At 70.8% G+C, this 54,742-nt stretch carries 56 protein-coding genes and 1 pseudogene (1 of these 57 cut by a window edge); 26 read left to right on the forward strand and 31 right to left on the reverse strand.

Going from position 1 to position 54,742, the window contains the following annotated elements; genetic code table 11:
* Positions 1-122 precede the first annotated feature (122 nt).
* Positions 123-890, reverse strand: a complete 768-nt coding sequence (locus tag ACFWZH_RS29705) for an endonuclease I family protein (RefSeq protein WP_384438149.1) — start codon at positions 888-890, stop codon at positions 123-125.
* 264 nt (positions 891-1,154) lie between these two features.
* Positions 1,155-2,381 carry an MFS transporter gene (locus tag ACFWZH_RS29710; protein ID WP_384437950.1) on the reverse strand — a complete coding sequence of 409 codons (1,227 nt, stop codon included), beginning with the start codon at positions 2,379-2,381 and terminating at the stop codon, positions 1,155-1,157.
* Positions 2,382-2,775: 394 nt separating this feature from the next.
* On the opposite strand from ACFWZH_RS29710, the gene ACFWZH_RS29715 reads away from it, so the two are divergent.
* Entirely contained in the window at positions 2,776-3,180 is a 405-nt protein-coding gene (locus ACFWZH_RS29715; protein WP_384437953.1) for a hypothetical protein, read from the forward strand.
* A gap of 45 nt (positions 3,181-3,225) precedes the next feature.
* On the opposite strand, the gene murJ is transcribed toward ACFWZH_RS29715, so the two are convergent.
* Complete coding sequence (murJ, locus tag ACFWZH_RS29720; RefSeq protein ID WP_384437955.1) at positions 3,226-4,929, reverse strand: murein biosynthesis integral membrane protein MurJ; 1,704 nt, start codon at positions 4,927-4,929, stop codon at positions 3,226-3,228.
* Between the two features lie 10 nt (positions 4,930-4,939).
* Complete coding sequence (gene ligD / locus ACFWZH_RS29725; protein ID WP_384437958.1) at positions 4,940-5,833, reverse strand: non-homologous end-joining DNA ligase; 894 nt, start codon at positions 5,831-5,833, stop codon at positions 4,940-4,942.
* Positions 5,834-5,863: 30 nt separating this feature from the next.
* On the opposite strand from ligD, the gene ACFWZH_RS29730 reads away from it, so the two are divergent.
* Positions 5,864-6,877 carry a Ku protein gene (locus ACFWZH_RS29730; protein ID WP_384437961.1) on the forward strand — a complete coding sequence of 338 codons (1,014 nt, stop codon included), beginning with the start codon at positions 5,864-5,866 and terminating at the stop codon, positions 6,875-6,877.
* Between the two features lie 49 nt (positions 6,878-6,926).
* Entirely contained in the window at positions 6,927-7,301 is a 375-nt protein-coding gene (locus ACFWZH_RS29735) for an RNA-binding S4 domain-containing protein (RefSeq protein ID WP_384437964.1), read from the forward strand.
* A gap of 21 nt (positions 7,302-7,322) precedes the next feature.
* On the opposite strand, the gene ACFWZH_RS29740 is transcribed toward ACFWZH_RS29735, so the two are convergent.
* On the reverse strand, positions 7,323-7,775 hold the full coding sequence (locus tag ACFWZH_RS29740) for a YchJ family protein (RefSeq protein WP_384437967.1): 453 nt from the start codon (positions 7,773-7,775) through the stop codon (positions 7,323-7,325).
* A 195-nt stretch (positions 7,776-7,970) separates the two neighbouring features.
* Between ACFWZH_RS29740 and ACFWZH_RS29745 the strand changes: the two genes are divergently transcribed.
* Positions 7,971-8,165: a hypothetical protein gene (locus ACFWZH_RS29745; RefSeq protein WP_030412631.1), complete on the forward strand. Its 195-nt coding sequence runs from the start codon at positions 7,971-7,973 to the stop codon at positions 8,163-8,165.
* A gap of 157 nt (positions 8,166-8,322) precedes the next feature.
* Positions 8,323-10,056 carry a hypothetical protein gene (locus tag ACFWZH_RS29750; protein ID WP_384437971.1) on the forward strand — a complete coding sequence of 578 codons (1,734 nt, stop codon included), beginning with the start codon at positions 8,323-8,325 and terminating at the stop codon, positions 10,054-10,056.
* 30 nt (positions 10,057-10,086) lie between these two features.
* On the opposite strand, the gene ACFWZH_RS29755 is transcribed toward ACFWZH_RS29750, so the two are convergent.
* A complete protein-coding gene (locus tag ACFWZH_RS29755; protein WP_384437974.1) occupies positions 10,087-11,592 on the reverse strand; it encodes a PLP-dependent aminotransferase family protein in 1,506 nt (501 codons plus the stop codon).
* A gap of 107 nt (positions 11,593-11,699) precedes the next feature.
* Here ACFWZH_RS29755 and ACFWZH_RS29760 point away from each other — a divergent pair, with 107 nt between their 5' ends.
* The 3 genes from ACFWZH_RS29760 to ACFWZH_RS29770 all read left to right on the forward strand — a co-directional run bounded on the left by ACFWZH_RS29760 (position 11,700) and on the right by ACFWZH_RS29770 (position 13,693).
* Positions 11,700-12,377, forward strand: coding sequence for a YitT family protein (locus ACFWZH_RS29760; RefSeq protein WP_384437977.1), 678 nt, complete (start codon positions 11,700-11,702; stop codon positions 12,375-12,377).
* Complete coding sequence (locus ACFWZH_RS29765) at positions 12,374-13,174, forward strand: glycerophosphodiester phosphodiesterase (RefSeq protein ID WP_384437979.1); 801 nt, start codon at positions 12,374-12,376, stop codon at positions 13,172-13,174. Before ACFWZH_RS29760 ends, ACFWZH_RS29765 begins: the two co-directional genes overlap by 4 nt.
* Before the next feature lie 237 nt (positions 13,175-13,411).
* Positions 13,412-13,693: a peptidylprolyl isomerase gene (locus ACFWZH_RS29770; protein WP_384437982.1), complete on the forward strand. Its 282-nt coding sequence runs from the start codon at positions 13,412-13,414 to the stop codon at positions 13,691-13,693.
* A gap of 79 nt (positions 13,694-13,772) precedes the next feature.
* Here the strand turns inward: ACFWZH_RS29770 and ACFWZH_RS29775 are convergent, their stop codons facing one another.
* Positions 13,773-14,252, reverse strand: a complete 480-nt coding sequence (locus tag ACFWZH_RS29775) for a DUF6234 family protein (RefSeq protein WP_384437985.1) — start codon at positions 14,250-14,252, stop codon at positions 13,773-13,775.
* A 195-nt stretch (positions 14,253-14,447) separates the two neighbouring features.
* On the opposite strand from ACFWZH_RS29775, the gene ACFWZH_RS29780 reads away from it, so the two are divergent.
* From ACFWZH_RS29780 to ACFWZH_RS29790, 3 genes are all read left to right on the forward strand, one after another.
* On the forward strand, positions 14,448-15,191 hold the full coding sequence (locus ACFWZH_RS29780) for a class I SAM-dependent methyltransferase (RefSeq protein WP_384437988.1): 744 nt from the start codon (positions 14,448-14,450) through the stop codon (positions 15,189-15,191).
* Positions 15,192-15,415: 224 nt separating this feature from the next.
* Positions 15,416-15,949: a hypothetical protein gene (locus tag ACFWZH_RS29785; RefSeq protein ID WP_384437991.1), complete on the forward strand. Its 534-nt coding sequence runs from the start codon at positions 15,416-15,418 to the stop codon at positions 15,947-15,949.
* Between the two features lie 49 nt (positions 15,950-15,998).
* The gene (locus tag ACFWZH_RS29790) at positions 15,999-16,247 is read left to right on the forward strand and encodes a hypothetical protein (protein WP_384437994.1); all 249 of its coding nucleotides are present in this window, start codon (positions 15,999-16,001) and stop codon (positions 16,245-16,247) included.
* Between the two features lie 296 nt (positions 16,248-16,543).
* Here the strand turns inward: ACFWZH_RS29790 and ACFWZH_RS29795 are convergent, their stop codons facing one another.
* On the reverse strand, positions 16,544-17,263 hold the full coding sequence (locus ACFWZH_RS29795; protein WP_384437997.1) for a hypothetical protein: 720 nt from the start codon (positions 17,261-17,263) through the stop codon (positions 16,544-16,546).
* Positions 17,264-17,339: 76 nt separating this feature from the next.
* On the opposite strand from ACFWZH_RS29795, the gene ACFWZH_RS29800 reads away from it, so the two are divergent.
* The gene (locus tag ACFWZH_RS29800) at positions 17,340-18,227 is read left to right on the forward strand and encodes a LysR family transcriptional regulator (RefSeq protein ID WP_384438000.1); all 888 of its coding nucleotides are present in this window, start codon (positions 17,340-17,342) and stop codon (positions 18,225-18,227) included.
* A 41-nt stretch (positions 18,228-18,268) separates the two neighbouring features.
* Here ACFWZH_RS29800 and ACFWZH_RS29805 read toward each other — a convergent pair whose 3' ends face one another.
* From ACFWZH_RS29805 to ACFWZH_RS29815, 3 genes are all read right to left on the reverse strand, one after another.
* Positions 18,269-19,474, reverse strand: coding sequence for a PP2C family protein-serine/threonine phosphatase (locus tag ACFWZH_RS29805; protein WP_384438003.1), 1,206 nt, complete (start codon positions 19,472-19,474; stop codon positions 18,269-18,271).
* A 192-nt stretch (positions 19,475-19,666) separates the two neighbouring features.
* Positions 19,667-20,077 (reverse strand): hypothetical protein, encoded by a 411-nt coding sequence (locus tag ACFWZH_RS29810; protein WP_384438006.1) that lies wholly within the window; start codon positions 20,075-20,077, stop codon positions 19,667-19,669.
* Positions 20,078-20,213: 136 nt separating this feature from the next.
* Positions 20,214-20,933, reverse strand: coding sequence for a leucine-rich repeat domain-containing protein (locus tag ACFWZH_RS29815; RefSeq protein ID WP_384438009.1), 720 nt, complete (start codon positions 20,931-20,933; stop codon positions 20,214-20,216).
* A 133-nt stretch (positions 20,934-21,066) separates the two neighbouring features.
* Between ACFWZH_RS29815 and ACFWZH_RS29820 the strand changes: the two genes are divergently transcribed.
* On the forward strand, positions 21,067-21,597 hold the full coding sequence (locus ACFWZH_RS29820; RefSeq protein ID WP_384438012.1) for a hypothetical protein: 531 nt from the start codon (positions 21,067-21,069) through the stop codon (positions 21,595-21,597).
* 152 nt (positions 21,598-21,749) lie between these two features.
* Here the strand turns inward: ACFWZH_RS29820 and gap are convergent, their stop codons facing one another.
* Positions 21,750-22,748 (reverse strand): type I glyceraldehyde-3-phosphate dehydrogenase, encoded by a 999-nt coding sequence (gene gap, locus ACFWZH_RS29825; RefSeq protein ID WP_384438015.1) that lies wholly within the window; start codon positions 22,746-22,748, stop codon positions 21,750-21,752.
* 132 nt (positions 22,749-22,880) lie between these two features.
* Positions 22,881-23,837, reverse strand: a complete 957-nt coding sequence (locus ACFWZH_RS29830; RefSeq protein WP_384438018.1) for a GlxA family transcriptional regulator — start codon at positions 23,835-23,837, stop codon at positions 22,881-22,883.
* 324 nt (positions 23,838-24,161) lie between these two features.
* Between ACFWZH_RS29830 and ACFWZH_RS29835 the strand changes: the two genes are divergently transcribed.
* The 6 genes from ACFWZH_RS29835 (at position 24,162) to ACFWZH_RS29860 (ending at position 30,544) form a co-directional block, all read left to right on the forward strand.
* Positions 24,162-24,710 (forward strand): hypothetical protein, encoded by a 549-nt coding sequence (locus ACFWZH_RS29835; RefSeq protein ID WP_384438021.1) that lies wholly within the window; start codon positions 24,162-24,164, stop codon positions 24,708-24,710.
* 305 nt (positions 24,711-25,015) lie between these two features.
* Entirely contained in the window at positions 25,016-25,414 is a 399-nt protein-coding gene (locus ACFWZH_RS29840) for a hypothetical protein (RefSeq protein WP_384438022.1), read from the forward strand.
* On the forward strand, positions 25,411-26,874 hold the full coding sequence (locus ACFWZH_RS29845) for a PrsW family glutamic-type intramembrane protease (RefSeq protein WP_384438025.1): 1,464 nt from the start codon (positions 25,411-25,413) through the stop codon (positions 26,872-26,874). The genes ACFWZH_RS29840 and ACFWZH_RS29845 overlap by 4 nt, the downstream gene beginning before the upstream one ends.
* Positions 26,871-27,308: a hypothetical protein gene (locus ACFWZH_RS29850; protein WP_384438028.1), complete on the forward strand. Its 438-nt coding sequence runs from the start codon at positions 26,871-26,873 to the stop codon at positions 27,306-27,308. Before ACFWZH_RS29845 ends, ACFWZH_RS29850 begins: the two co-directional genes overlap by 4 nt.
* On the forward strand, positions 27,289-29,424 hold the full coding sequence (locus ACFWZH_RS29855; RefSeq protein ID WP_384438030.1) for a hypothetical protein: 2,136 nt from the start codon (positions 27,289-27,291) through the stop codon (positions 29,422-29,424). The genes ACFWZH_RS29850 and ACFWZH_RS29855 overlap by 20 nt, the downstream gene beginning before the upstream one ends.
* Positions 29,425-29,557: 133 nt before the next feature.
* The gene (locus tag ACFWZH_RS29860) at positions 29,558-30,544 is read left to right on the forward strand and encodes an NAD-dependent epimerase/dehydratase family protein (protein WP_384438033.1); all 987 of its coding nucleotides are present in this window, start codon (positions 29,558-29,560) and stop codon (positions 30,542-30,544) included.
* 122 nt (positions 30,545-30,666) lie between these two features.
* Here ACFWZH_RS29860 and ACFWZH_RS29865 read toward each other — a convergent pair whose 3' ends face one another.
* Together ACFWZH_RS29865 and ACFWZH_RS29870 are read right to left on the reverse strand one after the other, a co-directional pair.
* Positions 30,667-31,089, reverse strand: coding sequence for a hypothetical protein (locus tag ACFWZH_RS29865; protein ID WP_384438036.1), 423 nt, complete (start codon positions 31,087-31,089; stop codon positions 30,667-30,669).
* A 130-nt stretch (positions 31,090-31,219) separates the two neighbouring features.
* Entirely contained in the window at positions 31,220-32,329 is a 1,110-nt protein-coding gene (locus ACFWZH_RS29870) for an FAD-dependent monooxygenase (RefSeq protein WP_384438039.1), read from the reverse strand.
* Positions 32,330-32,495: 166 nt separating this feature from the next.
* On the opposite strand from ACFWZH_RS29870, the gene ACFWZH_RS29875 reads away from it, so the two are divergent.
* Complete coding sequence (locus ACFWZH_RS29875) at positions 32,496-33,467, forward strand: TetR/AcrR family transcriptional regulator C-terminal domain-containing protein (RefSeq protein ID WP_384438042.1); 972 nt, start codon at positions 32,496-32,498, stop codon at positions 33,465-33,467.
* Between the two features lie 282 nt (positions 33,468-33,749).
* On the opposite strand, the gene ACFWZH_RS29880 is transcribed toward ACFWZH_RS29875, so the two are convergent.
* The 6 genes from ACFWZH_RS29880 to ACFWZH_RS29905 form a co-directional block, all read right to left on the reverse strand.
* The gene (locus ACFWZH_RS29880; RefSeq protein ID WP_384438045.1) at positions 33,750-34,247 is read right to left on the reverse strand and encodes a hypothetical protein; all 498 of its coding nucleotides are present in this window, start codon (positions 34,245-34,247) and stop codon (positions 33,750-33,752) included.
* Between the two features lie 89 nt (positions 34,248-34,336).
* Positions 34,337-34,867 carry a hypothetical protein gene (locus ACFWZH_RS29885; protein ID WP_384438049.1) on the reverse strand — a complete coding sequence of 177 codons (531 nt, stop codon included), beginning with the start codon at positions 34,865-34,867 and terminating at the stop codon, positions 34,337-34,339.
* 390 nt (positions 34,868-35,257) lie between these two features.
* On the reverse strand, positions 35,258-35,386 hold the full coding sequence (locus tag ACFWZH_RS29890) for a hypothetical protein (RefSeq protein ID WP_384438052.1): 129 nt from the start codon (positions 35,384-35,386) through the stop codon (positions 35,258-35,260).
* 34 nt (positions 35,387-35,420) lie between these two features.
* Complete coding sequence (locus ACFWZH_RS29895) at positions 35,421-36,641, reverse strand: lipase family protein (RefSeq protein ID WP_384438055.1); 1,221 nt, start codon at positions 36,639-36,641, stop codon at positions 35,421-35,423.
* 551 nt (positions 36,642-37,192) lie between these two features.
* Positions 37,193-37,516 (reverse strand): TfoX/Sxy family protein, encoded by a 324-nt coding sequence (locus ACFWZH_RS29900; RefSeq protein WP_384438058.1) that lies wholly within the window; start codon positions 37,514-37,516, stop codon positions 37,193-37,195.
* Positions 37,517-37,668: 152 nt separating this feature from the next.
* Positions 37,669-38,109 carry a VOC family protein gene (locus ACFWZH_RS29905; protein WP_384438061.1) on the reverse strand — a complete coding sequence of 147 codons (441 nt, stop codon included), beginning with the start codon at positions 38,107-38,109 and terminating at the stop codon, positions 37,669-37,671.
* Between the two features lie 251 nt (positions 38,110-38,360).
* Here ACFWZH_RS29905 and ACFWZH_RS29910 point away from each other — a divergent pair, with 251 nt between their 5' ends.
* Positions 38,361-39,428 carry a helix-turn-helix transcriptional regulator gene (locus ACFWZH_RS29910; RefSeq protein WP_384438064.1) on the forward strand — a complete coding sequence of 356 codons (1,068 nt, stop codon included), beginning with the start codon at positions 38,361-38,363 and terminating at the stop codon, positions 39,426-39,428.
* A 165-nt stretch (positions 39,429-39,593) separates the two neighbouring features.
* Here the strand turns inward: ACFWZH_RS29910 and ACFWZH_RS29915 are convergent, their stop codons facing one another.
* On the reverse strand, positions 39,594-40,055 hold the full coding sequence (locus ACFWZH_RS29915; RefSeq protein WP_384438067.1) for a hypothetical protein: 462 nt from the start codon (positions 40,053-40,055) through the stop codon (positions 39,594-39,596).
* A 323-nt stretch (positions 40,056-40,378) separates the two neighbouring features.
* Between ACFWZH_RS29915 and ACFWZH_RS29920 the strand changes: the two genes are divergently transcribed.
* The 4 genes and pseudogenes from ACFWZH_RS29920 (at position 40,379) to ACFWZH_RS29935 (ending at position 44,295) form a co-directional block, all read left to right on the forward strand.
* The gene (locus tag ACFWZH_RS29920; RefSeq protein WP_384438070.1) at positions 40,379-40,915 is read left to right on the forward strand and encodes a hypothetical protein; all 537 of its coding nucleotides are present in this window, start codon (positions 40,379-40,381) and stop codon (positions 40,913-40,915) included.
* A gap of 605 nt (positions 40,916-41,520) precedes the next feature.
* Positions 41,521-42,036: a hypothetical protein gene (locus ACFWZH_RS29925; RefSeq protein WP_384438073.1), complete on the forward strand. Its 516-nt coding sequence runs from the start codon at positions 41,521-41,523 to the stop codon at positions 42,034-42,036.
* A gap of 265 nt (positions 42,037-42,301) precedes the next feature.
* Positions 42,302-43,067: pseudogene (locus ACFWZH_RS29930) on the forward strand (ADP-ribosylglycohydrolase family protein).
* A gap of 304 nt (positions 43,068-43,371) precedes the next feature.
* Positions 43,372-44,295: an aldo/keto reductase gene (locus ACFWZH_RS29935; RefSeq protein ID WP_384438076.1), complete on the forward strand. Its 924-nt coding sequence runs from the start codon at positions 43,372-43,374 to the stop codon at positions 44,293-44,295.
* On the opposite strand, the gene ACFWZH_RS29940 is transcribed toward ACFWZH_RS29935, so the two are convergent.
* A complete protein-coding gene (locus ACFWZH_RS29940) occupies positions 44,205-45,077 on the reverse strand; it encodes a hypothetical protein (protein WP_384438079.1) in 873 nt (290 codons plus the stop codon). The two genes, ACFWZH_RS29935 and ACFWZH_RS29940, sit on opposite strands and share 91 nt — an antisense overlap.
* A 178-nt stretch (positions 45,078-45,255) precedes the next feature.
* On the reverse strand, positions 45,256-45,894 hold the full coding sequence (locus ACFWZH_RS29945) for a TetR/AcrR family transcriptional regulator (protein ID WP_384438082.1): 639 nt from the start codon (positions 45,892-45,894) through the stop codon (positions 45,256-45,258).
* A gap of 72 nt (positions 45,895-45,966) precedes the next feature.
* On the opposite strand from ACFWZH_RS29945, the gene ACFWZH_RS29950 reads away from it, so the two are divergent.
* Positions 45,967-47,571, forward strand: a complete 1,605-nt coding sequence (locus ACFWZH_RS29950; RefSeq protein ID WP_384438085.1) for an FAD-binding oxidoreductase — start codon at positions 45,967-45,969, stop codon at positions 47,569-47,571.
* On the opposite strand, the gene ACFWZH_RS29955 is transcribed toward ACFWZH_RS29950, so the two are convergent.
* The 7 genes from ACFWZH_RS29955 to ACFWZH_RS29985 all read right to left on the reverse strand — a co-directional run.
* Positions 47,546-48,334, reverse strand: a complete 789-nt coding sequence (locus ACFWZH_RS29955; RefSeq protein ID WP_384438088.1) for a helix-turn-helix transcriptional regulator — start codon at positions 48,332-48,334, stop codon at positions 47,546-47,548. The genes ACFWZH_RS29950 and ACFWZH_RS29955 overlap by 26 nt on opposite strands.
* Positions 48,335-48,344: 10 nt before the next feature.
* A complete protein-coding gene (locus ACFWZH_RS29960) occupies positions 48,345-49,283 on the reverse strand; it encodes an alpha/beta hydrolase (RefSeq protein ID WP_384438090.1) in 939 nt (312 codons plus the stop codon).
* A 137-nt stretch (positions 49,284-49,420) separates the two neighbouring features.
* Complete coding sequence (locus ACFWZH_RS29965; RefSeq protein WP_384438092.1) at positions 49,421-50,122, reverse strand: DUF4328 domain-containing protein; 702 nt, start codon at positions 50,120-50,122, stop codon at positions 49,421-49,423.
* Positions 50,123-50,298: 176 nt separating this feature from the next.
* The gene (locus tag ACFWZH_RS29970; RefSeq protein ID WP_384438095.1) at positions 50,299-51,810 is read right to left on the reverse strand and encodes a transferase; all 1,512 of its coding nucleotides are present in this window, start codon (positions 51,808-51,810) and stop codon (positions 50,299-50,301) included.
* 98 nt (positions 51,811-51,908) lie between these two features.
* Positions 51,909-53,129, reverse strand: coding sequence for a cytochrome P450 (locus tag ACFWZH_RS29975; protein ID WP_384438098.1), 1,221 nt, complete (start codon positions 53,127-53,129; stop codon positions 51,909-51,911).
* A 24-nt stretch (positions 53,130-53,153) separates the two neighbouring features.
* Entirely contained in the window at positions 53,154-54,536 is a 1,383-nt protein-coding gene (locus tag ACFWZH_RS29980; RefSeq protein WP_384438101.1) for an NAD(P)/FAD-dependent oxidoreductase, read from the reverse strand.
* Positions 54,533-54,742, reverse strand: the 3' portion of a protein-coding gene (locus ACFWZH_RS29985) for a ferredoxin (protein WP_384438104.1). The gene runs 45 nt beyond the window's last position; only the last 210 of its 255 coding nucleotides appear in the window; its start codon lies beyond the right edge, outside the window; it ends in the stop codon at positions 54,533-54,535. Before ACFWZH_RS29985 ends, ACFWZH_RS29980 begins: the two co-directional genes overlap by 4 nt.

Below are 54,742 nucleotides of genomic sequence, written 5' to 3' on the forward strand. Positions count from 1 at the left end.
AACTAAAACCCCCGCCCGGGGCGCGTGTGTTTGGTCTACACCCTCCCGCGCCCCGCCCACGGGCCGCGGGGGCGCCGCGGCCCCCCCGGCCCCCCCCACGGCCGAACCCGGCCCGGTTGCGGTTACCAGATCTCGTTGACCCACTCGGGGTGGTCGACGAACGGGTTCCGGTTGTGCTGGTACTTGTCGAAGATCACCTGGTTGCGGCGCTTCTCGAAGTCGGACGGCGGGTCCTGCCGGCTCCACTCCTTCAGGACCGAGAGCCGGCCGAGGTACGGCTGGCTGCCGTTGTCGACCTTGTCGTTGGGCTCCAGGTCCGGGAAGCCGTCGTCACCGTCGTAGCGGACGGCCATGTAGAGGATCATGCGGGCGACATCGCCCTTGTCCGCGTCGCGGGGCTCGAAGGAGTCGTCGTCGGTGTAGTTGCCCGGCGCCTCGCCGACCTCCGTACCGCCGTTGTCGAAGTCCTTGTTCCCGCGGGTGCTGTTGACGGACACGTCCGCCGGCCGCAGATGGTGGATGTCGGTTCCGGGGCCGGTGGCGGTGCCGAAGTCGCCGTGCGACTTCGCCCAGACGTGCTCGCGGTTCCAGTCGTCCGGTTCGGCGCCGTTGGCGTTCTTGCTCTGGGACTTTCCGGTGTACAGCTGAATGACGTTCGCGCTGTTGGCCGGGTCCTCGTCGGTGTCCTTCAGGGCGTCCCAGACCTGGGAATAGGTCAGCTTTCCGGTCTGGGTCTCGCTGATGATCCGGTGCAGCGCGCCCTTGAGCTCCTGGCCGGTCTTGCCCACGGCGTCTTCGTAGTACGTGTCGTCATAGGCGGTGACGGAACCGCGCGGTGCGGCCGGGGTGGCCGTCGCACCGGCCGGGATCTGCACAGCCACCGCCACCATGACGGTGGTCGCGGCGATGGCCAGCAAGCGGCCACGGCGAATTATGTGGGTCTTGTCCACGAAGGGTGTCCTCTCCCCGAATTGTGGTACCAGGCCGTGAAATGTGTGGGGCACGACCGGCACCGGCCGTTGGGAATACGGCCACTTGGCAGCTTTCCATCGCAGTAATCACCACAGTGTGAACACCAGGGGAGAGTTGTGTGTCCGCCCCGTGGCAATCGCCGAATTCCCCCCGAAAGGGCGGCGGAATTCATCGGTCCGCCGTCAGGACCGCGCCGCGCAGGCCTCCTTCGGCTCGACCACGGGCACCTGGGCCCGCGGCGCGGGGGCTCCCGCCGGGGCCGACGACCCCGCGCCGGGACGGCGCCGCAGGTCGGGCAGCAGCGTGGCGATCCCGACGGCGGCCAACGCGGCACCGAGCCACAACGGGGCACGCAGCCCGAAGGAGTCGATCGCCAGACCGCCGACCGAGGAACCCACGATGACGCCGAGGGTGATGAAGGACGAGTGCACGGTATTCACCAACGGCCGGGCGTTTCCGGTGCGTTGCACACGAGTGGCCATCGCCGGATTCATCGTGACACCGACCAGACCGATTCCCGTCAACAGCACCACCGCCGGTACGGCGAGATGAGCAAGCAGCGCGAACCCGGCCAGGAAGAGGAAATTCAGTGCCAGCCCGACGAGTTGGACACCGACCGTGAACCGGTCCGCCAGTCGCCCCACGACGGTATTGCCGAGGACGGTGGCGGCGCCGTATCCGACGAGCAGCAAGGGCACGGTTCCGGTACTGAATCCCGTGACCTCGGTCAGAATGGGGTTGGCATAGCTGAACGCGGAGAATGTCGCACCGATGATGAGCGTGCTGGTGGAGAACACCAGCCACAGCCGGGGATTTCGGAAGACCGCCAGCTCTTCCCGGACGTTCCCACCGCCCTCGGCGCGCCCCAGCCGGGGAACTCCGGCGAGTGTGGCGAGCGCGGCCGACACCGCGATCCCGGAAATGACCCAGAACGCCACCCGCCAGCCGAAGCGTTCCCCGACCACCGTCGACAGCGGCAGCCCCAGCAGCGTGCCGAGCATCAGCCCGTTCATCAGCACCGCGATGGCGCGGCCGCGGACCTCCGGCCGGGTCAGCTGGACACAGATCGACATCGCGACGCCGAAGAACGCCTGCGAGGCGACCCCGGTGACGATCCGCGCCACCAGCATCACCCCGTAGTCCGGCGCGAGGGCGGCGAGCACATTGCCCGCCAGGAATATCCCGAACAGCACCATCAGCGCGGTCTTCTGACGCAGCCTCACCATGGCGACGGTGAGGAACGGCCCACCGGCCGCCATGGCCACCGCGAAGGCGGTGATGAGATAGCCGATCTGTGGCACGCCCACCCCCAGCCCGTCCGCCATCTGCGGCATCAGCCCGGCCACCACGAACTCACTGGTCACCATGGCGAAGATCCCGACGGCCAGCACATACACGGCGCGCGGCACGGCCCGACCTCCCTTTCCCATCCGATCGATCCCCTGCGAGAGCGGGCGAAGGCCCCCGGAAATCCGGGCGACCCCGCGTGCGGGGGGGGCGGCACAGCGCGCCACGACAGCCCCGTTCCGCCCGCTGCGAGGACGATACAGCATTTTGGATCGCACGTTCCAAAACCCCGTCGAGCGAGCTCCCGTCCATGCCCCCATCGGGTGAACCCGAGCCCTTCTCGCAACCGAAGGCGCACCGGACGGCCTCAGAAGAACCGACGCGTCTTCCCCGGGGACCACCCGGTCCTCTCCCGGAACCGCCCCCGCTCCCCCGGAACTGACGCGCCCTTCGCCGAACCCCCTGAACCCCTTCCGAACCCTTGCCGAACCCCTACGGACCGCGCTGGAGGCCCCGATGTCCCCGTACCGCCCCGCTTCCCCGCCGTACGGCGCGACGCCGGACTACGCCCTGGCTCCCCCGCGCGCCGAGGACCGCCTCGACACCCGTGCGCTGCCCCTGGACCTCCTCCTGCCGCCGCCCCGCCCGGAGGACCTGGTGCCCGCGGTGCCGTCGCACCCCGATGACCTGCCGCTCCCTCCCCCGCGCCCCGAGGAGCGGCTGCAGGCGCCGGTGGCGCTGCCCGACCGCCGGCGGCTGGACCTCCAGGCGGCGCTCACCGCGGCCGGGGTCGCACCGGCGGCCGGGGACCAGGCCGCGGTGGCGGAGCTGGCCGGGCTGAGCGACGCCGCGGTGCAGACCGTCATCGGCTGGATCGAGGCCGCGGCGCGGGCGTCCTGGCCTCGGCCGCACGCGGTCTGAGCCCGGGGCCCGACCCGTCGGACAGGCCCCGGACAGCCGCCCCGATCAGCGCAGTCCCGGCAGGGTGCGCAGCTCGGCGACCTTCAGGGCGCGGGCCAGGCCCAGGAAGATCAGGGCCATCGTCAGGCCCCCGGCGGCCAGGGCCAGGACGGGGGTCCAGCCCTCCGGGACGGGGATCCCGGAGCAGGACCGGGCCGCGAACCAGCCGACCGCTCCGGCCGCGGCGGCGGCCCCGGTCAGCTTGCCGTACGTACGGCACAGCCGCCGGCCGTCGAGCCGTCCGGCGAGCCGCCGGCGCAGCAGCCGCGCGGTGACCAGCAGTCCGATTCCGTACGCGACGGTGTAGGCGGCGGCCATCCCGGTGACCGACCAACGGGCGGGCAGCAGCAGGTAGCAGGCGGTGGCCAGGGCGATGTTCACGGCGCTGGTCCAAAAGGCCATCCAGAACGGCGTACGGGTGTCCTCGAAGGCGTAGAAGCCGCGCAGCAGCAGGTACTGGGCGGAGAAGGGGATCAGACCGAGACCGAAGGCCTGGAGCATATGTCCGGCGGGTGCGGCCGAGGCGGCGTCCACGGTGCCGTGTGCGAACAGCAGTTGGGCGGTCTGCGGGCCGAAGGCCAGGAAGAAGTAGGCAGCCGGAACGATGAGGACGCCGCTGACCCGCAGTGCGCGGGAGAGGTCGCCGCGCAGGTCGTCCAGGCGGCCTTCGGTGACCGCGCGACTCATCCGCGGCAGCAGCGCGGTCACCAGCGAGACGGTGACGATCGACTGCGGCAGCATCCAGATGCCCTGGGCGTAGTTGTAGGCGGTGTACCCCGCACCCGCGGTGGGGAGTTGCTGGTCGACGGCGCCCGCGTAGTGCGTGACGACGGTCATCGCGACCAGGTTGGCGAGGACGAACAGCAGGGTCCAGCGGGCGGCCGCGATGCTCTTGCGCAGGCCGCTGCCGCGCCAGTCGAAGCGCGGCCGGAAGCGGAAGCCGGCGGCCCGTACGAACGGCAGGAGCGCCAGGCCCTGGAGGGCGATACCGCCCGTGGTGACGATGCCCAGCAGGTCGATCTGGCCGGGGGTGATGTCCTCGATCCGGTCGGGTCCGGCCAGCAGACCGAGGTAGACGCCGAACATCGCGATCAGCACGATGTTGTTGAGCACCGGCGTCCACATCATCGCGCCGAACCTGCCGCGGGCGTTGAGCACTTGGCCGAAGATGAAGAAGAGCCCGTAGAAGAAGATCTGCGGGAGGAGGAAGCGGGCGAAGACCACGGTGAGTTCGAAGGCGGCGTGGGTCCGGGGTGTGTCGGCGGTGTAGACGGCGACGATCTGCGGGGCGGCCCAGACCGACAGCAGGGTGCCGATCGCGAGCACGCTCAGGACGAGGGTCACCAGCCGCTGTTCGTAGGCGCGGCCGCCGTCCGCGTGCTCGGCCCTGGCGCGTACCAGCTGCGGCACCAGCACGGAGTTCAGCGCGCCGCCGATGAGCAGGGTGTAGATGCTCATCGGGACGACGTTGGCGGTGTTGTACGTGGTGGCGAGCAGGCCGGTGCCGAGCGCGGCCGCCTGCAGCACCGTCCGGATCAGCCCCGTGGCGCGGGAGACCACCGTCCCCATGGCCATCAGGAGCGAGGAGCGCGCCACCCCTTTCCCGGTGCCCTGCTCCCCGCCGCCGTCGCCCCGGTTGCCGTCCGTGCCGGATATCCGCCCACCCGGCGCTCGCAGCTGCAGGGTGTCGTCCGATGTCCCGTCGATCATGAGGGTCAATCTATGCCGCTTCGGGCAGCGGACGGGCCCGGTCGGGGTCGAGCAGCGACGCGTGCAGCTCGCCGTGGCGTTCGCAGCGGGGGGCGATCTCGCTGAAGAGGAAACTGAGTTGCTCCGGTGCGGTGCAGTCGGCGACCTCGTCCCAGGTGACGGGCGTGGAGACGGTGGGGGTGGCACGGGCGCGCAGGGTGTAGGCGACGGCGGTGGTCTTGGCGGCGGCGTTCTGGGAGAAGTCGATGAAGACCTTCCCCGGGCGCAGTGACCTGGTCATCTTGTCCACGACGAGGTCCGGCAGGGCCCGCGCGGCCTCGGCGGCGAGCCGCTTGGCGTAGGCGGTGGTCCGCTCGGAGGGGGTGGGCTCGATGGGCACGACGAGGTGCAGGCCCTTGGAGCCGCTCGTCTTGGCGTAGGCCTCCAGGCCGTCGGCGGCCAGCCGCTCGCGCAGCCACTGTGCCGCGGCGCAGCACTCCACGATGGTGGCCGGTGGGCCGGGGTCCAGATCGACGACGAGGCGGTCGGCGATGCCCGGCGCCCGGCTCGTCCACTGCGGCGTGTGCAGCTCGACGACCAGGTTCGCGGCCCAGACCAGCGCCGGCAGGTCCTGCAGCAGGACCTGGCGGGTGGGCCCGGACGTCGAATGGGGGACCTCGCAGGTCTGCACCCAGGTGGGGGTGCCGGGCGGCACGTTCTTGGTGAAGAAGCGCTGGCCGTCCGGCCCGTCGGGGTAGCGCAGGAAGGACAGCGGCCGGTCGTGGAGGTGCGGGAGCAGGGCGGCGGCGGTGGTGGTGCAGTAGTGCAGCACCTCGCCCTTGGTGGTGCCGGTCTCGGGATAGAGGACCTTGTCCAGGTTGGTCAGCGAGAGGCGTCGCCCCTCCACGATGGTGATCGGCGACATACGATGAGAATCCCACACAAGGGATGAAATATGCGTTCTATATGGAATGGGTCGATATCGTTCGGGCTGGTCACCATCCCCGTGAAGACGTACAGCGCCACCGACCGCACCTCTTCGGTCTCCTTCGTACGCATCCACGAGAAGGACGGCGCGCCGGTCCAGTACCGGAAGATCTGCGAGCTGGACGGCGAGGAGGTCCCGAACGAGGAGGTCGGCAAGGGCTATCAGCCGCCCGGCGACGACACCGTCGTGCCGATCACCGACGACGACCTCTCCCAGCTGCCGATGCCGACCGCGAAGACGCTGTCGATCCTGTCCTTCGTCGACCCTTCCGAGATCGATCCGCTCCAGATGGACAAGTCCTACTACCTGGGTCCCAACGGGGCGGCCGCGGTCAAGCCGTACACGGTGCTGCGGGAGGCGCTGGAGCACCATCGGAAGGTCGCGATCGGCAAGGTGGCGATGCGGGGGCGGGAGTCGCTGGCGATGCTGCGGGCGCACGACGGCGCGATCGTGATGCACCAGCTGCTGTGGCCGGACCAGATCCGGCCCGCCACCGGTATCGCACCCGACGAGGTCGAGATCCGTGAGAACGAGATGACGCTGGCCGAGACCCTGATGGACTCCCTGGGTGCGCTGGACCCGGCCGAACTCCACGACGACTACCGCGAGGCCGTCGAGGAACTGGTCGCCGCGAAGCTGGAGGGCGCGGAGCCGGTCGTCCCCGCGACGCCGTCCGGCGCCCAGGTCATCGATCTGACGGCGGCCCTGGAGAAGAGCGTGCGGGCCGCGCAGGGGGGCGGAGCGCAGGCCGAGGAGTCGGCGTCCGTGACGCCCATACGGGGGCGGAAGACGGCGAAGAAGACCACGGCGAAGAAGACCGCGGCCGGCGGCACGGACAAGAAGGCCACGTCGCGCAGGACGACGGCGCAGAAGACCGCGGCGAAGAGCACCACGAGGAAGTCCCCCGAGAAGACCGCGACCAAGAAAGCCGCCCCCAAGAAGACCTCGGCGAAGAAGACCTCGGCCAGGAAGTCCGGCTGACCGCTCGCCGCTCGGCCACCGCGGGCCGTGATCGCTCTAGAGTCTGGGTATGGCTTCAGACGAGGGGACCACCCGCATCGACAGCTGGATCTGGTCCGTACGGCTCACCAAGACCCGCTCACTGGCCGCGGCGGCCTGTCGCGCGGGGCACGTACGGGTCAACGGCGAGCGGGTCAAGCCGGCGCACGCCGTACGCAACGGCGACGAGGTCCGGCTGCGGCACGCCGGACGGGAGCGGATCGTGGTGGTCTCGCGGCTGGTGCGCAAGCGGGTGGGCGCAGCCGTCGCCGCCGAGTGCTTCGTCGACAACAGCCCGCCGCCCCCGCCGCGCGAGATGACGGCGCCGGCCGCGCATCGCGACCGCGGCGCCGGGCGCCCCACCAAGCGCGAGCGCCGCGAGACCGACCAGTTGCGGGGCCGCTGAGCCGGGCCGGCGGGCGGCGGCCTACGCGGGCGGCAGCGCGTCCAGATAGACCCACTCGCCGCTCTCGCGGACGAACCGGCTGTGCTCGTACTGGCTGTCGGCGTGCCCGTGCAGGCTGAAGTGCGCGCGGAACTCCACGGTGCCTTCGGCGTGGAAGGCGGTGCCGCCGGTCGCGCCGAGGATCTCCAGACCGGTCCAGCGCTGCGCCGGTTCGAGGTCGAGGGCCGCGGGGCGGGTCGTCGGGTGCCAGGTGCGCAGCAGATAGCCGGTGTCACGTACGGCGAAGGCGCTGTAGCGCGAGCGCATCAGCCGCTCCGCGGTGGGAGCGGTGGCGCGTCCCTGGTGGAAGGCGCCGCAGCAGTCGCGGTAGCTCTCGGCCCGTCCGCAGGGGCAGGGCACATCGGGGGTGACGGCCGCCGGGCGGCGCGGCGCGGGCGACGGCCTCTTGGGCGGCTTGTTCTTCGGCTTCGACACCCGACGATTGTGCCGGTCGGCGGGGACGGATCGCGACACGCCGGGGACACGCCGGGGCGACACGCCCTGAAGCTGCGCCCAAATAGGGAATTTCAACGATAAATCACCCATTCGCAGCTTTTGGGGGCTTGATACGGGCTGTGAGGCTGGAAGAACTCATGGTGACCGTCCCCACCACCCAGGAGAGAACCCCCCATGATTCTGTCCATTTCCGGCGTCGTCCTGCTCGGTGTCATCGTCTTCCTCTTCTTCCGCAAAGACGGACTCAAGCTGTCCCACGCGCTCGTCTCCGCGCTCTTCGGGTTCTATCTCGCGAGCTCCGCCATCGCGCCGAGCATCAAGGCGGGCGGGGCGAGCCTGGCGAGCCTCCTCGGGGGGATCAAGCTCTAGGGAGATGCCTCCCCGATCTCCTCCGCCGGCTCCACTCCACCGGTCCCGCCCGAACGGACCGCACCAGATCCCGTCCGGGCGGCACCGCGTTCCGCACGCCCCGGCTCGCCGCCCACGCCGAGCCGCCACGACCACCGCACGAGCAACAGGAGAAGATGTGGCCCGGCGTCCTCTGCCCCGCATCCTGACCGACCGCGCACCGCTCGCCCGTATGGCCAACAGCGCATCGCTCGCCCGCAGTCGCGAACTGGCGCGCACCGCCGCCGACGGCGCCTCCGACGTGTTCCATCCGCTGATCACCATCGGCCGGGGGCTGCGCCGGCTGGCGACGGCCGGCCGGGGACGCTGGACCGAGACGCCCAAGGAGAGCCGCGGTCCGCTGCTGTGCTTCGTCGGCGCGTGCGTGCTGGTGGTCGCCCTGGTGCCCTACGGGCCGCTGCTCGCCCTGATCGCGGCCATGGGAGCGGGAGCCTGGGCGGGGCGGGAGCGCACCACCGTGGAGACCGGTCCCAGCGAGGCGGAGACGGAGCGGCTGCGGGCGCTGTACGAGGCGCTGGTGCCGTACCTCTCCGCCGAGGGCGATCCCAGTCCCCTGTACGCGCACGACGGCGACTGGAAGCAGGTCTTCGGCGAGTACGCCTTCGACGACACGGGGCGCCTGGAGCGGCTGCGGCTGAAGTACCCGGCGTACTTCACCGATGGTGAGGACCGGTCCCGGGCCCGCATCGAGCAGGTGCTGTACGCCAAGGCGGGCCGCGGCCGGGAGTACCACTTCGCCTGGGACGAGCTGGCCAATCAGCTCACCGTGACCGTCCTGGCGGCGCTGCCCGCCGATATCGCCGCGCAGCGCTTCGTCACCTCTCCGGGCGAGACGGTGCTCGGCTTCACCGATCCGGACTCCGTGCAGCGGACCCTGCCGGTCGCCGCCGGCAAGGAGCGGCGCGACGCCGCGCCGGTGGTCTGGCGCACCGGGCCGCGCTCCGCCGAGCCGCATCTGCTCGCCCTGGGGCAGCCGGCGACCGGCACCACGACGCTGCTGCGCTCGATCGCGCTGCAGGCACTGCAGCACGGCGACGTACTGGTCGTCGACGGCACCGGCACCGGCGAGTTCGGGTGCCTGGTCGGCCACCCCGGCGTGCTGGGAGTGGAGAGCGGCCTGTCGGGGGCCCTGACGAGGCTGGAGTGGGCCTCCCACGAGACCGAGCGCCGGCTGGTCGTCGCGAACCGGGCGCGGCAGGCCGGTCGGCCCGCGCCGGACGACACCCGGCGACCGCTGTGGATCATCGTCGACCGTCTGACGGCGCTCACCCATATCGCGGCCGCGGAGGGCAGGGACGACCCTCAGCGGTGGCTGCAGGTGCCGCTGCGGCACGGCCGGGCGGCCCATGTCACGGTGGTCGTGGCCGACCAGTTCGACAGCGCCGACCTGCTGAGCGATCCGGTGCGGGCGCACACCAAGGCGCGGGTGGTGCTCGGTCCCGCCACGGTGGACGAGGTACGGACGGTCCTCGGGGCGCCGCCGCACACCACGCCGACGGTGCAGGTGCCGCCGGGACGCGGCTATGCGCGGCTGGGGACCGCTCCCGTCCTGCGGCTGCAGGTGCCGGCCACGCCCGATCCGTTCGACGACGCGACGAACGAGGCGCACCGGCAGGCCGTTCTGGCGCTGCTGCCGCAGCGTGCGGCTGCGGCCGGCGCGGAGGCCGATACCGCCGCGGCGGTGGGCGCGGCGGACGGCCGGTCCGCGGGGGACGAGCCGGCGCCGGCCGCGGAGCCGGCCGGGCCCGCCGCCGAGCCGGTACGTGCGCCCGCGCGGGTGTCGATCGTCAAGGGCGGCGAGTCCCGTACGGTCAAGAGCGGTTCGGTGGAGGCCCTGCGCGCGGAGCGCTGAGAGCCCGGACCCGGCACTCCCGGCGCACTGTCAGGCGACGAAGTGTTGCCGCAGCTCCGCTTCCACCGGGGCGCCCGTCGCGACCAGCCGCGCCGCACCGGCCAGTCGGGCCGCGGCCTCGTCGGCGACCGCGCCACTGACCGTGAACGGCAGCCGTACGAAGCCCTCGAAGGCGCCGTCCACACCGAACCGGGGGCCGGAGGGGACCCGCACCCCGAGCCGCTCCCCCGCCTCGGCGATCCGGGACCCGGAGAGCCCGCCGGTACGCGCCCACAGCGTCAGACCGCCGCGCGGCACGCTGAACTCCCAGTCGGGGAGGTGCCGCTGGAGGGCGGCGACGATCGCATCGCGGTTCTCACGGGCCTGGTCCCGGCGGATTTCGATGGCCTGCTCCCAGCCGCCGCCCTCCAGCAGCGAGGCGATGGCGAGCTGTTCGAGGACCGGTGAGCCCAGGTCGGAGTAGGCGCGGGCGGCGACCAGGCTGCGGATGATGTCGGGGGCGGCGCGCACCCAGCCGATCCGCATCCCGGCCCAGAACGCCTTGCTCGCCGAGCCGACGGTGATCACCGCGCTGCCGGCGGGGTCGAACGCGCAGACCGGCCGGGGAACCTCGGTGTCCTCGTCCAGCCGGAGCTCGGTCATGGTCTCGTCGACGACGAGCAGCGTGCCGGCCGAGCGGGCGGCGTCGACGAGGCGGCGGCGCTGGTCCTCGGTGGCGAGGGTGCCGGTGGGGTTGTGGAAGTCGGCGACGACATACGCCATCCGGGGCGCGGCGTCCCGCATCACCTGGCGCCAGGCGGGAATGTCCCAGCCGGCCAGCCGCTCCCCGAGGGCGACCGGGACCAGCCGGGCGCCGGCGTCCCGCATGAGCTGGAGGATGTTGGCGTACGAGGGCGAGTCGACGGCCACCCGCTCGCCGGGGCTGGTACACAGCCGGCAGATCGCGGCCACCGCGCCCATCGCGCCCGTGGTCACCATGATCTGTTCGGGCATCGTGGGGATGCCGCGGGCGGTGTAGCGGTCGGCGAGGGCCTGGCGCAGCACCGGCAGGCCGGCCGGGTAGTCGCCGTGGGTGTGGGCGTAGAGCGGCAGGTCGGCCATGGCGCCCTGGACGGCGCGGGTGAGCCAGGGCTCGGGGGCGGGGAGGGCGGCGCAGCCGAGGTCGATCATGGAGCCGGCGGCCTCCGGGGGCAGCGGTTCCAGGCCGCGGGTGGGCAGCGGGTTGCCGGCCGGGACGGCGGTCCAACTGCCGGAGCCGCGCCGGGACTCCAGGAACCCTTCGGCACGCAGCGCTTCGTAGGCGGCGGCGACGGTGGTGCGGCTGACACCGAAGGCCGCGGCCAGCTCGCGCTCGGCGGGCAGCCGGGCGGCGACCGGCACCCGGCCTTCGAGCACGAGCAGGCGTACACCGTCGGCGAGGCCGCGGTAGGCGGGCAACTTGCGTCCGCCGACGGCGAGTTCGGCGGCTCGCGGGTCCTGCGACCGGAGCAGCCGGGCGAGTTGGGGTGCACCTACCGCCGAAGTCCACTGAGCCATGAAGATCAGTCCACCTTCCCCGAATTGGCTCTACTTCCCGAGCTCGGACATGCCACATGGTGTCATGCGTCGGTCCAATCGTGCCAGGAGGGGGAATTTTCGTGTCCATGACGAGGGGATCCGGCCCACGGAGGGGCCTGCTGGCACGTCGGCTGATCCAGCTCTACACGGGTCTGACGCTGTACGGCGTGAGCATGGGACTGATGGTCCGCGCCGATCTGGGCCTGGAGCCATGGAGCGTACTCAACCAGGGCATATCCCGTCATACGGGACTCTCGATCGGCACGGTCACCATCGTCTCGGGCGCCCTGATCCTGCTGCTGTGGATCCCGCTGCGCCAGCGCCCCGGCCTGGGCACGGTGTCGAACGTGGTGATCCTCGGGGTCGTCATGGACGCGACGATGGCATGGGTGCCCGAGCTGTCCGGGTACGGCGCCCGCATCCCGCTGCTGGCGTTCGCCGTCCTGCTCAACGGCGCCGCGACCGGTCTGTACATCTCCGCCCGTTTCGGCCCAGGGCCGCGCGACGGGCTGATGACCGGGCTGCACCAGCGGACCGGCCGCCCGGTGCGGCTGGTGCGGACCTGCATCGAGGTGACCGTGCTCGCGGTCGGCTTCCTGCTCGGCGGCTCCGTCGGCGCCGGCACCGTCGTCTACGCGCTGGCCATCGGACCGCTGGCGCAGCTCTTCCTGCGGCTCTTCGCGATCAAGGAGCTGGCCGAGGCGCCGTCGCGGGTGGTGGCCCGCACCAGGACTTCACCCGAGCGCGCGATACTGCCGGAGTGACCCCCGCGATACGCCTTCGCCACGCCTACCTCGACCACCCCGCGCCGCTCCCCTTCGCCCACCGGGGCGGGTCAGCGGACGGCCTGGAGAACACCGCCGCCGCCTTCCGCCGCGCGGTCGACCTGGGCTACCGCTATCTGGAGACCGATGTGCACGCCACCTCGGACGGAAAGCTGGTCGCCTTCCACGACCCGACGCTCGACCGCGTCACCGACACCCGCGGCGCGATCGGCCGGCTCCCCTGGCGGGCGGTGCGCCGGGCCCGGGTCGCCGGCCGGGAGCCGCTGCCGCTGTTCGAGGAACTGCTGGAGGAGTTCCCCGAAGCGCGCTGGAACGTCGACCTCAAAGCCGAGGCCGCACTCGTCCCGCTGCTGGACCTGCTGCGCCGCACCGACGCCTGGGACCGGGTGTGCGTCGGGTCGTTCTCGGAGGCCCGGGTGGCACGCGCGCAGCGCCTGGCCGGCGCACGGATGGCCAGCTCCCTCGGCACCCGCGGCGTGGCCGGCCTGCGGCTGCGCTCCTACGGCCGTGGGGCGCTGCCGCTCGACCGGCTGCTGGGCGCGGCGGTGCGGCGCAGCGCGGTCTGCGTGCAGGTCCCCGAGCGGCAGTCCGGCATCCCGGTGGTCGATCCGCTGTTCCTGCGCGCCGCGCACGCACTGGGCATGCAGGTCCACGTCTGGACGATCAACGACGCGGACCGGATGGCGGCCCTGCTGGATCTCGGCGTGGACGGCATCATGACCGACGACATCGAGACCCTGCGCACGGTGCTGACCGAGCGGGGATGCTGGACCTAGGGCATGTCCGACGGGTCAGACCCACTCCCCGGCGGCCCTGCGCCGACGACGGCGAAAGGGCCTGCCTGGTGCGTCATGCTGTGATCGTCTGTGAGATGGTGCATGACCGACTTACCGAAGGCTGCTTACGGGAGGCCGCAGGGACCTGTGGCGGGTTGGAGCCGTGATCGCTACCACCTGCCGGTCCCCGGGCGTAACCCTTGGCAGTGTTGATGTCTCATCGAAAGGGTGTAACAAATGGCTAGGGCCACCGCACGTCACATCTTGGTCGCCAGCGAGGACAAGGCGTCGGAGCTGAAGGCGCAGATCGAGGCCGGAGCGGACTTCGCCGATCTCGCCAAGCAGCACTCCACGTGCCCCTCGGGGCGCCAGGGTGGCGACCTCGGGTCGTTCGGGCCGGGACAGATGGTCAAGGAGTTCGACACGGTCGTCTTCTCCGCCCCGGTCGGCACGATCCAGGGGCCGGTGAAGACCCAGTTCGGTCTTCACCTCCTTGAGGTCACCAGCCGCGAGGACTGAGGCGATCCACCGGGCTGCGTCGTTGCGGCGCAGCCCGCTTCCGCCCGACAGGGCGACCGGACAGGCGCCGACCGGCCACTCAGTCACACCTCTCGCTACCGCTGTAGCAGGGTGTGTAGCCCGCACTCGGGACCGGCGCGGGACCCGGGTGGCTCCGGTCGTAGTCGTGCTGCGCCAGCACGAACAGCACGGCCACCGCTCCGGCGGCCAGGAGCTGCGACAGCACCGTCCACGGCGCGCGGAACAGCGCCGCGAGTCCGGCACATACGACCACGGCGACGAAGAAGTACTGCATCCAGGCGAGTTGCGCGAGCTGCACCGCGTCGATCCGCGCCTGCTCCCCCTGCGCGGCCCACACCTCCATGCCGTACCCGAACCCGGCCAGCAGAAATACCGCGGCTTCCACGACGAACAACGCGATGCCGATACCCACGTCCCGTCCACGAGGCGTCCTGCGCGACCAGGGCCGACCACGCCGGGGTGAAGGTTCGGGGAATGCGCACGTCATGGCCACATCTTGACGGCCAGTCAGGAGGCGCGCATGAGTACGCGTACTCATGCGGGGCGGCCGACACGGGGCCTGTGCCCGTCCGCCCCCTTGTACAGGAGGCCGGGACGCCGTCCGCACCTTCGTAGCTTCTGCCAATACGGCGCCCTTCCTGGTTTCGTAGAGACTGCCGAGCAAAGGCCGCGGCGTGCCCCGGGATCGGGGGCCGAGGCCAAGGACATGGCGAAACACGGGGAGGACAGCACCATGAGCGTGCAGCAGTACGACGAGATCGGTGAAGCGTACGAGGGCTTCAAGTCCCTGCTCCTGGAGCGGTACGCGGCGGTTCCCTCGTTCCTGGCCCTGGTCGGGGACGTGCGCGGCAAGTCGGTCCTCGACCTGGCCTCCGGCACCGGGTTCTACAGCAGGGAGTTCAAGCGGCGCGGCGCCGCCGAGGTGCTCGGAATCGACATCTCCGGCGAAATGATCGCCGTGGCACAGAAGTTGGAGGAGCACGATCCGCTGGGTGTGCACTACGAGGTGGGCGATGCCTCCGAACTGCGGCCCTTCGAGCAGCGCTTCGACGTGGCCGTCGGGGTCCACCTGCTCAACTACGCGGAGGACCTCGCCACCATGGAGCGGATGTGCCGCAACGTCCACCGGAGCCTGAAGCCCGGCGCCGAGTTCTTCGTGGTCAACCAGTCGCCCGACTTCCGGTTCGACGGGCCGTCCCCGGAGAAGTACGGCTTCCGCAGCGAGCTGACCGGCGAGGAGGCCGGGACGGGGCCGCGAGTGAGGACCACGGCGCTGCTCGACGGCAACCCGGTCAGCTTCGTTTCGGCACTGCCGCGCCGCGAGGCCCACGAAGAGTCCCTGCGGGCGGCCGGGTTCAGCGAGCTGACCTGGGTCCCGCTGGAGGTGTCCGACGCCGGCGTGCGTGAGTTCGGCGCGGACTTCTGGGCGGACTTCCGCGCCAACCCCCCGCTGGAGATGCTGCGCTGCCGCGCCTGACGACCGACTCGCACCTGACGAGGCTCGCCGCACCACCTCGTAAACCCTTCGCAAACGGTTCATCAAGTCGGTAAATGCGCTTTGCGTGGTGCTGGGCATAGATGTTGATCTTGGTGTGCACACATCGGACAGAGGCGCATCTGCCCTCTTCCGACGGATATGAACGGGAAGGCAATGACTTTATGCGTATGACGGCCCGTCAGCATACTGGGACAGCAACGGGTTTGGCCGCCGCGGCCGCCCTCGTCGCCGCTGCGCCGAGCGCCACCGCTGCGGAGCCCTCAGGGCAGACGCTGGACAAGGTCCTGGCCACGTCCGGCAAGACCACCACCTTCGCTCGCGACACCGCGTGGACGTTCTCCCACCTGAAGGGCGACCACCACCTCGCCTCCGACAAGGACGGCAGCGTGTCGATCGAGGACGGCAAGGGCGAGAAGCTCCTCACCATGTCGCCGAAGCCCATCAAGGACACGGACGGGCACCTGCACGAGGTGACGTGGAAGGTCCAGGGCAACACCCTCTACCAGCACGTCGACACCCCCGACACCACCCTCGAGGGGGCCGTTGTCCCCACCGTGACGGCCTACGGATTCTGGGACTGGGCCAAGTGCGTGGGCAAGAAGAGCCTGGATACAGCCGAGCTCGGCGGCGTTGCCGGCTGTGTCGCCGACCTGGAGACCGGCTGCGCCCCGGGTGCCGCCGTGGGTGGCTTCGGCGGGGCCGTGGCCGGCGTTGTCCAGGGCGCCCACAAGTGCTGACCGACTCGGCGGAAGTGAGGGTGCGGGGATGCTGCGAGGTGATGGTGCGATGAAGCGGAAGGAACCGCGTCCGCCGAACGGCCGGCTGTTCTTCTCCGGCGCGGTCGCTGTGGCCGTCTGCGTGGGAACGGTCCTCAAGGTGTCCTTGTCGGGTTGGGTTGCGACCGTGGCGGGGTTCGCCGGCGCCGTCGCCGTCGCTCTGGTGGCCCGCCTGTGGCATCGGCAGGCGGACCTGAGGTACCGAAAGGCCCGCGGTCTCGCGGAAGACCGGGACGACATCGACAACGCCACGTCGTAACCCCTCGGCACATACGGCCAGTTGGGCCCCTGCCCGGCGGGGCCCGCCGTCGCGCGCGGCAGGCACCGCCGGACAGGGGCTCTGCGCAGATACGTACGGCCGGTTGGCGCCGACTCACCCCTCACCGGGCGCCGGGGTCCGAAGGCAGGCGTATCCCTTGTCGACGGGTGCGTGGGGTGGGCCGTCCGGCAGCCTGGGAAACCACGTGTCGCGGGTGGAGGCCAGCGGGCTGGCGCCGTGAGCGTCGGGCACCGTGCACAGGCGCACGTAGACGCCCAGCAGACGCTGGACGCCGATCACCCCGCGGCCTTCGCTCGGGCGACGGCGGCCGCCGCGAGGCCGCGGATGAGGGGGTGCGGGCGGGTGCCGTCGCCGGCGAGTTCTGGCTGGAAGAGGGTGGCGAGGAAGAACGGGTGCTCCGGCAGCTCGGCGATCCGCACCTCACCGTCGGTGTCGGTACCGGTGAACCACAGCCCATGGGTGCGCAGCAGCTCGACGTGGTGGGGGCTGGCGCCGAAATTGCAGTGGTAGCGCTCGATGGATCGCTCGGCGCCGATGAGCGTTTCGGCGCGGGAGCCCGCGGTCAGCTCGATCGTGCCCTCGTGACCGACCAGGGAGCACGCAAGCGGCACCACCACGGCGTCGGCCGCCGACGTGTCCGGCGCGTTCTCCGCGTGGCCGGCCGTTGCCAGACCGGCGACGTTGCGGGCGTATTCGAGCAGGACGTGCTGGAAGCCGGCGCAGGTGCCGAGCAGGGGGATGCGCTCCTCGCGGGCGGTGCGGATGGCCGCGAGCGCGCCGGCCTCACTGCGGTAAGGGCTGCCGGGCAGCACCCAGATCGCGTCGAACCCGGTCAGGGTCGTGTGGTCGGCGACGTCCTGGGTGGGGATCCAGTAGGCGTCCAGGTCCAGGCCGTCACGCTCGCGCAGCGCGTCGAGCAGGCCCGGGACGCGGGTGTGGGACCGGACGTGGGGCGAGCGGTCGCCGACCAGGGCGACGCGGGCGGTGTGTGTCATGCGGTCATCCTGAGCCGCCCACCCGCATCACGTCCAACGATGATTCCTGGATCCAGTATCAGCAATACTGATACTCATGGATCCGCAGCAGCTGCGCACTTTCGTCGCCGTGGTCGACCACCGCTCCTTCTCCGCCGCCGCCCAGGCCCTCGGCTACACCCAGTCCGCGGTCTCGCAGCACATCGCGAGCCTTGAGACCGATGTGGAGGCCCCGCTGCTCACCCGCCGCCCGGTAGCGCCGACCCGAGCGGGCGAGCGACTGCTGGAGCACGCCCGCCCACTGCTGCTGCGCCTGGAGGCGGCGCGGGCCGACCTCGCACGCCTGCGGCAGGTGCGACCGGGACGACTCGCGGTGGTCTGCACGCCGGGCGCGCTGACGCCCGCCACCGCGCTCGCGCTGGTACGCGCCCGCACCGACGCCCCACAGCTCGCGGCCTCGGTGCGGGTGTGCGGCAGCACCGAAGCGGTCCAGACGGTGCTGACCGGCGCGGCGGACCTGGCGCTGGTCGACGGCGCGGTGGCCCCCAGCGACCCACTGCCGCTGCCCGACGCCGGCCCCCTGACCGCCTTCCCCGTCAGCGAAGACCCTCTCGCGGTACTGCTGCCCGCCACCCACCCGCTCGCCGGCCGTCCGGCGCTGCGGCTGGCCGACCTCGCCGCCGCCCGCTGGATCGACGCACCCGACGCCGCCGTCCCCCTGGCCCAGCTCCGCGCCGCCGCCCAGTCCGACGGCTTCGGTCACCAACTCACCTACACCGGAACCGACTTCCACGGACTGTCCGTCCTGGTGGCCGCCGGAGCCGGGCTCACCACCGCGGCCCTGCCCGCAGCCGGAGACCTCCCCGGCATCGCGGCCGTACCGATCACCGAGCCCCGTATCGTGCACCGCACCGAGCTCCTTCACCCCCGCACGCCCACCACCCCGGCCGCCGAACTCATCGACGCCCTGCGGCCCGCGCAGTGACCGCAGCAGAGCCGGCACCCATCAGGTCCGGCAGCAGCCCTTCACAGGTCCTGCGGGTGCCATTCGAAGAGCAGGATGGTGGCGTCGTCCCGTAGGTCGTTGTGCTGGTAGTCGAGGATGGCGTGGCTGAGCAGCCGCAGCACCTCGGCCGGGCGCTGGCCGACGGCGGAGGCGCGGATGATGAAGTCCGTGAACCGGTCGAGGCCGAACTCGACGCCGTTCTCGTCGCGCGCGTCGACCACCCCGTCGGTGTAGAGCAGGACGCGGTCGCCCGGTTCGAGTGCGGTCTCATGGAGCTGCCGGGCGGCCGGGGCGAGTTCGAGGTGCAGGCCGATCGGCGGCTGCGGGGGGCTGTCCAGCGCTCCTTCGAGCACCTGCTCGTCACGGATCAGCAGTGGTGGCGGGTGACCGCAGTTGATCCAGTGCAACTGCCCGGTCTTGGCGTCGAGCCGACACACCACACCGGTGCAGAAGTGGTCGGGCAGCCACTGGGCGAGCGCGCGGTCGACGGTGCCGACGAGGTCGGGCAGGTCGGCGCCGCTGCGGCGGGCGTTGCGGGCGCCGGCCATGGCCACCGAGGTGGTCAGACCGGAGGCCAGATCGTGGCCCATGGCGTCGAGGATCATGGTGTGCAGCACGTGCTTGATCACCGCGTGGTCGAAGGCGTCGCCGCCGACGTCGTACGCCGGCTCCAGCACCGCGGTCGAGACGCACTGCGTGCTGCCGATGGTGCGGGGCGGCAGGAACGCCCGCAGCATCTCGGCGGGCAGCTGCATGGTCGCGGTGCGGGTGCGAGCGGCGATCCAGTCGCTGTAGGCGCGCTTGGAGGTGACGACCATCGCGAGCAGATCGGCCAGGATCCGGCTGCGGCGCATCCGCGGCCCGTCCAGTGTGGCGGTCCGCACCGCCAGCACCCCCAGCCGCTCCGCACCGTCGATCAGCGGCACCCAGACGATCAGGCCGTCGCCGTTGTCCGTCACCCGCGGGGAGACCGTGCGGTACGCCCAGCCGGCCTGCGAGGCGTCCACCGGCAGCGGCTCCAGGGACTCATCGAGCGGGACGAGGAGCCATTGCTGCAGGTCGACGAGGTAGATCAGCACTGTGTTCAGGCCGAGGGCGGCGGCGCACCGGTCCGCCAGTGCGGACAGATCCACCGGGAGAACGCTCTGCGTCTCGGTGATCAGCTCTCCCAGCAGACGCTCGTCGACTGCGGCGCCGGGCTCGGCGGGCGCCCATGGGTCCGGCACGGGGATCACCCCTTCCGCACTCAGTCTCACACCGATCACTGCGCCCCTCACCTCAGCGGCACCCGCCGGGCCGGGCCACGGGCGAGGCGATGCCGACCAGCTCCGCTCAAGCTCTGACCAGCGCTGTGACCGTCACCCAGGGCCTGCGCGCCGGCGTCCTGCCCAGGCCGCGACGGCGCCACGGCGCGGCGGTCAGCGTGCGCGCCTGGGGCGCCGGGGCTTCGGGCGGCCGGGCCAGCGCACCCAGCGCAGCGCCTCGGCCTCCTCCGGCGGCAGCAGTCCCGCGCCGATGAGGGCTGCCCGGCCCGCTTGCTCCGCACCGATCCGGTAGGCGCTCGCCCAGGAGTCCGTCTCGTGGAAGTAGCCGTCCGTGAGCAGTACCGCGGCCGACACCCCGCCGAGCCCTTGCGCCAGGCCCTCCCGGATCGCCGGGAGGAATTCGGCGGGCAGCCGCCGCTCGCCCACGGCGCTGACCAGCTCCAGTTCCCCTTCGCTGCCCGGGGGTTCGAAGTCCGCGTCGAAGCGCGCGAACGGCCCGCAGCAGCCGCGGTTCAGCTGCACACAGACGCTCACGCCGGGCACGGGAACGGGGAGTCCGGTCATGGGGCCACCGTAGGGACGCCGCCAACGTGCGACCAGCGGATTTCGCCGGGGATCGGCCCCCGTTGCGATACCCCGGCTCCGTGGTCCGTGGGCTCACAGGTGGGCCTCTTGAACGCGGCGGTGCGCCGAAGCGCGATCACGTCAGGACCACACACCCCTGCCGCTCCAGTCGGGTCAGCACGGGCAGCGAGGGATCGAGGTCGTTCCACCGCAGATCCAGCTTCTCCAGCGATGGCATCCGCGCGAGCCAGTCCGGCAGGCGACGGAGCCGATTGCTCCGCAGATCGATCTGCCGCAGTAGCGGGAGGCTCGCCAAAGACTCGGGCAGCTCGGCGACGGCGTTCTCCCGAAGGTCCAGGTGACGCAGTTCGTGGAGGGCGGCAGTCGATGGCGGCAGGCACTCGACGGCGTTTCCGCGGAGCCAGAGCTCACGCAGGTTGCGGAGCCGGCCGATCGAGCCGGGCAACGTGGTCAGTCCATTGTGCTGTGCTCTCAACTCGATGAGGCTCGCCATCCCGTCGATGCTGTCCGGCAAGGCCGCCAGGCGGTTCTCTCCGACGTTGAGGTATCGCAGTCGCGCCAGGCGCCCCAGAGTCCGCGGAAGCTGGGCCAGGCGGTTGTCGTGCAAGTAGAGGCAGTCGGTGAGCATTGACAGGTCCCCCAGTTCGTCCGGCACCGACGCGAGCGCGTTGTGGCCCAGGTCCAGGGTCCTCAGCCGGTCCAGCTTTCCGATCTCCGGCGAGAGGGAGGTGAGCCCGTTGTCCGCAAGGATCAGCACACGGAGATCGGTTCGCCGCCAGACCGACTCGGGCACCGTTCCGAGATCCCGACGCCATAGGTTCAGCACGTCCCCCACAGCTGTCGCCCCTTTCGCCAGCGGTGCCGGACTCGGCCGCGGTCACAGACCTCGACATCGTCTCGCGAACCCTCGCGCGCAGCCTCACCGGGGCCCGGAAAGACGCAGGTAAGTCCGGGCGTACTCTGCGGACATGATCGAGCGAAGAGCGCTACTGCGGCGCATACGCGTGTGGCTGGTCGTCTTCATCGTCTGTCTGGTGCTGAGCGGGCTCACGGCCTTTCCCCTCGTCACCGAGTTGCACCTCGTCCATGACGCGCTGACGTCCTGGGCGGGACCTGTTGCGGACGCCCTTCCGGGGCTCATGGAGTGGATCGAGCGCGTCCGCGACGGCCTCGACGCCACCGACGCCCGGTACCCCTTCGTGTTGTACGGCACCGACTGGCTGGCCTTCGCCCACCTCGTCATCGCCGTCGCCTTCTACGGGCCCTACCGCGACCCTGTACGCAACATCTGGGTCGTCGAGTTCGGCATGATCGCCTGCGCGGGGATCATTCCGCTCGCGCTCGTCTGCGGCCCGATCCGGGGGATCCCGATGTGGTGGTCGGTCATCGATATGTCGTTCGGCGTGTTCGGCGTGATCCCGTTGCTGATGGTCCGCCGCATGATCAAGCGGCTGGAGGCGCTGGAGGGGGCTCCCGCCAAGGAGCCCGTCCCCGCTTGAGGACGAGGGCCTACCGGCAGCCCGCCCGGAGGACGGGCGGACCCGCTGCTGTGACTGGGCGCTCTGGTCGGCCCCACTGGTCGACCAGAGCGCCCGAAGGAAGTGCTGCCCGGCACGGTCACCGGAGGCGGCGTACCACCCCGGGCGTCCGGTCAGCGGGTGGCGAGGAGTTCGAGCGTGTCGATCACACGGTTCGAGAAGCCCCACTCGTTGTCGTACCACGCGACCACCTTGACGTGGCGGCCGTCGACGCGGGTGAGGGCCGAGTCGAAGATCGACGAGGCGGGATTGCCCGTGATGTCGGACGACACGAGCGGGTCGTCCGAGTACTCCAGGATGCCGGCGAGCGGCCCCTCCGCCGCGGCGCGGTACGCCGCCAGCACGTCGTCGCGCGTCACGTCGCGGGCGACGGTCGTGTTGAGTTCGACGATCGAACCCACCGGCACCGGTACGCGGATCGAGTCGCCCGACAGCCTGCCGTCGAGGTTCGGCAGCACCAGGCCGATGGCCTTGGCGGCGCCGGTCGTGGTCGGCACGATGTTGACGCCGGCGGCCCGGGCGCGACGGGCGTCGCGGTGCGGACCGTCCTGCAGGTTCTGCTCCTGCGTGTAGGCGTGCACCGTCGTCATGAACCCGTGCTCGATACCGGCGAGTTCGTCGAGCACCTTGGCCAGCGGGGCGAGCGCGTTGGTGGTGCAGGAGGCGTTCGAGACGATCATGTGCGCGGCCGGGTCGTAGGCGTCGGTGTTGACCCCGTACGCGAGCGTGACGTCGGCGCCGTCCGACGGTGCGCTGACGAGCACCTTCAGAGCGCCCGCGGCGACGTGGGCGCGCGCGGCCTCGGCCGAGGTGAAGCGGCCGGTGGCCTCCAGGACGATGTCGACGTCGAGTTCGGCCCACGGCAGATCGGCCGGTTCACGCTTGGCGAGCACCGTGATGCGACGTCCGTCGACGACAAGGGTGTTCTCGTCCACGGTCACCGGGCGTCCGAGCCGGCCGGCCGTGCTGTCGTAGGCGAGCAGCCGGGCGAGCGTGGCGGGCTCCGTCAGGTCGTTGACGGCGACGACCTCGAGGGCGCTGTCGCGCTCCAGCAGTGCGCGCAGCACATTGCGTCCGATGCGGCCGAATCCGTTGATGGCGATGCGAGTCATGAGTGATGTCCCTTCCCTTCGCCACCAGGCTCGCCCGTGGCTCGCGCCGCTGACAGTGGCGGGATCGCCAGGGTTCAAAAGGATCCCGCCAAAGGCACTCCGCCACGCTCCCGCCACGCGGTGCCGGGCGGGTCACTCGCCCCGGGTGAAGGTGCGCCGGTACTCGCTCGGTGTGGTGCCGAGGATGCGCTGGAAGTGCAGGCGCAGGTTCGCGCCGGTGCCGAGCCCGACGTCGGCGGCGATCTGTTCGACGCTGCGCTGTGAGCGCTCGAGCAGTTCGCGGGCCAGGTCGATGCGGGCGCGCATCACCCACTGCATCGGTGTGCAGCCGGTCTCCTCGACGAACCGCCGGGAGAACGTGCGCGGCGAGACCTCGGCCCGCCGCGCCAGTGTGTCGAGGGTGAGGGGCTCGCCGAGCCGGTGCAGCGCCCACTCGCGGGTGGCGGCGAACCGCTCCCCCAGCGGCTCGGGGACGCTGCGCGGCACGTACTGGGCCTGGCCGCCGCTGCGGTAGGGGGCGGCGACCAGACGCCGGGCCGCGTGGTGGGACGCGGCCACGCCGAGGTCGCCGCGCAGGATGTGCAGGCACAGGTCGATGCCGGAGGCGGCGCCGGCCGAGGTGAGCACGCTGCCCTCGTCGACGAACAGCACGTTCTCGTCGACCCGGACGAGCGGATGCTTCGCCGCGAGCGCCCGCGCGTAATGCCAGTGCGTCGTGGCGCGCCTGCCGTCGAGCAGGCCCGTGGCGGCGAGCGCGAAGGCGCCGGTCGAGATGGCGGCGAGCCGCGCGCCCCGGTCGTGGGCGGCGATCAGTGCGTCGACGACGGCCCGCGGCGGGTCGTCGCGGTCCGGGAACCGGTAGCCGGGGACGAAGACGATGTCGGCCCACGCCAGCGCGTCGAGGCCGTGGGCGACGCCGTACGCGAGGCCGTCGCCGCCGGTCACGAGACCGGGTGCCGCCCCGCACACCCGCACCTCGTACGGCATGCTCGCGCGGGTCGTGAAGACCTGCGCGGGAATTCCGACATCGAGCGGCTTCGCGCCCTCGAGCACAAGGACGGCGACACGATGCAGGCGGGAGGCTGGCACAGGAAGAGGTTACGTGGGGCCTGACGTCGCGACGCCCCCTGCGCGGACCGACAACGCACCGGCCCGGCAGCCGTGCGGCCTGCCTCACTAGGGCGTGTCCGATGGGTCAGGGTCGGATAGGCCGCGGCGTCTGGTGCACTGCGTTCGCTGCGCGAACTCCGTCTCGGCTCCTCATGTGCTCCTTTGGATGCCGAGCTGCATCGCAAGGCGCCGGAGCGTCCCGATAGCGGAGCTCTCGGGGCGTTTCGGCAACGCCGCGAGGTGCCGTGCCAGACGCCGCGGACCCGGCCATGACCCATCGGACACGCCCTAGGCTCAGTCTCCATGACTGGTGACGGTGCCGCGCACAAGCGCTCCTTCCTCGCTCTGCACGACTACGGCATGGGCGGCTGTTGGTGGTGGGTCCGAGCGCGTTCCGAGCGGGAGGTCCTCGAAACGTTCGCCTGGGTCGAGGTGGTCACCGACCCGGACACGGTGGCCCGGTTCGAGGACGAGGGGCTGGAGGAGGTCGATATCGACGATCCTCGGATGCCTCCCGGGCTGGACGGCCTGCGCGCCAAGCGTGACGCCCAGCGTGGGCGGGAGGGCTTCGGCGCGCTCGCGGACAGGGACGTGGTGCACCTGCGCCGCCGCTGGGACGAAGAGGACGATGAACCCGTCGTCTATCTGATGGAAGTGGGGTCCGACGGACGCCGGATCCGCCAGGTGGAGTTGGCCGAAGACGGAACCGCACTGCGCAGTGGCCCCGATGACTGGCCCTTCAACCCGCCGGTCGTGGATCTCTTCGACCCGGCGCTGGCGGGCCAGGAGATCAGCCGGACCGAGTTCGAAGAACACTGGGCGAGCGCCCGCCAGGCAGACACCGACCTATGAGCATGGTGATCCGGCGCGTGCGGCCGTCATGAGAGCCGCCGCCCGGCCGAGCTGAATCCGTACCCGGCGTGGGCCTCGATGCGCACCACCGAGGGTCGCGGCAGGGGCCCTGCCCGCGCACGCGACGGGCCCGGCTCCGCCCGGGTGCCGCCTGCATCATCGCTATTTCATCGGGATTTCAGTGCCTCCCAGGACAGTGGACCGGACGGCGTCGAAGCCGACGAGTGCCTGGGGCGTGTGGGCCATGTGGGGCGTGTGGGTTTCCGATGAGTGATGGTCAGTCAGGGGGAGCGGGGAGCATGGGGATGACGGACACGTCCGGCGCGTCACCGCCGGAGGCGGCGGTGCGTGACACCGACGGCGGGGAGGGGGGTCCCGGCCGGGTACTGGTCCGGCTGGTCCTGGCGGGCGGGCTGGTCGGTGCGGCGCTGCTGACGGCGTCCCTGGTCGTGGGCCTCACGAGTTCTCCCACGATGAGCGTCCCCCGGCTGCCGAAGATGCCCTCGTTGCCGACGGGGTTCCCCACGGACCTGCCCACGGGCCTGCCGAGTCTGCCCCCGATGCCGACGTCCCGGCCGTCGGGTCCCGGCTCGATGCCCACGGACTTTCCCACGGACTTTCCCACGGGCCTGCCCACCGACCTGCCCACGAACCTGCCGAGCCTGCCTCCCCTGCCGACCGATCTGACGGGAGGTGGCTCGTGAAGGGCCTTGCTTCCTTGCCGTTGCGGGACGACCGACTGGCGCACACCAGGGCGTTGATGATCGCCCGGATCGCGATCGTCCTGTATCTGGTCGAGTTGCTGTTGAACATGACCCGCCCGCGGGTGCTGCCCGACGAACCGGCCTTGTCGATCTTCTACGAACTGCCCGCGGGCCTCGGCAAGATGCCCGGCTTCGCGGGCTCGCTCGACCGGCTGCTGTCCATGCCGCGCGCCGTCTTCTGGTGCACGCTGGCGGGCATCGTGGCGGGGGTGGTCATCCAGATCGCGGCGGCCGTCCTACGCCGCTCCGAACGGCGCTCGGTGGCGCTGACCTGGCTGACGCTGGGGTGTCTGCTGTTGCCGTTCGGTCTGCTGTCGCTGGTGGTCGTCGTCGAGTACTTCCCGCTGGTGCTCGCCTGTGTGCCCAGTACGGCCCTCGTGCTGCTCCTGCTGCGCGGCGGGGTGCGGTTCGCCCGGGTCCCGCTCGCCGCACTGCTGGCCGCTTTCGCCTGGGGCGCGTTGATCGTGTTCGGACTGGGTCGCGCCTACAGCGGGCTCGCGTTCGGCACCCTCTTCGGCTACCTGGGGAAGTCCTCCGCCACCGACATCAGCCGACTCGCGGAGAACCAGTTCCGCACCATCGACCTGCTGATCGTGCACCTCAGCGTCGTTGACGCACTGGCCGTCGCGGGCGGCGTCACCTTGCTCTTCCTGTTGTTCCGCCACCGCGTCACCGATGCCGTGAGCGGCCTGGTCCTCGGCGCCGCCGTCGGACTCGGCTTCAACTTCGTGGAGAGCGCCCTGTACATGAAGATCTACGGCTCGCTGGGCGGCATGCTCGGGTCGACCGGTGGCTTCGAGTACTGGATCCGGCAGTCGATCGGCCTGCTCGGCGGGCAGGTGGCCTACGGCGCGCTGCTGGGGGCCGGGCTCGGCGTCGCAGCCCGGGCACGGCGGCGCGGGCTCCTGGCGACGGCCGCCGTGGTGGGGGCGATCGGCGGGGCCACGGCCTCCGAGCTCCTGTCCGGGTGGCTGTCCGGGCTCGTCCGGGGCCACGTCGAGGTCGGCAGCACGCTCGACGTCCTGGTGGTCTCCCCGTTCCTGTGGCTGCTCCCCCAACTGCCCCTGATCGCCCTGGCCCTCGCGCTGCTCGTCCATGGTCTACGGGCGCGCGCACCCGCGCTGCGGGCGGCCGTGGCGGAGGAGGTCGCAGCGGGCCCGGCCATCACCCCGGCGGAGGTCGCGGTGCTGACCTCGCCCGCGCTGCGGCTCTGGGCGGTGGTGGGCGCCTGGCGCTGGCGCGGCTGGCGAGCGGCCCGCGCGCTGCACCGCCTGCACTCCGTCCAGTTGGACCTGGCCGGCCACCACGTGCAGAACGATCCCACAGACACAGTTCACGCCGACGAGTTGCGCGCACGGATCGCGCGGCTCAAGGGCGTGCCCCCGGAGGTAACCCCATGAACGGTCTCAGAACTGCCTGGCGGACGGCCGTCAGCGCCACCGCCCTCGCCGGCACGGTGCTGTTCCTGACCCCGCAGCAGGCCTCGGCCTGCACGGTCGGGATCGGCTACAAGCCGTCGTTCGACATCCGCGACCTGAGCCACCCGAAGACCTGCTCGACGGGCACGTCGCTCGGCGGCGCCGGCGCGGTCGCCGCTCTGGTCCCCGGCGCCCTCGTCGCGGCGAGTTGGTGCGCCCACCGGAAGGCCGAGAAGGGCTTCGGCACGCCCTCGGAGAACGGCAGCACCGGTCCGAGCCGGACCCTGACCGGCTACCTGGACGCCGCGGGCATCACGGCGGGCCGCGGGCGCGACGGCGAGGCCGGTCCGGTCTCCGGCCTCCCGCGCCGGACCGAGCAGGAGACGGGTGGGCACGGTGCGGACCGGTCGCTCTAACCGCGCCGTACGAGGGGGCCGGTGGGGCGCCGCCTTACTGGCCGTCGGCCTCCTGGTCATCGGCCTGCCGGCACCCTCGTCGGTGGCTGCCGACACCCCCGAGACCAGCCAGTCCGCGACGCCCGAGGCGGGAGGCGAGTTCGCGGACATCGTGCGCGAACTCCTGGCCGACCCGATCGGCCGGGCCGGATACGAGGCGCACCGCACACTCAACATGCATGACGGCAACCGCAATCTGGCCGTCATCTGGTTCGATGTGAGCAATTTCCAGGCCACGCATTTGGCATCGATCACGCGGCAGTTCAACGAGAACCCCGCGCGCTCGGACTACTACATCGGGTACGGCAAGCTGCTGAAGCGCGAGGGGAACGAGGCGCTCTTCGACCGGATAGGCATTCAGGGAGACGGCCCACTCCTGGAGTTCGCCGCGGTCAACGACCCACGCAAGGACCACTCCGAAGCCATCATCTATGACAAATTCCTCTACCCCGTCCTCCGAAGCCTCGGCCTGGGCCACAAGGCGACCGAAAGGCTGATGAAGCGGGCGAGAGCCGGCTTCTCGGACCGTGGCCGGTGTACGGAATGCCGCAAACTCACCAGCGCCATCGACGAGAACAACAAGGGCAACGACAAGAGCAACTTCGTCTCCGGAACGGACTACGCGACCAAGCAGGAGAAGGCGGAGTCCGCGAACCGGGTGAACGCCCTCAACAGCCAGGCCCATTCCATGCTCAACCGGGAGCAAGAACAGGCGGAGCAACAGGCCAAGACGGCCCTACCGGTGTCGGGCGACACACAGACCCCGTGTGTCTCGATGGGCAAAAGCACCCCACGTCCCGTCATGGCGATGGCCGCACCTCTTGCCGCCGGCCCATGTGACGACGACGAGAGCGCGCAGTCGGGCGCTCTCGGCCAAGCACTGTCCGCCGACCCGGGTGCCGACGCTTACGGGGGCGTGGACTTCTCGACGTTGGAGATGCGTTATCTCTCCGACGGCTCGGACGGGGTGCGGTACGCATATTCTTCGCACCCCCTGCCCAAGGGCTACCAGCAGGACACCGCACTCGGAATGCGGATGGTGAAGAACCTGGGATCCGACCTGCGGACGTGGCTGGTGCTCGATCCGCGGAAGTTCTGGGTCAATCTCAATCCCACCGAACCGGACCGCATCGTCGACTCCGCGCTGGGACGGACCAACGCCGGACGCGCCATGCTGGAGGCCGATCTCCAGATGAAACGCACGTCGGCGAAGATCCTGCACCCCGACTCGGCGACGGGAAAGCAGTACTGGCGGCAACTCCGAAGCTCCGCGGACGGCTCCCTCTGTTTCTCCTCCCGGATGTGGATCGTGCCCGGAAAGGTCGAGGTGCGCCAGGACGGTGACGCGCTCTACATCCTCCGAGCACAGCTCGACGTGAAGACGCAGTCGGACCACATCGACGACCCCTATGCGAAGCCGTGCAACGCCGATCCGGCCACCAACGCCCACAACGAGAACCTGGAACGCACCCTCGTGCTGCCCAAGGTCGTGCAGGCGGTCAACACCGCCCCGGAGTACGCGCCGCTGCGCCGCGCGTTCATGGCGCGGATCATCGCGCAGTGGGTGCGCGAGCGGCACCGACAAGGGCACCCGACCTCGTTCGACACGCTGATCGGCTCCAAGGACCTGGGCCCGGCCAAGATGACCGGCGACTGGCGTCCCCGGAAGGTCTTCGACGACTACGTCCGCTCGTACCGCAACAAGGAGTTCGACATCACGCGGGAGACCTACGACGGACGGTACAAACGCCTCACCCGCTACGTGTACGGCGGCGCGGACCTCACGAACGTCCGGCTGACCGGCGTCTCCGCGACGGAGATGCGCAAGCGGTACCCGCAACTCGCCCAGTCCGCACGGTCCTCCACCGACCGCCGGGTGACCGCGGCCGACGGCTCGATCTGGCTGGGCGGTTCCGTCCAGGCGCCGGAACGGGGCTTCTGGGACGGCCTCAAGGACCAAGCCACCCGCCTGACCGGTGGAAACGGCTCCCTCCTCGTGGTGATCCTGCTCGCCCTGGGAGCCATCCTGTTCGGCTTCCGCAACCGCCCGAGCCGCACCAACCGCCCCGCCGCGTAAACCCGGAACGAGACGAACGCAGGCCGGGCCGGGAGTCGCGGACCCTGGGGACCGCCGTCTGTCGACGGCTCTTCCGGGTCCGCTGTCGGCGAACCCGCCTGGGTACTCGTGCCCGCGGTGCTTGGGTGTCGGAATGGACATCTTGGTTCTGGGCGGAACGGCGTGGGTGGGCCGGGAGCTGTCGCGACAGGCGATCGAGCGCGGTCATCGGGTGACGTGCCTGGCTCGCGGCGCAAGCGGAGAAGTCTCGGGCGGAGCGACGCTGGTGGCCGCCGACCGGCGCGACCCTTCGGCGTATGCACCCCTGCTCGCGCGCGAATGGGACGCGGTCGTCGAGGTGTCATGGCAGCCGGGGTTCGTTCGTGAGGCGCTCGACGCACTGGGCGGCCGGGCCAGGCACTGGGCCTATGTCTCCTCCGTCAGCGCCTATGCCTCCCATGCCACGCCGGCCGCGGACGAGTCCACGGCCCTGCTCGCTCCGACCGACCGGAGCGAGGTCGACCAGGCGTGGTACGGCGAGGCGAAGGTCGCCTGCGAACGGGCGTCGACGGCCGCTGTCGGCGACCGCCTGCTCATCGCACGCGCCGGCCTCATCGGCGGCCCGGGGGATCACAGCGGACGCTCCGGCTACTGGGTGGCCCGTGCCGCACGCGACCCGCAAGGCCCGATGCTGGTTCCCGACACACCGGCCATGCCGACACAGGTGATCGATGTACGGGACCTCACCGCCTGGCTGCTCGACGCCGCGGAGACGGGGACCCTCGGCACATACGACGCTGTCGGTCCGGTCGTTCCGTTCGGAGAGTGGATCGAGCTGTCCCGCGCCGTCGGCAGGCACACCGGTCCGGTGATCACCGCCGACTCGGCCTGGCTGCTCACGAACGGCGTGGCCGAGTACATGGGTGCCGATTCACTGCCGATGTGGCTGGTCGAACCGGGCTGGGAAGGGTTCTCCGCCCGGGACGGCTCCGCGGCACGCGCCGCAGGCCTGCGTCATCGGCCCCGGGCGGAGCTACTGGCCGACACGCTGCTCTGGGAACGCGAGCAGGGTCTGAACCGCCCAAGACGCGCCGGCCTCGGCGCCCAGCGCGAGCGCGAGTTGCTCGACGATCTCGGCTGAGGGCTGGTCCCCTGCGGTACGCGCCACGCCCCGATGATGTCGCGGCCTGACGCCTGCTTGGCAGCACCCCGAGAAGACCGTCGCCGACACCGCGCACCACAGCCCAGGGGGCACGGGCGTGGTCACCACACATGCCACGGCGGTACCGCCGGCGGTACCCGGCGCGGTACGTCCTGGCGTCCGGCCAGCGCGTCGAGCCGTTCGACCAGCCTGCGCAACTCGGCCGCGCTGCGGGCCGGGAGGGCCTTCACCATGACCTCCAGCAGATCCCTGGCGTGGAACGGATTGCCGCAGCAGTCCCAGTGCAGTTCGTCGCCCCACTCCCACTCCGTCGTCAACTGACCCTTGGGGAGCCGCACATGGTTCTTCCATAGGCGCACCGCCGCCACGGTCTGCCCCGGTTCCAGGTAGGTGCGGGTGCGCTCGATCCGCCGGATCTCGGACATGGTCCGCGCGGACAGGCCGTCGATGTCGGCCAGGGCATCACGGTCCGGTCGGCGGGCGGGGAGCTCGACCCGGACATTGTGCGGGCGCCTACGCGGCATGGGTCCCGTGGTAGTTCGTCATACCGCACATCCTGCCATGCCGGGCGCGAACGGGCCGGAGAGTTACGCCGGGCGCGGCAGCGGCTCTGTGCTGTTCCCGCCTGCCTCGATGTCCGGTCGGGGCAGGAGATCAGCCGTCCAGTGAGAGTGCGTTCTTGGCGTGCGCGACGGATTCCTCCGAGGCGGGTCCGCCGGGATTCTCCGTGGCCAGGGCCTGGTTGAGGGTGACGAAGGGGCGCATCCGCCGCTCGTAGCGGGCATACGCGGTGCGGTGGTCGCCGTTGTCCTGGGCGAGGCAGTCGGCCAGCACATGGGCGCCCACGAGGGCCAGGCTGGTGCCCTGCCCCGAGAGAGGGGAAGGGCAGTAGCCGGCGTCCCCGAGCAGGGCCACCCGGCCCCGCGACCACTGGTCCATCCGGATCTGGGCCATGGCGTCGCAGTAGAAGTCGGGTGCCTTCCGGGCGGCCTCGGCCAGGCGGGTCCCTTCCCACCGTATCGACGCGAGCCTGTCCACGACGAGCTGCCGCAGGGTCCCGGCGTCACGGCGGTCATGAGCGAGGGGGGCGGACTCGAAGCCGAAGGCGATCCTGAGTTCGGTGTTGTCGCGTACGGGCATGATGCCGAAGCCCGCGTCGCCGTCCCGCAGCCACATCTGCCAGTCGTCCAGGGCGAGGAAGTTGTCCGCGCTGAACACTGAGAGGTAGCTCCCCAGGTGGTGGGCGAAACGCTCCTCCGGACCGAAGACCAGGCGCCGTACTGTGGAGTGGAGGCCGTCCGCCCCGACCACGAGGTCGAAGGTGCGGGACGGTCCGTGCGCGAAGTCGACGCGCACGCCGGTCTCGTCCTCGTCGAGCGCGGTGATGCTGTCGCCGAAGAGGTACTCGACGCCTGCGCGCGTGTGCTCGTACACCATCCGTACCAGGTCCTCGCGCAGCACCTCGATGTCGTCGCTGTCCAGCCGTCCACTGCTGAACGTCGCCTCAGTGGAGCGGTCGACCTCGTGGCCGTCGGGGTCGAGGATCGACATGCCGCGCATCCGGGTCCGTACGCCGCTTGCCTGCTCCAGCAGGCCCATCCGCTCCATGACTTCGAGCGCGACGCCCCGGACGTCCACGGCCTGGCCGCCGGGGCGTTGGCCTGGAGCGCGTTCGACGACGGTGGGCGCGAAGCCGTGGCGGCGCAGCCAGTAGGCGAAAACAGGCCCGGCAATTCCGCCGCCGGAGATGAGTACGGTGCGCATGAGAAGCTCCTCCAGTGCTCTGTACGGTGTACGCGCCGTGAACGTACGTCGTACGCTCAGCCGCTTCAACTGGCCAAATGCGCGACGTGTACTAGGGCAGACACCCTCCATTGGGCATTTCCGCTGCTACCCTCTGCACTAGTACAGGACAGGAAGGCGACCGGTCGTGACGAAGGCCACAGGAAGAGCCGGCGATCCGCCCTATCTCCGCATCGTCGCCGCGATCCGGCGGCGCATCGCGGACGGTGAACTCGCCCCCGGGGACCGGGTTCCCTCGACCCGCCAGATCGCCGGGGAATGGGGCGTCGCGCTCGCCACCGCCACCAAGGCCCTGACCACCCTGCGCCTGGAGGGACTTGTCGAGGCCCGGCCCCGGATCGGCACGGTCGTTGCCGGATCCGCCCCCGCGCCGGCCCGCAGGCGCCCGTCACCCGCCCCGGACCCCGAGCAGGAGCTGAGCCTCGACCGGATCGTCCGTACCGCCATCGAGATCGCCGACGCCGAAGGGCTCTCGGCGCTCTCCATGCGCGGCGTCGCGGCCCGCCTCGGTGTCGCGGCGATGTCTACCTACCGGTACGTCCCGAGCAAGGAAGACCTCGTCCTGCACATGGCCGACGCCGCGTTCGGTGAGGAGTCCTACGGCGCGGACGCCCCCGAGGAATGGCGTGCCCGCATCGAGCTGGGTGCCCGGACCCTGTGGAGCCTGCACCGGAAGCACCCGTGGCTGGCCCAACTCGGCTCCCTGACACGCCCGTTGCTCGTACCCAATCTGATGGTCCACGGCGAGTGGGTGCTGGGCGCCCTCGACGGCCACGGCCTCGACCCCACGACGCTGTTCGACATCCACGTCCTGCTCTACAGCCATGTCCAGGGCCTGGCGATGCACCTGGAGATGGAAGCGCACGCCGAAGCCGCCACGGGCCAGTCGGAAGACCAGTGGATGGACAGCCGCGCCCCCGCCCTCCGAGAACTGGTGGAATCCGGCCGCTTCCCCACCTTCACCAAGGTGGTCGGAGCCTTCGGCGAGGGCTACGACCTGCGTCTCGACGCGCTCTTCGAATTCGGCCTCAAGGCACTCCTCGACGGCCTGACTTCCCTCGTCGAAGGTCAGAAAGCCGTCGCCAATTCGGAATCGTGAAGATCGTCGTCATCGTCGCCATCATCGTCATCGTCGACACGCATGGAAGCCGGACGACTGGTGGCGGGTGAACGGCGACGGATCACGGGCGACGGGCGACGGGCGAAACGACGCCGGGACGGGCAGTGCGGACGGCGTGCCCCCTACAGCACCACCCTCCACACCCCAGCCCGTTCGACCTCGACCTCGACCTTGACCTTGACCTTGACCTCGGCCTCGACACCAGCGGGCTCTGGCCGGCCATCGACTGCACGGCCCCTCGCCGGCTGCTGCTGAGTGGTGTCAGGCGTCGGAGCCGGTGTGCTTCTTACGGTTCTCCACGTGGTTGATGACGACGTTGGCCAGGGCCACCAAGAGGGTGGCCAGTAGGGCTGGCAGCCAGGGGTGCTCGACGTGCAGTCCGGGAGTGAAGCTTTCCACGAGCATGGCGGCGAGGAAGGTGGTGGCCGCCGAAAAGATCATTTCCGCCCCGCGTTTCACCTTGGGCGAAGCCGGGGTGAGGCGGAGGGTGAGGCGCAGGGGGTAGAGGAACACGGCGGCGAGCATCCCGCTGGGCAGGCACAGTACGGCGCCCCAGATGAAGGGGCCCACGCCGTCGGATTCGATCAGGCCATTGGAGACTGCGGCGACGACCAGAACCGCCAGCAGCAGGACCAGGAGCACGAGGGCGAGAACGCCAAGTCCCAGGCTGGTCATGCCGAAGGCGGCGAGCACCTTGTCCCGTGGGGACAGCGAGCTCCAGGTGGGCTCGGTCTCGTCGCTTGCTCGCTGATGCGGCACGGTGTGCTCCTTCCCGAGTCGGAGTGGTCGTGCGGGCGGCGCCCCTGACTCGATGCGAACCAGGGGAAGCCGCCCGCGAAGTCGCCTGCCTAGAGGGCGACCATCATGATGGCCTTGGCGATGTCATACGCGACGTCGGTCGGGACGCCGGCCTTCACCATGGCGATGGCGAGTGCGGTCTCGCTCCAGCCCTCGACGTCCTCGATCGCATCGGCGATCTTGCCGCCGTTGCGGGAGATGAAGGCACCGCTCTTCTTGCTGACCTTGCCGACGATCTTCCCGGCCCAGGCGCCGCCGTGACGCAGGCCGGCGACGATCAGCTTGCGCACGATCGTCCCCATGCCCAGGGCACGCTTGCTGCGCTTGTGGGCGTCGGGGTTCTCCAACTGCTGTGCGTACTGCTCGAATTCGCGGATCTGGTTCGCGTCGGCCCCGTCGGCACGCATCCGGGAGACGAGGTCACGGACATCGCCTGCGGTCGGCTGCAGCGACTCGGTGGCCTGCGATGCGGCGGTGGTGCCCGACTGAGCCTCGACAGCACTCGCGGCAGGTGCGGCAACGCCCAGGGCGACTGCTGCCGCGGCGGTGGCTGCTGCTATTCGGATGTAATTGGTCTTCACGTACACTTTCCCCTTGTAGGTGGGGGGAAGAGGGCATACGGGTACGCCGCTTGGCGTGGAAACTGAACGGCTCCCCGTGCCGTCTTCCCCCTGATATCCCCCGGCTGAGCCCGAGTCGGGTGTGGCCAGGTGGTGAGCTGCGAGATTAGCTCAGACCGCTACCAAGATCCAAAAAGCGGCAGGGTGAACAAGATCACCCCGTTAACGGAATTACGGACACATCCCGCCCTAGTGCCCCAACAGCCAATGTTTGCCCTGCTATGGCGCACCGTCTACCTCTCACCGTCAGCGATGGCCCCCCTCGCTCCCCCTCGCTCCACCCCTCTCGCTCCGCCCCGCCTTGCTGCACACAGCCGCTCCCACCGACAAGTGCCTGACCCCGACGCCCGGTCAGCCGGAACTATCGGCCGGCCTGCTGGCGAACTCCAGATCAACGTCGGCGACGCGGTCGCGCAACGGGCGCAGGTAACCGAGGAGATCGGGAAGCCGGAAGGAGTAGAAGGAGTACCGGCCAAGCATGGTGATGTGATGCCACCGTTGCCGGTGGAGCGCCTCAGTCGGTCTTCGCCGACTCGTCGAAGAACCTGACGATCTGGGGCAGGGCTTGCCTCACCGAGCCGTTGTGGTCGTAGTCGCCGACGTCGGTCAGCCGGTGTGCGGCGCCGTTCCTGGTCAACTGGTCGGCGCAGTACTCCGCGTGACTGAAGTCGACGTCCTTGTCGCCTCGGCCGTGGAATATCTCCACCGGTACGTTCGGCCGCCAGTTGCACGTGTTGTCCATCGGGCGCAGCTTGTCCTTCAGGAGACCGTCGGGCTTGCGGATCTTGTTCAGGAAGTCCTCGGTGAACAGGTCCTTGGAGGCAGCCGGGAGTGCGCTGGCGATCTGCCCGGTGGTGTGATGGCCGTCGAAGAGGACCTCCACCTTGCTGTCGTAGGGGGAGCGGAAGACGTCGCCGGGTGAGGTGTAGAGGCCGTACGTCTTGTTCCAGGCGGTGGCGAAGTAGGCGAGGTAGAGGCCGGATTTGACGATCTTGTCGTCGGCTGCGTCGGCCTCGAAGGCCGAGAGGTTGTAGGGGCCGCTGACCGGGGCGAGTGCCCCCAGCTGGAAGTAGCGGTCGGCGCCCTTCTGCTGAAGCGCCCGGCCCACCAGCATGGTCGCGGGTCCGCCCTGCGAGAACCCGCTGACCTGAACCTTCCGCTTCAGCTCCCGGCCGTTCCGGTGGGCGAAGGTACGGGCCGCGCGCAGGCCGTCCACCGAGGCCGCGACGGTGGCCCGAGGGTCACCGTAGGGGTGGAAGCCTTCGCCCGAGCCGAGGCCCACGTAGTCGGGCGCCGAAACGGCCCGCCCGGTCGAGGCGAACAGCAGGGCGACGAGCCGGTCGTTCGACTTCGGATTCTCCGAGGCGACGTCCTTGCGGTAGACGGTGGTGCCGTGCAGCCAGGAGACGGTGGACAGGTGGCGCGCCCCGTTCTTGGGCAGGACGACGAGTTGGCTCGCGGTCGTGGGGGCGCCCGCGCTGTCAGTGGTGCGGTAGGTGACCCGATACGCAGTCACTCCGTAGCGGACCTGGGACGAGTCGATCTCTCCCTGGAGTTCCCGGGCCACTTCCTCCGCTGTGAGGTCGGCCGCTTGCTCGACGGAGACGACGGCGCCGCCTTGTGCCCGCTCGCTGTGGGAGCCGGCCACCGCCGAGACCGGAGCCGGCAGGGCCGCCACACCGCCGAGGACCGCCACGCCAGCCAGAATTCGGATTTTTGTTCGCCATAAAGTCATGCATGGATCATGCCTGTCGGCCACTCCGCTGGGACATGGAGCGACCCCCCGAGCCGTGAGGGGGGAAAACCCCTGGGGGTCCCTAGGGGATGCCGGGTGCCGGATGCCCCATCCGTCCCGCCTCCCGTCCACTGCCGCAGCACATGCGCACACCTCGCCCCTGCGGCCGGAGTCCCCCGCCGCAGGTCGCGCTGATCACGGTGGGGCCCCGCTGCAGTAGATCCGGCAGGTACTACGACAGCACCCTGACGAGCCGCCAGGCGACAGAAGTCGGATAGCCCATCCTGAAGCGGAGCCACTGCTACCGCCAACCACTACACCGCTGCACCGCTGGCCCTCGCACCGAGCCCGACCCCGAGCATCCCCCAGCGCTACATGTCCGTTCGCCGTAGCTCTACGAGAACCGGGCCGTACGGGCCGCTCCTGCATCCGCACCCTCACTCTGCACGCAACGAGATGGCCAGCGCATGACCACCGTCGTGCGACCCGGGTCGCCACTTCGCACCGTGGTGCCAGCAGCCACCCGGCCGCCGGGAGTGGCCCCCATCAAGTCACTTGGGCGGGAGCTCGGCGGTGGCGTCCATGGCCCAGGTCAGCCAGTCGTCCAGGACGTCGTCGTCGAGGGTTTCCTCCGCCAGCAGGACCCAGCCTCTTTGTTCCCTGCCTCGGATCACCAGAGGCGCGGCGCCGGGGTGCTCCAGTGCTTCGTCGTTCCTTTCCTTGCCGACGCGCACCATGAGGCCCTCGTCGTACAGGTTGGCCAGTGCGTTTCCGTGGAGGAGGAAGGTCAGGCCGCTGAACATCTTCTTCGCGACCACTCCCTCGGGCTCCAGGCGCTCCATGACGCGTTCCGCCAGTACTTCGTCGTATGCCATGACTCCACCCTGTTGTCGGGGGCCCGAAGGGGTTGGCTGTGGTCATCGTTTCTGCTGGTCGCCGGTGTGGCCACCCGAGGGCCATGCGGCAGCCGGGAGGACGGCCTCGTCCTCCCGGCCGCCGGCGTGGTGCGCTGCTGCGGCGGCTGCGCTCAGGGGGTCTGGCCGGCTGCTCGCTGGCCCGGGTGGTGCAGCTGGAGGATCTCGTACACGGTTCCGGCGTCGTCGCGCAGGGTCGCGGAGATGCCCCATGGCCTGGGCTGCGGCTCCTGGAGGAAGGTCACGCCCCGCGCGGACAGGTCCGCGACGGCCGCGTGGCAGTCCTCGACGGTGAACGTGCAGCCGATCAGGGCACCCTTCTCGATCAGCGAAGTGAGCTGCCGGGCGGACTCGGGGTCCATGACCGGCGGGCCCGGGACCATCAGGGAGATCTGCACCTCCGGCTGGGCCTTGGCACCTACGGTGACCCAGCGCATGCCCTCACCGAACGGCACGTCCGTACGCGCCTCCAGGCCGAGCTTGTCGGTGAAGAACGCCTTTGCCGAGTCCTGGTCCAGCACCCAGACCACGGTCGTGTTCACTCCGGTAATCATGATCTTTCCTGTCTCTGTGCGGCACATCTGACCTCACGGTCAGTGAGGGCGCGCCGGTGTCATGTGTCGGGAGCCGCGGGCCCGCCGCGGTCACGCCGGGCCACTGTCCGGCTGTTCCTGATCGACCACCGCTTCGGGTGGGAAGGGGCTCCTGCCGTCACACCGAGGAGGCTCCTCGACGCTCGGACGTTTCCGACGATAGGAGCCCTTTAGGACACCTCGCGTCACCAATGCCTGGCAGTCTGAAAAACATGACCCAGGACCTGCCCGCCCGCATGCTGCGCCTGCTCTCCCTGCTCCAGACGCGCCGCACCTGGTCCGGCACCGAACTCGCCGAACGTCTCGGCGTCACCCTGCGCACCATTCGCCGCGACATCGAGCGGCTCCGCGATCTCGGCTACCCGGTCGAAGGCACCACCGGCACCGCAGGCGGCTACCGCCTGGCCGCCGGCACCGACCTGCCCCCACTCCTCCTGGACGACGAGGAAGCCGTCGCCATCGCCGTCGCCCTGCGCACCGCCACCAGCGGCGTCACCGGCATCGAGGAGACCGCCGTCCGCGCCCTGGCCAAACTCGAACAGGTACTACCCCAAAGGCTGCGCCACCAAGTGGCAACGCTCCAGGCGACCACCTCCCCGCTCCCCGTGCCCTGGAGCACCGGACCCGAGGCCGACCCCACCGTCCTGGCCACCCTGGCCGCGGCCTGCCGCGACCACGAGATCACCGCCTTCACCTACCGGACCGGGAAAGGTGTCACGGGCCGGCGCCGGACCGAACCGCACGCCCTGGTCGCCGCCGCACCCGTCTGGTACCTCGTCGCCTACGACACCGACCACGACGAATGGCGGCTCTTCCGCGTCGACCGCCTCACCGACCCCACCCCCACCGGCCACCGCGCCGGCCCGCGCGAACTGCCCGCCACCGACGCGGCCGCGTACGTCGCCGCGCGCCTGGCCGCCGCCCCCGCCCGCTACACCTTCCACGCCACCGTCCCCGTCGACGCCGCCACGGCGCGTGCCCGGACCTACTCCCTCCCCGACCGCGTACGCCCCCTCGACGAGACCACCAGCACCCTCGACTTCGCCGCCGACAACCCCCAGCACATCGCCGAACAACTCCTCGGCATCGACCTCGGCCCCACCCAGAGCATCCACGGCACCCCAGAACTCGCCCCCTACCTGGAGAAACTCGGCCGCCGCCTGCTCCGCGCCGCCCACGCCCTCAGAGCTGATGGAGCCGGCGAAAGCCCCGCCACCAGTGGACTTGATGGCTGCACTGGAGGAGAGGAGAGCGTACGGGCGGCGCGGAACGAGTCCTGACCGGCCTCGTGAGCTCCCTCTGCTGTCTCCCGGGGAGCGCGCGCCCATGCGATACGAGTTCCGCGTGACCGGCTGCAGGTCGACGACTCCCGCCCGGCCGCGCGGCCTGGGTCCCTGCCCCTAGGTACGTGCCGTCGCAGGGCCGGGACGCCCGCGGTGGGGGTATCAGCTTGGGCCGTCAGCGTTGTGCGGGCCACCCTCGGGACGTGTCCCCTCGCCCCCTGGCGCTGTGTCGCGCAGAAACCGTTCACTCTCCCAGGTGAGGCTGCGCTCGATCTGGAGGAAGTTCAGGTCGGTCACCTCGGAGAGTTCTTCCTTGTCGAGGTCGGGCTGCAGGCGCAGGGCGCGTGCGATCTTTCCGGCCCAGAGTTCTTCCTTGATGTAGGGCCGTTGCCGGTAGTGCTGCTGGAGCTCGCCGAGGTGGTCGGGACTGCAGGCTCCCAGACGTCGCATGCCGTCGAGGTCCGCGTTATAGGGGTGGACGGCGGAAGAGTCTGGAACCAGGGTGAAGACTTCCGTTGCGGGCGTCAGCTGCACGCCGCACAGGCCGCACAACGTCGGATCGGGCTCAGTGGCTTCCGGCTCGGCCATGTCGTGGGCGAGTCCCTTTCTCAAAAGAATCGTCACAGTGCGCTCGGTCGGCCGGCCTCGCCGGCTGCCCACCCAGAAGTTCCCGAAGGACGGCCGCGCTATGACCACTGTCTGTCAAATTGCCCCAGCTGCCGGAGAAGGATCAGCGTGGCGCCCCCCGAAAGTGGAGACCTGGAGCGGCGCAGGGCCTGTCATGCGCCGGCTTCGAAGCGTGTGCTGTCGAAGCGGGTGCAGGGCGCCTCGACCGATCTGAGTAAAGGCACCCGAGGGTCCTTCATCAGGATTCGTTCGACCCTCGCCGCATCGGCGGGCTACTGTGCAGACACGCCGCGTTACCACGGCCGTTGAGGAGGAGTCCTGTGTCATCGCCCTGCGACCCCCAGCACGCTCCCGCCGGTGATGTGGGTGCGGCGCTCATGATGGTCGACTCTCGGCTCAAAGCGATCTACGACGACAAGGCCCAGACCGACGCCGAGCAACAAGCGCTGACTGACCAGTTCGCCACGTCCTTGGGCCCCAGCGCCGTCGATGACCTGCTGGATGGCGCATGCACGCTCATCTACATGTTCATGCAGTGGCTGCGAATGGCCTACGAGGAGCACGACAAGGACGTCATCGAGTACGTGGTGCCCAACCTCGTGGCGACGATGCGCATGATGCCCAGGAGCATCCGTCCCGAGGTCATCCCCACCATGGCTGGGCTGCTCGTCGCTGCTGGCACCGGACTGAGTCCCAGCCTGTGGCGCAAGCAGTACGGATACTGGACCACGGACGAGATGAACCCCTTGGAAGCCACCGCGTTCCTGCTCGCGGAGCACATCAACCGACTCACCGACGACCGTGACTTCGCCACCCGCCTGATCGCCGAAGCGCTGTCCAGCGTGGACGAAGGCTGACGCGCGGCCCCAGGTGAACGGCTCGGGCCAGGCGCGTCAGGTTGCCGAGTGTGCGGATCCACATCCTCCAGGCGCAGCGCCGACAGAGTGATGCCCCCGTCGGACGGTTTCACTTCACGCATCCGCCGATTCTTGACGCCGAAGCTGCGTCGCACCCTCGGATTCCGTGGGACGTCGCCCGGAGCTACCCCGTCACGAGAGATGATCTTGGTGCGGCTGGTGTGGTCACGTCGTCGGGGCCGTCCTGGACAGCCCTGTCACCGGGCTGGGCCCGTGCGCGTTCGGCAGCTGGTGACGGTTCCGTTCCGCGACGCCAGGGCGCGGACGTGGTCCGCGAGGCCGGCAGGGCTGGCATCGGACTGCTAAGGCTGGGCCGGGAGCAGGCAGAGACCCACACGGTCACTCGACCGGGCGCAGCCAGGCCGCGGTGCACGTACGACGGACGCTGCAGAACCAGTGCGTCGAATCGGCGACGGCATGCATCGCCCTCTGGCGCATATCTGGGCTATCCGCCCCGTATACCGATGAGAGGTCCTTTGCCGCTCCCCCACACTGGGTTGGTGACGGACGTATGGAGTGTGCTGGTCCCCTCTGTGGGGGCGGTCTTGACCACGCTCATCGGTGTTTTCGCCGGCAGTGTGGTCAGCAGGCGGGCGCAGGACCGTAGTTGGAACCGCGATCAGCAAGTGGCGGCGTGTTTGCGTGTGCTGCAGGAGTCGTCCGTCGCGTTGACGGGGCTGAGCGTGATGGAGGCCCATCGTCCTGCGTCCGCTCCGCAGGGGATGGTCGTCTCCACCACGGTTGACTGGAATCCCTGGAACGAGGCGATCAGCCTGGTCAACGTTGTTGCCGACCGTGATATCGCGGAGGCCGCGCATGCTCTCGACGAGCAGTTGTGGCGTATGCACATAAAGGTCCGGCGGGGTCTGACTCCCGACGAAAGCTGGTTGGACCTGCAGGCCGGGGTGACCGCGGCTCGGTCCCATCTCATCATCACCGCGCGTCGTCGGTTATCCCTGGCAGGGGATTCACTCCCGCGTCTGTCGGGACGTCCGGCGCCGGATGATCCGGTGTGGCCTACCGCGCATCCCGGCCACCCGGGAAATCCAGGTCGAGTTTAGGGTCGCTCCTGGCGAAGAAACGGCGAACAGCGGCCCCACCCACCATTGGTCCGGCCGGCCCGCCACCCAAGTCCGCCTGGCCGCACAGTCCCTACGCATCGACGATCCGCAGCACTGGATCTTCAGCTCTGCATAGCTCTCCCGCTATCAGCGCACAAGCAGAATGCCTTCCGGCGACGGCGGCCGGTGTCCGGCAGCTGGAAGCTGGAAGCTGGAAGAGGAAATCGCCGGCGTGGCTGTGGTGTGACGCCGATAGCCTGCGCGAATGAAGCGTATGGAGCGGGCCATCGCGACCGTTGTCGGCTCAGCGGTGGGTGATGCGCTGGGAGCCCCTTTCGAGTTCGGTCCCCCGGGTGCGTTCTCTGCCCGGTTCCCGGAGCCGGGGTGCGGTGGAGGACGTGCTGACAAACGCCATGCCGTGGGATCGGGCCGCCGCCATGCATTTCCAAGTCAACCAGCGAGCAGCCGGCAACGGCTCCTTGATGAGGGCATCGACATCTGCGATCCACTTTGCCGGAGCCGGACGGTTGCCGACGATGGATGCCGCCCGGCGCATTGCAGCTCTTACCCATGGCGACCGCGCCGCTTGGGAAGGCACCGCCATATTCCACGAACTCATTCGCCGCACCCTGGAAGGCGTCGAGCCCCTCTGCGCCCTTCCTGACATTCTGGATCTCGTCCCTCCCGACCATCGCCAGCGATATGCCACAGTCCTGGCTACCGACTGGCACCCCGACCAGGCAACCGAGTTCAACGGTGCAGTGTGGCCCTGCCTGGGCTCTGCGGTCTGGGCCCTGCGCACCACGACCAGCTTCGAGGGCGCCCTTCGCGCGGCGATTGACCTCGGCGGTGATACGGACACCATCGCCGCGGTCACCGGAGGTCTCGCGGGCGCGTATTACGGACTGGATGCGATCCCTGCCCGCTGGACGCAGGCCTTGCATATCCCCCTGCCAGGGTTCGGCGGACGGGTGCTGCGCCTGGCCGAGCTGATCGAACTCGCACGTCGCCTCGTGGCTGACGAGGACTGACGCGGTGCTGACGGGACTGACGGGGAGTGACGGGGACTGACGCGGTCAGCGGTTGAGGTGGGCCAGCAGCTCACGGCTTGCCGTACGTACCGCGGCGACGTCCTCGTGACCTGCTCCTCCGGCTCCGCTCCTGACGGAGGCACGAGGAGAAACCGTCAGTAGGAGTAACGCGGAGTGCGTGCTCAGGATTCCCCGTCGTGCTGTGACATTCCCCTGGCGCTCCGAACCTTTCCGTCACGGCTGTCACCTGCGCATACTCCAGGGCCCGCCTCGCCCCGAACCGTCGAGGGGCGAGGACGATCGGATGGAGCTGATGAAACGGATGTCGTCGTGCACGGTCTCCGCAGCCGCCTCGGGAACGTGGGTGCTCGGTGACCTGACGGTCAACCGGATCGGCTTCGGCACGATGCGCCTGCCGCAGACCGGCCCGGCCCTGGTACCCGACGCCACGCCCCGCGACCGGGAGCAGGCGATCGCCGTACTGCGCCGCGCGGTGGAGCTCGGCGTCAACCACATCGACACCGCGGCGTTCTACTTTTCGCGGCTGCGTTCCGCCAATGAACTGATCAACTCGGCGCTGGCACCGTATGCGGACGACCTCGTCATCGCCACCAAGGTCGGGCCGGCCCGGGACGCCTCCGGCGAGTGGGCCCGGTCGGCGCGGCCCGACCAGCTGCGTGGCCAGGTCGAGGAGAACCTGCGCCAACTCGGCCGCGACCACCTCGACGTGGTCAACCTGCGCATCATGGGTCAGAGCTCCATCAGCGAGCACTTCGGAGCCCTCACCGAGCTGCGCAACGCCGGACTCATCCGCCACCTCGGCCTCTCCAACGCCCGCCTGGAACACCTGAACCAGGCCCAGGCGATCGCGCCGGTGGTGTGTGTCCAGAATCGCTACGGCATCGACTCGCCCGACGGAGGGGTGATGTTCCGAGCGTGCGCGGCACGCGGCATCGCGTTCGTGCCCTTCTTCTCCATCGCCGGACAAGGGCGCGAAGCCGGCGCCGTCCGGGCCGAGCACGACGAGGTCCGCGCTGTCGCCCGCGCGCATGAGGTCTCGTCAGCGCAGGTACGGCTCGCGTGGATCCTGCAGCAAGGCGGCCACATGCTGGCCATCCCCGGGACAGGCAACCCGGATCACCTCGTCGACAACGTGGCGGCGGGCGCGCTCCGACTGGCAGACGAAGAACTCCAGCTCCTCAATTCGATCGGCCACCGCGCATCCTGATACCGAATACCGACTACGGCAACGGGCAACGGGCAACGGGCAACAGCAACGGCTTCGGAACTTACACGTGATCGAAGAGGCGGGCCCTGGTCGGTCGCTGCGCTCCCGTCCCCGTGCGTGGGGTGGAGGACCGGTGGTCTCTGGAGATCCCCGGGCAGGCCGGCGGCACCGTCCTTCCACGCGGGGTCAAGGGCGCAGGGCCCGGTGGCGCTGCCGGTGAAGTACTCGCGGTCCGGGTACCAGGTGAAGGACATCCGCTCCTCCCCGTCGTCGCGCTGGACGAACAGGTCCCATACCTGGCCCTTACCGCCTTCACGGTAGGACGTGACCTCCCAGTCGTCGTCCTTGAGGTGCTGGTGCAGTCGTCGGAGGCCGGGGACGGCTCGGCTCGCGGGCACGTGGTCCAGCGCCCATCTGTGGCTCATCCGGTAGGCGCCGTCGATGGTCTTGTCGTCCAGTCCCAGCAGGCCCCCGTCGTAGCAATGGCTGGAGCCGAACGTGTTCTCCGTGCTGACGCCGATCTTCTCGACTCCTGGTTCCACGGTGCGCTTGAACCTCATGACGTCGTACGCCTCTTGGGAATGTTGGAAGGCGCGGTTCGCCATGTCCTCGGGCGCGACGCGGGGAATGTCCGTCGACCCCCATGCGAGCGGGACGACCAGAACGAGTGCGGCGACGACGAGCGCGGCACAGCCCCATCCGAGGGTCCCGCGGGCGGAAGAGGGGGCCCGGGACTCGGTCGGGGCGGTGGTGGTGTGGGCCGGTGCGGCCTCCTCGGGCATACGGGGACGGTATGTCAGCGGGGGATCCGGCGGATGGGCACGGGTACCCGGCAGGGAGTGAGTACGCGTACTCAGTTGGTCTGTGGCTCGTAACATCCCGTCTTGCTCCTGACGGCCGGCCAGGTGCCCTCCCCGCAGGTGCGGTTTCGGCGGCACGGACGCCGGGCCCCCGACCTGCTCACGCGCCGTCGTCAGCGGTGGCGAGGAGGGTGCGGCCGGCCGCGAAGAGTCGGGCGCAGCGTTGCGCCATGGCTTCCGGTGACTGGTCGGGGTGGTGGACCCACCAGCGGACCAGGGCGGTGCACAGGCCGCGCCAGGCGTATTTGAGGGCGTCGGCGTCGAGCGGGTCGCTGGATCCGGTGGCGTGCAGCAGGTCGGCGGTGCCGATCGCGGCGAGGTCGTCGATGGCGCCGCGGTAGTACGCCGCGCGTCGGGCGGCGTCGCTGTCGGACGGCAGCGTGGCGTCGTAGAGGACGAACCAGGCCTCGCGCTGTCCGTCCAGGGCGGTGAACAGGGCGTGCAGCACGCGCAGGGCGGTGGGCGGTGCGCCGGAGCCGTGTTCGGACATCGCGGCGCGGATGGCGTCCAGCAGCCGGTCGCCGACGGGGTCCAGGCAGGCGAGGTAGAGGTCCTGCTTGCTGCCGAAGTAGTGGTGCAGCAGTGGCTTGGTGACGCCCACGCGGGCGGCGATGGTGGCCACGGTGGTGGCCTCGTAGCCGTGGCGGCCGAACTCCTCGGTGGCCGCGGCCAGGACCTGTCGTTCGCGCGCGGCCCTGGGCACGCCCTTGGTGCCGGCCTTGGAGGGGAGCGTTGTCATGAACCGGATATTACCCTAGGGTAATTTTCCGTTGGGTAAATTGCCTGCCCGGACTTCGCTGGGAGCACACTCATGCCTGCCACCCCGTCCCACCCCGGCACCTCCCGCACCCGCTCCTGGTGGGGCTGGGGCTACGCCGACGCCCACCCCGACGACGCCGAATGCACCGCCATGGGCGCCCTGTTGCCGGGCACCCTGGCCCGCCCGCTGCCGATACCCCGGGTCGCCGACCTGCCCGTCGCCCGCCCCGGCGTAACACCCCCGCCCGCACTGGCGCACCTGGTCACCGCCGATCCCGAAGCGCGCGCCGCCCACGCCATGGGCAAGGCCTACCGCGACGTCATCCGGGCCCTGCGCGGCCGGCCCGGCCGGATCCCCGATCTGGTCGCCCGACCGACCGGCGACCAGGAGGTGGCCGACCTGCTGGACTGGGCCGGCGGGCACGGCGTGGCCGTGATCCCCTTCGGCGGCGGCTCCTCGGTGGTCGGTGGCGTGGAGTACCGCGGCGACGCCCACCGCGCCGTGCTGTCGCTCGACCTGACCTCGATGGACCGGGTCCTGGAGATCGACACCGTCGGCCGCTCGGCGCGTATCCAGGCCGGCGCCCTCGGTCCCGTACTGGAAGAGCAGTTGCGGCCCCACGGTCTCACGCTGCGCCACTTCCCGCAGAGCTTCGAGTTCTCCACCCTCGGCGGCTGGCTGGCCACCCGGGCCGGCGGCCACTACGCCACCGGCCGCACCCACATCGACGACTTCGTGCAGTCCCTGAACGTGGTCACGCCCGCCGGAGCCGGCACGTCCTGGCGCCTGCCCGCATCCGGCGCCGGACCGTCACCCGACCGCCTGTTCCTCGGCTCCGAGGGTGCGCTCGGTGTCATCACCAAGGCGTGGATGCGTCTGCAGGAACGCCCGCGGTACAAGGCCTCGACGTCCGTGGCCTTCAGCGACTTCCACCGGGCGCTGGACGCGGTGCGGGCCATCGCCCAGTCCGACCTCGCGCCGGCCAACTGCCGGCTGCTCGATTCCGGCGAGGCGCTGCTGTCCGGCGCCTCGCACGACGGCTCCGCGGTCCTGGTCCTGGGCTTCGAATCCGCCACCACCCCCGTCGACGACCGCCTCACGAGCGCCCTGGACCTGGCCCGCGCCCACGGCGGCCGGGGCGCGGCGCCGACGGCGGACCGCGACGCCCCCGCCGACGCGGCCGTGCGCGCCTGGCGCTCGACGTTCCTGCGCATGCCCTACCTACGCGACGGCCTGGCCCGCATGGGCGCCGTCGTCGAGACCTTCGAGACCGCCGCCACCTGGGACACGATTCCCACCCTGATCGACGCCGTACGCACCGAGGTCGGCGCCGCCGCCCTGAAGGCCACCGGACACCCGGCCACCGTCAACTGCCGTCTGACGCACGTCTACCCCGACGGCGCCGCCCCCTACTTCACCGTGGCCGTCGCCGGTCGCCCCGGCGACGAGGTCGAGGTCTGGGACGACATCAAAGCCGCCGCGAGCGACGTGCTGCACCGCCACCGCGCAACCATCACCCACCACCACGCCGTCGGCCGCGACCACCGCCCCGCCTACGACCTCCAGCGCCCGGAGCCCTTCGCACTGGCGCTGCGCGCCGCCAAGGACGCCCTGGACCCCCGTCGCATCCTCAACCCGGGCGTTCTGGTCGACTGACGGAACGGCGGCGGACGAGTGGCCGAAACCGGCCTTCGCGTCCTGACGGCGAAGGTCCCAGCAAAGCCAGCGCAGTAGGCCGCACCGTACCCGCCGCGGACGAGCCGTGCAGCAGTTCGGTCAGGTCATGGGGGTGCGCCTGCTCGCCGGTTGGCGCGGCCGCGGTGATCCGGTCCAGTCGGAAGCCGCGGCCGGCCCGTCGTGTGCGGCACCAGGCGATGAGGTACCACCGGCCGTCGGCGGTGAGCAGTCCGGCCGGTTCCACTTCGCGGTCGCTCTCGCGTCCTGCCGCGTCGACGTAGGACAGCCGCAGCGCCATGTTGTCGGCGAGGGCCCGTTCGACCGCGGCGCGGACCGCGGAGTCGGTCCGCGCCGGCAGTGCGACGATCCGTGCGGTGAGTTCGCGGGCCGCCGCCGCGGCGGGACCGGTCATCGACGCGGCGATCTTCTGGTACGCCGTGCGGGCCGCACCGGCGTAGGGGGCACAGGCGTCGGCCGCGGCCAGCGCGGCGGCCAGCGCCGAGGCCTCGTCGGCCGTGAAGTGGATCGGGGGCAGAGTCATCGAGGGGTCGATCGTCCAGCCCCCGCCTCGCCCGGGTGTGGTGCGCACCGGGACACCGGACTCCATCAGCGCCTGAAGGTCGCGCTGCACCGTGCGCGTACTGACCTCGAATCGCGCGGCGAGCGCCGCGACCGTGAGCGGCCGCGGCGCCGACGCGCGCAGCTCTTCGACCAGCGCATAGAGCCGAGAAGTGCGGTTCATCAGGCCGACGCTACCGTCCCGCGGTGGCCAGGAACTGCCGCTCACGCCCCAGTTCCCGCTCGGTGACGGTCAGCGGGAACAGGGTGAAGCCGTGCATCGCGCCGGCGACGACGCCCAGGTGCACGGGCGCACCCGCCGCCTGCCACCGTTGGGCCAGGAACAGCGAGTCGTCCAGCAGTGGATCCTCGGTACCGACGACGATACGGGCGGGCGGCAGGCCGGCCAGGTCGGCGAAGAGCGGCGAGACCTCCGGGTCGCGGCGCTGCTCCGCCCCCATCCCCGGCGTGAACAGCTCATAGCTGCCCCGTAGGGAATCGGTGTTGCTCAGCAGCCGCCTGGCGCCGAACGACCGCTGGCTCGGCGTCATCGACAGGTCGTACGGGCCGAAGAGCAGGTGGGCCGCCCGGAACGCCCCGGTGATGCCGTGCCGGTCGCGAAGGCGCAGCAGGGTCACGACACTCAGGTGGGCGCCGACCGATTCGCCGCCGATCAGCAGCCGTCGGGTGCCGAACTCTGCTGCGGCGTTGGCCACCAGCCACCGGGCGGCGGCCTCGCAGTCGTCGGGTCCGGCGGGGAAGGGGTGCTCCGGTGCCAGGCGGTACTCCACGCTCACCACGGCCAGCCGCGCTCGCACGGCAAGCTGCCACAGCTTCTCGTCCTGCCCGCCCGCGGAGCCGAACGCCCAACCACCCCCGTGTATGTGCAGATATACGCCGTCGACGTGGTCCGGCACGAACGCCCGGACTCTCACCCCGTCCGCGACGACGCGGTCCTGGCCCTGCGGCAGTCTCACCGGTGGCGTGTCGCCACCGAGCCGGTTGCGCCGCAGAAGCGCCAGCACGGTGGCGTCCGGCTCCCGCCCGCGGGTGGGGCGGCTCGCGGCAGTGGCCTCGAACTGCTCGTTGAATGCCAGGGTCTCGGCGAGGCAGTCCTCGTCTGTGATCGTCATGACGTCGACGCTCGCAGCCGTCCGCGACAACACCCTGTCACCATTTCCCCGTGAGCTGCGTCACTCAGGTGCGCACACTCGGCAGCGCGGCGGAGCCTTCCCGGCCAGCGCGGATCCTCCCCGACGCGTGGAGTGCGCTATGAGGGCCGCGTGCTCGGGGCGAGCTCGTCGGTCTGCCATGTGGTGATGCGCCGGAGGATGAGGATGATCAGCACGCCGGCCACCAGGTAGAGCGCCGTGAGCAGGGTGGACAGGTTCGCATTGGCCAGAAAGCTCTCCTCGGTGTCCTCCTGCGACGCCATGCGCCATTGGATCGGCTTGACGAGCGTGGCGGCCACGAACGACGCCCACCAGACGTTGATCAGGGCGAGAGGAGCGGGCCGTCGGGGGGTACTGGCCTGCCAGATGTCCGACACGATCTGGTAGGGGTACCACAGGTTGGCGACCGGGGTGATCCAGGCGCCGACCACCCAAGCCCTGGACCGGCGGTGCGCGGCGGCACCGCTCATCAGCTCGGCGTTGATCCGCGCCCGCCGCAGCCAGATCAGGAACGCCACGCCGCCCGCGACCCACACCAGGACCGTCGGCAATGACGCCAGGGCCGTGAGGGCATCGGCGTCGGCGGCCACGAGGTCCGCGTCCGTCGCCGTCCCGGCCAGGTAGTCGTGGACGAGGAGGTAGCCCCGCCAGTTGGCCACCGACACCACTACCTCACGCACGAGCTCCAACGTGATCAGTATGGTCGCGGCGGTGGCCGCGCCGGTCACCGACCTGTGCTGCTGCGCACCGACGGAGTGCGCGCTCGCCGGCTCGCCCTGCTGTGCACCGTCCCTGTCCATGCTTCCCCCGAAGTGACGCGATTTTTGTGCTGAACACTCTTTGGGGTCGGGATGCTACGGCGCGCAGCCTGACGTGTCTGCCCTTTCCCAGGCCCTTTCTCAGGAAGGCCGGACTGTGACCGTCGTCCGGCGCCGCGAGGGGGAGAGAGGGGGCCGAGCACCCCAGTGGCGCGCTGTCAGAGGCCGAACAACTGCAGTCCCCGGAACAGCAGCCAGCCCAGCAGGCCCAGGGACGTGACCAGCAGCATGCCCTTCCACAGCGACGTCTGCGTGGCGAGGTGCGCCCGCCAGGCCAACGTCCGTTTGCGGACCCCCACCGCTGCCAGGGCGGCCTTCATGGCGCGGGCCACGTGGTGCGTGGGCGTATACATGATCACCCATGCCCGAGTGGCCTCTTTGGCGCGAACCAGTCGGCGCGCGAGCACGCCTCGCGGGGTCTTGGCGCCGTGCGCGGGCCCCACCAGGTGCACATGAGGCGTCCACTCGGAGTCGAAGGTGATGACGGCGGAGGCCGAGGGATCGCCGGCGGTCACCTCGTCCAGCCGGGTCGGCGCCGGCAGGAGCGCGTCCAGGCGCCGGGCCATGCCCGGCAGCCCGTCCAGCGCCAGGAGGACCAGCTTCCGCGGGGGCTGGGTCGCGCGGGCCTGCTCGATCTCCCACCACAGCCCCTCGCTCAGTCCCAGGCGCAGCACGATGAGTTGGGACAGTCCCATCAGGCGTAGGACCGCGGGCTGCCAGTCGTCGTGCGGCAGATAACACCGCGCCGCGCCCAGGCGCGGCAGCGGCTCCTCGGGTCTGCCCACCGCGATCACGGGACCGAAGGCGCCCAACGCCCCCGCGAGCTGCTCCTCCCGTGAATGGATGCTGACCGGTGCCCCGTCGTCGACCTGGGCCGCGGTGTCGTCGTCGGCGAAGCTGCGCAGGTAGAGCACGGGCTCACGGCCGTCGGCCAGCAGGGCCTGGGCGGCGCCGCGGGCCGAGCGCGGGCGGGTGTAGCGCAGGATCAGTACGGCGGCTCCCAGCGCGGCCAGGCCGCACGGTACAAGGAGCACCTGCGCCGCCAGCGACATGTCCAGGTTCGGTCGTTGGGCCGTGTTGACCGCGAAGAACCCAGCCGCGAACAGCCCGTATCCGACGCTGTTGGCCGTCAGGAACACCGGTCGTCGCCACCACGGCTGACGCGGGGCGAACCGGCCGACCACCTCGACGATCTCCGCGACGCCCGACCGGCGGCGACGCCGTAGCCACAGCGCCGGCACCAGCAGCGCCACGGCGGACGCCGCCCAGCACAGCGCCGCCGTGCTCGACGAGTCGACGTCCCGGTCGAGGCCCGCCTGTTCCCGCTCGACCCGCGCCGCCAGTCCGGCGATACGCTCGCGGGCCCGGGAGACCCGGCCCGCCCGCGCGTCGCCGGTGGCGGAGGAGACCGCGGAACGGCTCTCCCCCGGCGGGGCGTGGCCCTCGAACCACGCGTCGCCCGCACCGATCTCCGCCCGCGCGGACACGTCCCCGTCGGCGTAGCGGTCCAGCGCGAGAGTGAACGCGGCGGCTCGCGTCGGGGCGTCGCGGAAGCGGTCGCGGGCGCGCAGGTCCGTGGCCGCGGTGATCGCCAGGTGCAGCGCGACATAGGCCGTGACGACCGCGACCACCGTGACCAACCGGGCGAACGCCCGTAAGCGAGAGGTCACCCCCACCCCCTACCTCGACGGAGCACCGCGTCCGGCGCGGACCGCGTCCCGTACTACCACCTCGGCCGACCGGCCGTGGCCGGTTTCCGGAAGGGTGGTCAGGTGGCGCGCGGGTCGGGCATGAGGCGGTCGAAGGAGACCGGGAGGCGATCCGGGCCGCGCAGGATGGCGTTCTCCCGGTACGGCGGAGGGTCGGCCACCAGGCGGGGAGATTCCAACCGGCGGGCGAGGGCGGCCAGGGCGATCTGCGCTTCGGCGCGGGCGAGGGTGGCGCCGATGCAGTAGTGGATCCCGCCCCCGAAGCCGAGGTGGGCGTTGTCGGGTCGGTCGAGTACGAACCGGTCCGGGTCGGGGAAGCGGTGGGGGTCGCGGTTGGCCGCGGCGAGGAGCAGTCGGACGCGTGCGCCCTTGGGGATGGTGGTGCCGGCGATGTCGATGTCGGCCAGGGTGCTGCGTCCGGACATCTGCACCGGCGGGTCGTAGCGCAGTACCTCCTCCACGAGCGGAGTGGCGAGCTCGGGGTCGGTGCGCAGCCGGGCGAGCGCGTCGGGGTGGCGCAGGAGTGCGAGGGTGCCGTTGGCGATGAGGTTGACGGTGGTCTCGTGGCCGGCGATGAGGAGCAGGCCGAGCGTGACGCGGAGGTCCACGGGGTCCATGGGGCCGTCGGGTGCCTGGCCGCGCATCAGGCCGGAGAGCAGGTCGTCGCCGGCGGTGGCGTCGTGGCGTGCGATGAGCCCTTCGAGGTACTCGACCAACTCGCCGCGCGCCTGCTGGAGTTCGCGCAGCTCGTCCTCGGTCTGGGTGTCGACGGGGTCCAGCCCGCGGGTGAGGCGGCGGGCCAGGCTGCCGAAGAGGCGTTCGTCCTCGCGGGGCACGCCGAGCAGTTCGCAGATGACGGTGACGGGCAGGGGGTAGGCCAGGTCGCCGACGACGTCGAGCGTTCCCGGCCGCTCGCTGGTGTGTGCGTCGAGCAGTTCGGTGACGAGTGCGTCGATGTGGTCGCGCATGCCCGTGACGCGGGGAACGAACTCCTCGGTGACCAGGCGGCGCAGCTGGTCGTGCCGGGGCGGGTCCTCGACCAGCAGGCTCTTGCGGATCTGCTGCTGTTGCGGGTTGCGGCGGTCGGCGCTGATGCGCGGGTCGCGGAGCAGCAGACTGATCTCGCGGTGGCCGCTGACCAGCCAGGTCCCGTCCTCCGTGCACACCACCGGCTGCCGGCGGAGCTGTTCGTAGCAGGGGTAGGGGTCGGCGCGGTTCTCGTAGCGGAGGGCCTGGGCGAACAGGACCGAGGCCGTGTGCTGCCGGGTGGTGGTGGTCATGGTGGGTCTCCCTTCACTGGTGTCTCACTGGTGTCCGGCCATGGCGGACGGGTGGGTCGGCGGGGCGGGCGGCCGGCCTGGTGCGGGGGCGGTGGGTCGCGGAACTGCGGTGGGCGGCGGGATCGCGCCGCGCCGGGGGAACTCCGCGTCGACGGGACGGAGTCGGTCCGGGCCGTCGGTGGCGTTGAGGTCCGGGGGGAAGGGCGCGCCGGCCTCGATGAGGGCGGCGTAGCCGTCCAGCACGCGGGGGCTGTCCACCGCGACGGCGGCGACCAGGCGGCCCTGTCGGCCGTAGGCGGCCACGAAGCGCCGTTGGTCGAGCGAGCCCTGGGTGAGGACGACCTGGTCGGCGTGGGCGGGCAGCCCCACGCACTTGAGGTTGACCTGGAACTGGTTGGACCAGAACGCCGGCAGGGGCTGGTGGCTGCGGTGGTCACCCGGCTCGTGGGTCATGTTGTGCGCGGCGGTACGGGCCTGGGCGACGGCGTTGTCCCAGTGGTCCAGACGCAGCAGCTGCCCGGGGTAGCGCGGGTGCGGCCAGCGGGCGACGTCGCCGGCGACGAAGACGTCCGGCACCGGCGTCCCGTCGTCGGTCCGCGCCCGGCAGGCCGCGTCGCAGACCACCCCGCGGGCGTCGGCGTCCAGGCCGGAGCCGGCCAGCCACTCGGTGTTGGCGAGGGCACCGGCGGCGACCACGGCCACCTCGGCCGTCACCACCGTGCCGTCCGAGAGGACCGCGCGCCGCAGCCGGCCGTGGGCGTCGCCCTCCAGGGCGTGGACCGTGGTGTGCAGCCGCAGGTCCACTCCGGCGTCGCGGTACCAGCGGGCCGCGGCCGCGCCGACGACACCGCCCAGTGCGCTCGCCAGGGGGGCTCCGCCGCGCTGGGTCACGGTCACGTCGAGCCCCAGGTCGCGGCAGGACGAGGCGACCTCGCCACCGGTGAAGCCGGCGCCGACGACCAGCACCCGGCTCGGCGCCGCGGCCAGCGCCGCGCGCAGCCGATCGGCGTCGTCACGGGTGCGCAGCACATGGACCCCGTGCAGGGTGCCGCCCTGCCGCTCGGGCCAGGGCCGGGCCCGGGTGCCGGTGGCGATCAGCAGCCGGTCGTATCCGACCTGCCGGCCGTCGGCCGTCCTCACCCGGTGTTCGCGCAGGTCGAGTCCGGTCGCGGGGGTGCCGAGGAGCCATTGGGCGGCGATGTCGCGCACCCGGGGCAGCACGGTGTGGTCGGTGGTCAGCCAGCCGGACAGGACCGCCTTCGACAGCGGCGGACGGTCGTAGGGCGGGTGCGGCTCGTCGCCGATCAGCGTGAGCTCGCCGGTGAAGCCCTCGTCGCGGAGCGCCTCGGCGGCGCGCAGCCCGGCCAGGGAGGCGCCGACCACGACGATGCGTTCGGGGGCGCTCATCGGACACGCTCCGGGGTCAGGGGCGCGGGCTCGGTGGCCCTGCCCAGGGTGATGGCCTGTACGGGGCACGCCGCGGCGGCCCGGGCGACCTCGCTGCGCGTGCCCGGATCGGGCGCGTAGTCGTACTCCAGCGCCTCCTCGCCGTGGAAGCGGAAGACGGTCGGCGCGGCGTAGACGCACTGCCCGTAGCTCTGGCAGCGGTTGAG

Source organism: Streptomyces sp. NPDC059008 (assembly GCF_042749045.1).
In the GTDB taxonomy this organism is placed as follows: domain Bacteria; phylum Actinomycetota; class Actinomycetes; order Streptomycetales; family Streptomycetaceae; genus Streptomyces.

Coding starts and splice junctions, on each gene's coding strand:
- ACFWZH_RS29705 (WP_384438149.1), bottom strand. CDS start 890: ATGGTGGCGGTGGCTGTGCAGATCCCGGCCGGTGCGACGGCCACCCCG.
- ACFWZH_RS29715 (WP_384437953.1), top strand. CDS start 2,776: ATGTCCCCGTACCGCCCCGCTTCCCCGCCGTACGGCGCGACGCCGGAC.
- murJ (WP_384437955.1), bottom strand. CDS start 4,929: ATGATCGACGGGACATCGGACGACACCCTGCAGCTGCGAGCGCCGGGT.
- ligD (WP_384437958.1), bottom strand. CDS start 5,833: ATGTCGCCGATCACCATCGTGGAGGGGCGACGCCTCTCGCTGACCAAC.
- ACFWZH_RS29730 (WP_384437961.1), top strand. CDS start 5,864: ATGCGTTCTATATGGAATGGGTCGATATCGTTCGGGCTGGTCACCATC.
- ACFWZH_RS29735 (WP_384437964.1), top strand. CDS start 6,927: ATGGCTTCAGACGAGGGGACCACCCGCATCGACAGCTGGATCTGGTCC.
- ACFWZH_RS29745 (WP_030412631.1), top strand. CDS start 7,971: ATGATTCTGTCCATTTCCGGCGTCGTCCTGCTCGGTGTCATCGTCTTC.
- ACFWZH_RS29755 (WP_384437974.1), bottom strand. CDS start 11,592: ATGGCTCAGTGGACTTCGGCGGTAGGTGCACCCCAACTCGCCCGGCTG.
- ACFWZH_RS29760 (WP_384437977.1), top strand. CDS start 11,700: ATGACGAGGGGATCCGGCCCACGGAGGGGCCTGCTGGCACGTCGGCTG.
- ACFWZH_RS29770 (WP_384437982.1), top strand. CDS start 13,412: ATGGCTAGGGCCACCGCACGTCACATCTTGGTCGCCAGCGAGGACAAG.
- ACFWZH_RS29775 (WP_384437985.1), bottom strand. CDS start 14,252: ATGAGTACGCGTACTCATGCGCGCCTCCTGACTGGCCGTCAAGATGTG.
- ACFWZH_RS29780 (WP_384437988.1), top strand. CDS start 14,448: ATGAGCGTGCAGCAGTACGACGAGATCGGTGAAGCGTACGAGGGCTTC.
- ACFWZH_RS29790 (WP_384437994.1), top strand. CDS start 15,999: ATGAAGCGGAAGGAACCGCGTCCGCCGAACGGCCGGCTGTTCTTCTCC.
- ACFWZH_RS29795 (WP_384437997.1), bottom strand. CDS start 17,263: ATGACACACACCGCCCGCGTCGCCCTGGTCGGCGACCGCTCGCCCCAC.
- ACFWZH_RS29800 (WP_384438000.1), top strand. CDS start 17,340: ATGGATCCGCAGCAGCTGCGCACTTTCGTCGCCGTGGTCGACCACCGC.
- ACFWZH_RS29810 (WP_384438006.1), bottom strand. CDS start 20,077: ATGACCGGACTCCCCGTTCCCGTGCCCGGCGTGAGCGTCTGTGTGCAG.
- ACFWZH_RS29820 (WP_384438012.1), top strand. CDS start 21,067: ATGATCGAGCGAAGAGCGCTACTGCGGCGCATACGCGTGTGGCTGGTC.
- gap (WP_384438015.1), bottom strand. CDS start 22,748: ATGACTCGCATCGCCATCAACGGATTCGGCCGCATCGGACGCAATGTG.
- ACFWZH_RS29835 (WP_384438021.1), top strand. CDS start 24,162: ATGACTGGTGACGGTGCCGCGCACAAGCGCTCCTTCCTCGCTCTGCAC.
- ACFWZH_RS29840 (WP_384438022.1), top strand. CDS start 25,016: ATGACGGACACGTCCGGCGCGTCACCGCCGGAGGCGGCGGTGCGTGAC.
- ACFWZH_RS29850 (WP_384438028.1), top strand. CDS start 26,871: ATGAACGGTCTCAGAACTGCCTGGCGGACGGCCGTCAGCGCCACCGCC.
- ACFWZH_RS29860 (WP_384438033.1), top strand. CDS start 29,558: ATGGACATCTTGGTTCTGGGCGGAACGGCGTGGGTGGGCCGGGAGCTG.
- ACFWZH_RS29865 (WP_384438036.1), bottom strand. CDS start 31,089: ATGCCGCGTAGGCGCCCGCACAATGTCCGGGTCGAGCTCCCCGCCCGC.
- ACFWZH_RS29870 (WP_384438039.1), bottom strand. CDS start 32,329: ATGCGCACCGTACTCATCTCCGGCGGCGGAATTGCCGGGCCTGTTTTC.
- ACFWZH_RS29890 (WP_384438052.1), bottom strand. CDS start 35,386: ATGCTTGGCCGGTACTCCTTCTACTCCTTCCGGCTTCCCGATCTCCTC.
- ACFWZH_RS29895 (WP_384438055.1), bottom strand. CDS start 36,641: ATGACTTTATGGCGAACAAAAATCCGAATTCTGGCTGGCGTGGCGGTC.
- ACFWZH_RS29900 (WP_384438058.1), bottom strand. CDS start 37,516: ATGGCATACGACGAAGTACTGGCGGAACGCGTCATGGAGCGCCTGGAG.
- ACFWZH_RS29905 (WP_384438061.1), bottom strand. CDS start 38,109: ATGATTACCGGAGTGAACACGACCGTGGTCTGGGTGCTGGACCAGGAC.
- ACFWZH_RS29910 (WP_384438064.1), top strand. CDS start 38,361: ATGACCCAGGACCTGCCCGCCCGCATGCTGCGCCTGCTCTCCCTGCTC.
- ACFWZH_RS29935 (WP_384438076.1), top strand. CDS start 43,372: ATGGAGCTGATGAAACGGATGTCGTCGTGCACGGTCTCCGCAGCCGCC.
- ACFWZH_RS29940 (WP_384438079.1), bottom strand. CDS start 45,077: ATGCCCGAGGAGGCCGCACCGGCCCACACCACCACCGCCCCGACCGAG.
- ACFWZH_RS29945 (WP_384438082.1), bottom strand. CDS start 45,894: ATGACAACGCTCCCCTCCAAGGCCGGCACCAAGGGCGTGCCCAGGGCC.
- ACFWZH_RS29950 (WP_384438085.1), top strand. CDS start 45,967: ATGCCTGCCACCCCGTCCCACCCCGGCACCTCCCGCACCCGCTCCTGG.
- ACFWZH_RS29955 (WP_384438088.1), bottom strand. CDS start 48,334: ATGAACCGCACTTCTCGGCTCTATGCGCTGGTCGAAGAGCTGCGCGCG.
- ACFWZH_RS29960 (WP_384438090.1), bottom strand. CDS start 49,283: ATGACGATCACAGACGAGGACTGCCTCGCCGAGACCCTGGCATTCAAC.
- ACFWZH_RS29965 (WP_384438092.1), bottom strand. CDS start 50,122: ATGGACAGGGACGGTGCACAGCAGGGCGAGCCGGCGAGCGCGCACTCC.
- ACFWZH_RS29975 (WP_384438098.1), bottom strand. CDS start 53,129: ATGACCACCACCACCCGGCAGCACACGGCCTCGGTCCTGTTCGCCCAG.
- ACFWZH_RS29980 (WP_384438101.1), bottom strand. CDS start 54,536: ATGAGCGCCCCCGAACGCATCGTCGTGGTCGGCGCCTCCCTGGCCGGG.